The sequence below is a fragment of the Pseudomonas fulva genome (assembly GCF_023517795.1).
In the GTDB taxonomy this organism is placed as follows: domain Bacteria; phylum Pseudomonadota; class Gammaproteobacteria; order Pseudomonadales; family Pseudomonadaceae; genus Aquipseudomonas; species Aquipseudomonas fulva_D.
On record NZ_CP082928.1, the window covers coordinates 4,535,434 to 4,590,096 of the forward strand.

At 64.0% G+C, this 54,663-nt stretch carries 54 protein-coding genes and 2 pseudogenes (2 of these 56 cut by a window edge); 22 read left to right on the forward strand and 34 right to left on the reverse strand.

Features of this window, described 5'->3' with window-relative positions; translation table 11 throughout:
* Positions 1–468, reverse strand: the 5' portion of a protein-coding gene (locus tag K8U54_RS20890; protein WP_249907602.1) for a LysR family transcriptional regulator. Its footprint begins 423 nt before the window's first position; 468 of the gene's 891 nt are visible here — the first part of the coding sequence; the start codon lies at positions 466–468; its stop codon lies off the left edge, out of view.
* A gap of 148 nt (positions 469–616) precedes the next feature.
* Here K8U54_RS20890 and K8U54_RS20895 point away from each other — a divergent pair, with 148 nt between their 5' ends.
* The 3 genes from K8U54_RS20895 to K8U54_RS20905 all read left to right on the forward strand — a co-directional run bounded on the left by K8U54_RS20895 (position 617) and on the right by K8U54_RS20905 (position 3,761).
* On the forward strand, positions 617–1,813 hold the full coding sequence (locus K8U54_RS20895; RefSeq protein ID WP_249907603.1) for an MFS transporter: 1,197 nt from the start codon (positions 617–619) through the stop codon (positions 1,811–1,813).
* Between the two features lie 171 nt (positions 1,814–1,984).
* Complete coding sequence (locus tag K8U54_RS20900) at positions 1,985–2,770, forward strand: sulfite exporter TauE/SafE family protein (RefSeq protein ID WP_249907604.1); 786 nt, start codon at positions 1,985–1,987, stop codon at positions 2,768–2,770.
* Positions 2,771–3,065: 295 nt separating this feature from the next.
* Positions 3,066–3,761, forward strand: a complete 696-nt coding sequence (locus tag K8U54_RS20905) for a GntR family transcriptional regulator (protein WP_249907605.1) — start codon at positions 3,066–3,068, stop codon at positions 3,759–3,761.
* A 23-nt stretch (positions 3,762–3,784) separates the two neighbouring features.
* On the opposite strand, the gene K8U54_RS20910 is transcribed toward K8U54_RS20905, so the two are convergent.
* From K8U54_RS20910 to K8U54_RS20945, 7 genes are all read right to left on the reverse strand, one after another.
* A complete protein-coding gene (locus K8U54_RS20910; RefSeq protein ID WP_249907606.1) occupies positions 3,785–4,606 on the reverse strand; it encodes an ABC transporter ATP-binding protein in 822 nt (273 codons plus the stop codon).
* Positions 4,603–5,367 carry an ABC transporter permease gene (locus K8U54_RS20915; RefSeq protein ID WP_249907607.1) on the reverse strand — a complete coding sequence of 255 codons (765 nt, stop codon included), beginning with the start codon at positions 5,365–5,367 and terminating at the stop codon, positions 4,603–4,605. The genes K8U54_RS20910 and K8U54_RS20915 overlap by 4 nt, the downstream gene beginning before the upstream one ends.
* Before the next feature lie 11 nt (positions 5,368–5,378).
* The gene (locus K8U54_RS20920; protein WP_249907608.1) at positions 5,379–6,401 is read right to left on the reverse strand and encodes an ABC transporter substrate-binding protein; all 1,023 of its coding nucleotides are present in this window, start codon (positions 6,399–6,401) and stop codon (positions 5,379–5,381) included.
* 181 nt (positions 6,402–6,582) lie between these two features.
* Positions 6,583–7,800, reverse strand: coding sequence for an amidohydrolase family protein (locus K8U54_RS20925; RefSeq protein ID WP_249907609.1), 1,218 nt, complete (start codon positions 7,798–7,800; stop codon positions 6,583–6,585).
* Positions 7,797–10,286, reverse strand: coding sequence for a branched-chain amino acid ABC transporter ATP-binding protein/permease (locus K8U54_RS20935; RefSeq protein ID WP_434059964.1), 2,490 nt, complete (start codon positions 10,284–10,286; stop codon positions 7,797–7,799). Before K8U54_RS20935 ends, K8U54_RS20925 begins: the two co-directional genes overlap by 4 nt.
* Positions 10,283–11,152, reverse strand: coding sequence for a branched-chain amino acid ABC transporter permease (locus K8U54_RS20940; RefSeq protein WP_249907610.1), 870 nt, complete (start codon positions 11,150–11,152; stop codon positions 10,283–10,285). Before K8U54_RS20940 ends, K8U54_RS20935 begins: the two co-directional genes overlap by 4 nt.
* A gap of 47 nt (positions 11,153–11,199) precedes the next feature.
* Positions 11,200–12,381, reverse strand: a complete 1,182-nt coding sequence (locus K8U54_RS20945; protein ID WP_249907611.1) for an ABC transporter substrate-binding protein — start codon at positions 12,379–12,381, stop codon at positions 11,200–11,202.
* A 188-nt stretch (positions 12,382–12,569) separates the two neighbouring features.
* On the opposite strand from K8U54_RS20945, the gene K8U54_RS20950 reads away from it, so the two are divergent.
* Together K8U54_RS20950 and K8U54_RS20955 are read left to right on the forward strand one after the other, a co-directional pair.
* Positions 12,570–12,968 carry a nuclear transport factor 2 family protein gene (locus K8U54_RS20950; protein WP_249907612.1) on the forward strand — a complete coding sequence of 133 codons (399 nt, stop codon included), beginning with the start codon at positions 12,570–12,572 and terminating at the stop codon, positions 12,966–12,968.
* A gap of 119 nt (positions 12,969–13,087) precedes the next feature.
* Positions 13,088–14,059 (forward strand): aldo/keto reductase, encoded by a 972-nt coding sequence (locus tag K8U54_RS20955; RefSeq protein ID WP_249907613.1) that lies wholly within the window; start codon positions 13,088–13,090, stop codon positions 14,057–14,059.
* A gap of 1 nt (position 14,060) precedes the next feature.
* Here K8U54_RS20955 and K8U54_RS20960 read toward each other — a convergent pair whose 3' ends face one another.
* Complete coding sequence (locus K8U54_RS20960; protein WP_249907614.1) at positions 14,061–14,579, reverse strand: O-acetyl-ADP-ribose deacetylase; 519 nt, start codon at positions 14,577–14,579, stop codon at positions 14,061–14,063.
* A gap of 117 nt (positions 14,580–14,696) precedes the next feature.
* On the opposite strand from K8U54_RS20960, the gene pdxY reads away from it, so the two are divergent.
* On the forward strand, positions 14,697–15,575 hold the full coding sequence (gene pdxY, locus K8U54_RS20965; protein ID WP_249907615.1) for a pyridoxal kinase PdxY: 879 nt from the start codon (positions 14,697–14,699) through the stop codon (positions 15,573–15,575).
* Positions 15,572–15,973, forward strand: coding sequence for a hypothetical protein (locus tag K8U54_RS20970; RefSeq protein WP_249907616.1), 402 nt, complete (start codon positions 15,572–15,574; stop codon positions 15,971–15,973). The genes pdxY and K8U54_RS20970 overlap by 4 nt, the downstream gene beginning before the upstream one ends.
* Before the next feature lie 16 nt (positions 15,974–15,989).
* Here K8U54_RS20970 and K8U54_RS20975 read toward each other — a convergent pair whose 3' ends face one another.
* Together K8U54_RS20975 and K8U54_RS20980 are read right to left on the reverse strand one after the other, a co-directional pair.
* A complete protein-coding gene (locus K8U54_RS20975) occupies positions 15,990–16,244 on the reverse strand; it encodes a hypothetical protein (protein WP_249907617.1) in 255 nt (84 codons plus the stop codon).
* 60 nt (positions 16,245–16,304) lie between these two features.
* Positions 16,305–16,715 carry a hypothetical protein gene (locus tag K8U54_RS20980; protein WP_249907618.1) on the reverse strand — a complete coding sequence of 137 codons (411 nt, stop codon included), beginning with the start codon at positions 16,713–16,715 and terminating at the stop codon, positions 16,305–16,307.
* Positions 16,716–16,984: 269 nt separating this feature from the next.
* Between K8U54_RS20980 and K8U54_RS20985 the strand changes: the two genes are divergently transcribed.
* The 6 genes from K8U54_RS20985 to rbsD are packed head-to-tail and all read left to right on the forward strand — an operon-like array spanning position 16,985 to position 22,845.
* On the forward strand, positions 16,985–17,941 hold the full coding sequence (locus K8U54_RS20985) for a sugar ABC transporter substrate-binding protein (RefSeq protein ID WP_249907619.1): 957 nt from the start codon (positions 16,985–16,987) through the stop codon (positions 17,939–17,941).
* Between the two features lie 11 nt (positions 17,942–17,952).
* Positions 17,953–19,506 carry a sugar ABC transporter ATP-binding protein gene (locus tag K8U54_RS20990; protein ID WP_249910488.1) on the forward strand — a complete coding sequence of 518 codons (1,554 nt, stop codon included), beginning with the start codon at positions 17,953–17,955 and terminating at the stop codon, positions 19,504–19,506.
* Complete coding sequence (locus K8U54_RS20995; protein ID WP_249907620.1) at positions 19,503–20,483, forward strand: ABC transporter permease; 981 nt, start codon at positions 19,503–19,505, stop codon at positions 20,481–20,483. Before K8U54_RS20990 ends, K8U54_RS20995 begins: the two co-directional genes overlap by 4 nt.
* Before the next feature lie 6 nt (positions 20,484–20,489).
* The gene (locus K8U54_RS21000; RefSeq protein ID WP_249907621.1) at positions 20,490–21,521 is read left to right on the forward strand and encodes a LacI family DNA-binding transcriptional regulator; all 1,032 of its coding nucleotides are present in this window, start codon (positions 20,490–20,492) and stop codon (positions 21,519–21,521) included.
* Positions 21,522–21,535: 14 nt separating this feature from the next.
* A complete protein-coding gene (gene rbsK, locus K8U54_RS21005; RefSeq protein WP_249907622.1) occupies positions 21,536–22,444 on the forward strand; it encodes a ribokinase in 909 nt (302 codons plus the stop codon).
* Entirely contained in the window at positions 22,441–22,845 is a 405-nt protein-coding gene (gene rbsD / locus K8U54_RS21010; RefSeq protein ID WP_074884126.1) for a D-ribose pyranase, read from the forward strand. The genes rbsK and rbsD overlap by 4 nt, the downstream gene beginning before the upstream one ends.
* Before the next feature lie 142 nt (positions 22,846–22,987).
* On the opposite strand, the gene K8U54_RS21015 is transcribed toward rbsD, so the two are convergent.
* From K8U54_RS21015 to K8U54_RS21045, 7 genes are all read right to left on the reverse strand, one after another.
* On the reverse strand, positions 22,988–26,761 hold the full coding sequence (locus K8U54_RS21015; protein WP_249907623.1) for a hypothetical protein: 3,774 nt from the start codon (positions 26,759–26,761) through the stop codon (positions 22,988–22,990).
* Between the two features lie 427 nt (positions 26,762–27,188).
* The gene (locus K8U54_RS21020) at positions 27,189–27,842 is read right to left on the reverse strand and encodes an HAD family hydrolase (protein ID WP_249907624.1); all 654 of its coding nucleotides are present in this window, start codon (positions 27,840–27,842) and stop codon (positions 27,189–27,191) included.
* The gene (locus K8U54_RS21025; RefSeq protein WP_249907625.1) at positions 27,842–28,828 is read right to left on the reverse strand and encodes an ABC transporter ATP-binding protein; all 987 of its coding nucleotides are present in this window, start codon (positions 28,826–28,828) and stop codon (positions 27,842–27,844) included. The genes K8U54_RS21020 and K8U54_RS21025 overlap by 1 nt, the downstream gene beginning before the upstream one ends.
* Complete coding sequence (locus K8U54_RS21030; RefSeq protein ID WP_249907626.1) at positions 28,825–29,622, reverse strand: ABC transporter permease; 798 nt, start codon at positions 29,620–29,622, stop codon at positions 28,825–28,827. Before K8U54_RS21030 ends, K8U54_RS21025 begins: the two co-directional genes overlap by 4 nt.
* Positions 29,609–30,457, reverse strand: a complete 849-nt coding sequence (locus K8U54_RS21035) for an ABC transporter permease (protein WP_249907627.1) — start codon at positions 30,455–30,457, stop codon at positions 29,609–29,611. The genes K8U54_RS21030 and K8U54_RS21035 overlap by 14 nt, the downstream gene beginning before the upstream one ends.
* The gene (locus K8U54_RS21040) at positions 30,454–31,260 is read right to left on the reverse strand and encodes an alkaline phosphatase family protein (RefSeq protein ID WP_249907628.1); all 807 of its coding nucleotides are present in this window, start codon (positions 31,258–31,260) and stop codon (positions 30,454–30,456) included. The genes K8U54_RS21035 and K8U54_RS21040 overlap by 4 nt, the downstream gene beginning before the upstream one ends.
* 118 nt (positions 31,261–31,378) lie before the next feature.
* Positions 31,379–32,437: an ABC transporter substrate-binding protein gene (locus K8U54_RS21045; RefSeq protein ID WP_249907629.1), complete on the reverse strand. Its 1,059-nt coding sequence runs from the start codon at positions 32,435–32,437 to the stop codon at positions 31,379–31,381.
* Between the two features lie 293 nt (positions 32,438–32,730).
* On the opposite strand from K8U54_RS21045, the gene K8U54_RS21050 reads away from it, so the two are divergent.
* Together K8U54_RS21050 and K8U54_RS21055 are read left to right on the forward strand one after the other, a co-directional pair.
* Positions 32,731–33,447 (forward strand): UTRA domain-containing protein, encoded by a 717-nt coding sequence (locus K8U54_RS21050; RefSeq protein WP_249907630.1) that lies wholly within the window; start codon positions 32,731–32,733, stop codon positions 33,445–33,447.
* A 482-nt stretch (positions 33,448–33,929) separates the two neighbouring features.
* Positions 33,930–35,120 carry a sugar transporter gene (locus K8U54_RS21055; RefSeq protein ID WP_249907631.1) on the forward strand — a complete coding sequence of 397 codons (1,191 nt, stop codon included), beginning with the start codon at positions 33,930–33,932 and terminating at the stop codon, positions 35,118–35,120.
* A gap of 18 nt (positions 35,121–35,138) precedes the next feature.
* Here K8U54_RS21055 and K8U54_RS21060 read toward each other — a convergent pair whose 3' ends face one another.
* Together K8U54_RS21060 and K8U54_RS21065 are read right to left on the reverse strand one after the other, a co-directional pair.
* Positions 35,139–35,684, reverse strand: a complete 546-nt coding sequence (locus K8U54_RS21060; protein WP_249907632.1) for a GNAT family N-acetyltransferase — start codon at positions 35,682–35,684, stop codon at positions 35,139–35,141.
* A 67-nt stretch (positions 35,685–35,751) separates the two neighbouring features.
* Complete coding sequence (locus tag K8U54_RS21065) at positions 35,752–36,339, reverse strand: NAD(P)H-dependent oxidoreductase (RefSeq protein ID WP_249907633.1); 588 nt, start codon at positions 36,337–36,339, stop codon at positions 35,752–35,754.
* A 152-nt stretch (positions 36,340–36,491) separates the two neighbouring features.
* On the opposite strand from K8U54_RS21065, the gene K8U54_RS21070 reads away from it, so the two are divergent.
* Together K8U54_RS21070 and K8U54_RS21075 are read left to right on the forward strand one after the other, a co-directional pair.
* The gene (locus tag K8U54_RS21070) at positions 36,492–36,809 is read left to right on the forward strand and encodes a putative quinol monooxygenase (protein WP_249907634.1); all 318 of its coding nucleotides are present in this window, start codon (positions 36,492–36,494) and stop codon (positions 36,807–36,809) included.
* A gap of 98 nt (positions 36,810–36,907) precedes the next feature.
* On the forward strand, positions 36,908–37,492 hold the full coding sequence (locus tag K8U54_RS21075) for an eCIS core domain-containing protein (RefSeq protein ID WP_249907635.1): 585 nt from the start codon (positions 36,908–36,910) through the stop codon (positions 37,490–37,492).
* Here K8U54_RS21075 and K8U54_RS21080 read toward each other — a convergent pair.
* Together K8U54_RS21080 and K8U54_RS21085 are read right to left on the reverse strand one after the other, a co-directional pair.
* The gene (locus K8U54_RS21080) at positions 37,489–37,857 is read right to left on the reverse strand and encodes a DoxX-like family protein (RefSeq protein ID WP_249907636.1); all 369 of its coding nucleotides are present in this window, start codon (positions 37,855–37,857) and stop codon (positions 37,489–37,491) included. The genes K8U54_RS21075 and K8U54_RS21080 overlap by 4 nt on opposite strands.
* Positions 37,850–38,275, reverse strand: coding sequence for a thiol-disulfide oxidoreductase DCC family protein (locus K8U54_RS21085; RefSeq protein ID WP_249907637.1), 426 nt, complete (start codon positions 38,273–38,275; stop codon positions 37,850–37,852). Before K8U54_RS21085 ends, K8U54_RS21080 begins: the two co-directional genes overlap by 8 nt.
* Before the next feature lie 450 nt (positions 38,276–38,725).
* Between K8U54_RS21085 and K8U54_RS25465 the strand changes: the two are divergent.
* Both K8U54_RS25465 and K8U54_RS25470 read left to right on the forward strand, forming a co-directional pair.
* Positions 38,726–39,355 (forward strand): annotated as a pseudogene (locus tag K8U54_RS25465) (PAS domain-containing protein); the annotation flags it as partial.
* Between the two features lie 156 nt (positions 39,356–39,511).
* Positions 39,512–39,943 (forward strand): annotated as a pseudogene (locus K8U54_RS25470) (methyl-accepting chemotaxis protein); the annotation flags it as partial.
* Between the two features lie 36 nt (positions 39,944–39,979).
* Here the strand turns inward: K8U54_RS25470 and K8U54_RS21095 are convergent.
* Positions 39,980–40,417, reverse strand: a complete 438-nt coding sequence (locus K8U54_RS21095) for an Lrp/AsnC family transcriptional regulator (RefSeq protein ID WP_249907639.1) — start codon at positions 40,415–40,417, stop codon at positions 39,980–39,982.
* Between the two features lie 130 nt (positions 40,418–40,547).
* Between K8U54_RS21095 and K8U54_RS21100 the strand changes: the two genes are divergently transcribed.
* Positions 40,548–41,459 (forward strand): DMT family transporter, encoded by a 912-nt coding sequence (locus K8U54_RS21100; RefSeq protein ID WP_249907640.1) that lies wholly within the window; start codon positions 40,548–40,550, stop codon positions 41,457–41,459.
* On the opposite strand, the gene K8U54_RS21105 is transcribed toward K8U54_RS21100, so the two are convergent.
* Both K8U54_RS21105 and K8U54_RS21110 read right to left on the reverse strand, forming a co-directional pair.
* Positions 41,443–42,501: a hypothetical protein gene (locus tag K8U54_RS21105; protein WP_249907641.1), complete on the reverse strand. Its 1,059-nt coding sequence runs from the start codon at positions 42,499–42,501 to the stop codon at positions 41,443–41,445. The two genes, K8U54_RS21100 and K8U54_RS21105, sit on opposite strands and share 17 nt — an antisense overlap.
* Before the next feature lie 77 nt (positions 42,502–42,578).
* Positions 42,579–44,582, reverse strand: coding sequence for a peptidase U32 family protein (locus tag K8U54_RS21110; protein WP_249907642.1), 2,004 nt, complete (start codon positions 44,580–44,582; stop codon positions 42,579–42,581).
* Between the two features lie 184 nt (positions 44,583–44,766).
* On the opposite strand from K8U54_RS21110, the gene K8U54_RS21115 reads away from it, so the two are divergent.
* Entirely contained in the window at positions 44,767–45,414 is a 648-nt protein-coding gene (locus K8U54_RS21115) for a YecA family protein (RefSeq protein ID WP_249907643.1), read from the forward strand.
* Between the two features lie 6 nt (positions 45,415–45,420).
* On the opposite strand, the gene K8U54_RS21120 is transcribed toward K8U54_RS21115, so the two are convergent.
* Positions 45,421–45,873 (reverse strand): BRO family protein, encoded by a 453-nt coding sequence (locus K8U54_RS21120; protein ID WP_249907644.1) that lies wholly within the window; start codon positions 45,871–45,873, stop codon positions 45,421–45,423.
* A gap of 113 nt (positions 45,874–45,986) precedes the next feature.
* Here K8U54_RS21120 and K8U54_RS21125 point away from each other — a divergent pair, with 113 nt between their 5' ends.
* Positions 45,987–46,394: a transcriptional regulator gene (locus tag K8U54_RS21125; RefSeq protein WP_249907645.1), complete on the forward strand. Its 408-nt coding sequence runs from the start codon at positions 45,987–45,989 to the stop codon at positions 46,392–46,394.
* Between the two features lie 231 nt (positions 46,395–46,625).
* Here K8U54_RS21125 and K8U54_RS21130 read toward each other — a convergent pair whose 3' ends face one another.
* The 8 genes from K8U54_RS21130 to K8U54_RS21165 form a co-directional block, all read right to left on the reverse strand.
* Positions 46,626–47,447 (reverse strand): HDOD domain-containing protein, encoded by an 822-nt coding sequence (locus K8U54_RS21130; protein ID WP_249907646.1) that lies wholly within the window; start codon positions 47,445–47,447, stop codon positions 46,626–46,628.
* A 149-nt stretch (positions 47,448–47,596) separates the two neighbouring features.
* Positions 47,597–48,631, reverse strand: a complete 1,035-nt coding sequence (locus K8U54_RS21135) for a GGDEF domain-containing protein (protein ID WP_249907647.1) — start codon at positions 48,629–48,631, stop codon at positions 47,597–47,599.
* A gap of 305 nt (positions 48,632–48,936) precedes the next feature.
* Positions 48,937–50,025, reverse strand: coding sequence for an SMP-30/gluconolactonase/LRE family protein (locus K8U54_RS21140; RefSeq protein WP_249910489.1), 1,089 nt, complete (start codon positions 50,023–50,025; stop codon positions 48,937–48,939).
* A gap of 241 nt (positions 50,026–50,266) precedes the next feature.
* Positions 50,267–50,614 (reverse strand): cupin domain-containing protein, encoded by a 348-nt coding sequence (locus tag K8U54_RS21145; protein WP_070886495.1) that lies wholly within the window; start codon positions 50,612–50,614, stop codon positions 50,267–50,269.
* A gap of 360 nt (positions 50,615–50,974) precedes the next feature.
* Positions 50,975–51,832 (reverse strand): DMT family transporter, encoded by an 858-nt coding sequence (locus K8U54_RS21150; protein ID WP_249907648.1) that lies wholly within the window; start codon positions 51,830–51,832, stop codon positions 50,975–50,977.
* Between the two features lie 170 nt (positions 51,833–52,002).
* A complete protein-coding gene (gene otnI / locus K8U54_RS21155) occupies positions 52,003–52,782 on the reverse strand; it encodes a 2-oxo-tetronate isomerase (protein WP_249907649.1) in 780 nt (259 codons plus the stop codon).
* Positions 52,783–52,847: 65 nt separating this feature from the next.
* Positions 52,848–54,305 carry an SLC13 family permease gene (locus K8U54_RS21160; RefSeq protein WP_249907650.1) on the reverse strand — a complete coding sequence of 486 codons (1,458 nt, stop codon included), beginning with the start codon at positions 54,303–54,305 and terminating at the stop codon, positions 52,848–52,850.
* 77 nt (positions 54,306–54,382) lie between these two features.
* Positions 54,383–54,663, reverse strand: partial view of an aldolase gene (locus K8U54_RS21165; protein WP_249907651.1) — the 3' portion only. It continues 358 nt past the right edge of the window; 281 of the gene's 639 nt are visible here — the last part of the coding sequence; its start codon lies off the right edge, out of view; the stop codon is at positions 54,383–54,385.

Here is a 54,663-nt window from a genome sequence, read left to right on the forward strand (position 1 = left end):
GAGCTGGCGCGCGGTCAGCCGTGAGTCCTGCAGGGTGCCGGTGCGTATCACCGCGTCGAAGCCTTCCTCGAAGAGGTCGACCATGCGGTTCGAGAGGTCGATATCCAGCTCGATCTGCGGATAGCGCTGCATGAAGTCGATCAGCACCGGCATCACCCATTCGCCCACCCGTGGCAGGCTGATACGCAGGCGTCCGCTGGGCGTGGCGGCGGCACTGGATATTTCCAGCTGGGCGGCCTCCAGTTCGCAGAGCACCTTGCGGCAGCGCTCCAGAAAGCGCTGGCCCTCGGCGGTCAGGGTCATGCTGCGGGTGCTGCGATGCAGCAGGCGCACACCGAGGCGCTGCTCCAGGCGGGCGATGCTTTTACCCACCGCCGAAGCAGATATGCCGAGCAGTCGGGCGCAGTCGGTAAAGCTGCAGGTGTTGGCGACCTGTACGAAAACGGCGATGCCGCTGAGATTATCCATGATGAGCCGTGTACCCGAAAGATTCAGGACACAAGTGTCCTATAAGTTGAGAATAATGGCCTGTTTTTCTTGATGGTGCGGCTGCCTAACCTGGGGGCGCTCGATCGGCTGCACCTTGCAGGACCGAGAGCTGCCAGGCGTATTTTGGATGCAGAACGACAATTCCAGGCTTATCACGGACCCGGTGGCTGGGCCCGCTACCGCGCGATTGCCGCTCAGCGGGCTGCTGGTGCTGGCCGCTGCGGGCTTCATCACCATTCTCACCGAGGCGTTGCCGGCTGGCCTGCTGCCGCAGTTGAGCACCGATCTTGGCGTCAGCCAGGCCATGGCCGGGCAGATGGTCACCCTGTATGCACTGGGCTCGCTGCTGGCTGCCATCCCCCTGGTGATGGCCACGCGCAGCTGGCGGCGGCGGCCGTTACTGCTGATCGCCATTGGCGGCTTTGCGCTGGTCAATGGTGTCACCGCGTTGTCGAGCGTCTACGGGGTGAATCTGCTCGCGCGGTTTTTTGCCGGCGTGTTTGCCGGGCTGTTGTGGGCACTGGCCGCCGGCCTGGCCGCACGCATGGTGCCGCCGCACCTGGCTGGTCGCGCCATTGCCGTGGCGATGCTCGGCGCGCCGCTGGCGCTGTCGTTGGGCATCCCGGCGGGCACCTGGTTGGGCGGGGTATTCGGGTGGCGCCATACCTTTGCGCTGATGAGCGTGCTGACCCTTCTGTTGCTGGCCTGGGGGCGCTTCGCCCTGGCAGATTTTCCGGGCCAGCGCGGCGCCGCACCACTGTCGCTGGGCCGGGTATTCAGGCTGCCGGGCGTGCGGTCGGTACTGCTGGCCATTCTGCTGTACGTACTGGCCCATAACCTGTTCTACACCTACATCGCCGCCTATCTCTCGCCATCGGGCTTGGCTGCACAGGTGGACCGGGTACTGCTGGTATTCGGCCTGGCCGCGCTGGCGGGCATCTGGCTGACCAGTCTTCTGATAGATCGCCGCCTACGTTCGCTCAGCCTGTTCAGCACCGCGCTGCTGGCCGCTGCCTGCCTGTTGCTCGGGCTCTGCAATACCTCGGCCTGGCTGGTGTATGCCGGCGTGGCGGCCTGGGGGCTGGCGTTCGGCGGCGTGCCGGCGTTGTTCCAAACGGCATCGATGCGCGCTGCCGGCGAGGAGGCCGATGTGGCGCAGTCGATGTGCGTGACCGCCTGGAATCTGGGCATCGCCGGTGGCGGTATCGGTGGCGGTTTGCTGCTCGACGGCGTGGGCGCGCAGGGGCTGCCCTGGGCGGCGGCCGGGCTGGCGCTGATCACCCTAGGCGTGGTTTATCGCGCACGTCGCTACGGCTTCGCCTGATACCTATCGCCGGTCGTAGGAAGGTTGATCCTCGCCCGCGGCAGGCGGATGCGGGCCAGCCAGGGTGGTAGGCGTTATAAGCAAATGCACATTCGGTATAAGTCCTTGCCCTTCAAGTGGTTATCCTGCGCGGCTGGCGAAAATGAGCCGACGACGGCAATTGGGGCAGGTATGGATTTTGGCGGTTTGGGCTTCGTTGTCGCGGGGCTGGTGGTTGGCTTTATCGTGGGCATGACGGGCGTGGGCGGCGGTTCGCTGATGACGCCCATCCTGCTGTGGTTCGGCATCAGCCCTGCGGCGGCGGTGGGCACCGACCTGCTGTATGCGGCGATCACCAAGGCTGGCGGGGTGTTCGTCCACCAGCGCAACCGCAATATTGACTGGTCGGTGACCGCCTGGCTGGCCGCCGGCAGCGTGCCGGCGGCCCTGCTGACCCTGCTGGCGCTGACCCTGATGCCAGGCGATCAGCACGCCACCAATCAATTGATCAAGCATTCGCTGGGCATCGTGCTGCTGCTCACCGCCACGGCGATCCTGTTCAAGAAACAGCTGTTCGCCTTCGCCAGCCGCCATGCCGGGGACGGTTTCCACTTCAGCCCCGGACGCCTCAATGCGCTGACCGTGGTGGTCGGCCTGGTGCTGGGTTTCATGGTCACCCTGACCTCCATCGGTGCCGGCGCCCTCGGTACCGTGGCGCTGTTCCTGCTCTATCCGCTGATGGCCACGCGCCGCCTGGTGGGCACCGAGATCGCCCACGCCGTGCCCCTGACCCTGGTGGCCGGCCTGGGCCATGCCGGGCTCGGCAACCTGGACTGGGGAGTGCTGGGCTACCTGCTGCTGGGCTCGTTGCCGGGCATCTTCTTCGGCAGCCACCTGTCGGGGCGTGTGTCCGACAACGTGCTGCGTCCGTTCCTGGCGATCATGCTGATGGTGATCGGCTACAAACTGGCGTTCTGATCACCGCAACCTGAGCGGCCCGTGGCACGTCCATGGGACGAGTCGCGTTCGCGGCAGCCCATGGCGATGTCCGCTTCGTTAGCAAGGTGGCTGATGATGGCTAGCAGCGTCTGATATCTCGGGCGATGTGCTGCGCAGGCGTCTGTCGCGGCTGCCCAGCTCCGTACGCTGGGCGCGCATCGGCGGAGCGCTAGCGAAGCGTATTTACCCAACTCAGGCGGCTGGCGGATAATGCGCCGGTGCAAGCGTTCGCGGCGGGCCATCACGGCTCGTCGATGTGGGATCAGGGGAAGAGATGGCCGCCAAGACCGCCACCAGCAAGCAAGTCGAAGTGCAGCGCATCGTCGATGTGCTGTTCAAGGCCATCGCCCAGCATCGCTTGCCACCGGGAACGCGGCTGATCGAAGCGCAGATCGTCGAGACCCTGCAGGCCAACCGCAACCACGTCCAGGCGGCGCTGCAGCGGCTGGCCCTGCAGCGGGTCGTGACCATCGAGCCGAACCGTGGCGCCATGGTCGCTCAGCCCAGTGCCAAGGAAGCGCGGGAGATATTCGCGGCGAGGCGCGCCATCGAGCGGGCGATCGTCGAAAGCATCACGCCGGCGATCATGCACAAGCAGCGCCAGCGGGTGGCCACCCACATGAGCAACGAGCGCAAGGCCACCAGCGCTACCGATCGCCGCGCCATCGTCCGTGAGTTGAGCGAGTTTCACCTGATGCTCGGCGAGATCAGCGGCAACTCGGTGCTCAGTGAGATCCTCGCCAACCTGATGGTGCGCAGCTCACTGATCGTCGCCCTCTACCAGCGCAACGACGTGCCGTCCTGCGCCTCCGACGAGCATCAGCAAATCATCACCGCCCTGGAGAAGGGCGACCACGAGCGGGCCGCGGCGGTGATGCTCGAGCACCTGGGCGAGCTCGAAGCCCAGTTGGACCTGGATGACCAGGCCGCGCCCGAGATCAACCTGCGCCAGGCCCTGGCGGGGCTGTAACGCGGCGGGGGCTGCCAACGCCCTCAGAGCGCCATCTCCCGCCTGAACACCTCCAGCGTATGGGCCTTGACCCGCACGAACTCCGGGTGGCTCATGATCTCCGCGCCCCGAGGCCGGGGCAGATCGAAGGGGACGATTTCGGCTACCCGGGTGGGGCGCCGGGTCAGCAGCAGAATCTCGTCGGCCAGGAATACCGCGTCTTCCAGGTCGTGAGACACGATCAGCATGGTGACGCCGGTGGCCAGCTGCACTTCCTGCAATTTGTCGCGGATGAACAAGGTCATCTCGAAGTCCAGCGCGGAAAACGGCTCGTCGAGGAACATCACCTCCGGACGCGGCGCCAGCGCCCGCATGATGCACACGGTCTGCTGCTGGCCGCCCGAAAGCTCATAGGGATAACGATCCAGATCGAAGCGGATGTCGAACATCTGCGTCAGCTCATCGATCCGCGTCTTCACATCCGCCTTGGCCATGCCCTGACGCACCAGGGGGTAGGCGATGTTGGCGCGGGCCGTCATCCACGGGAACAGCGCATCGCGGTAGTTCTGGAACACGTAGCCGATCCTGGTCTGGGCGAGCGTCTTGCCATCGAACAGGATCTCGCCCTTATCCATCGGCAGCAGCCCGGCGATCATGTTCATCAGGGTCGACTTGCCGCAACCGTTGGGCCCGAAGGTCGAGACGATCTTGCCACGGGGCAGGTCGAGGTCCAGGTCGGTGTACAGCGGCTGGCCGGCAAAGGCCTTGCTCAGGCCGCGAATGGTGACATGGGTGTCGGCGTGCGGTGCAACGCCGGGTAACTGTGGCTTGTCGAGGGCTGTGGTGAGGGAAAGCGCGTGCGTCATGCCTGGCTACTCCAGTGAACGGTTTTTTTCTCGATGAGCAGGAACGCCAGGTTGAGCAGGTAGCCCAGGGCGCCGGTGATCAGGATCGAGGCGTACATGTCCTTGATGTTGAATACCTGCTGGGCATCGATGATGCGGTGGCCCAGGCCGTTTTCCGAGCCGATGAACATTTCCGCGACGATCACGATGACCAGGGCGATGGACACCCCGGTACGCAGGCCGACGAAGGTCTGCGCGAGGCTCTCCATCAGCAGGATGTCCTTGAAAATGTGCCAGCGGGAAATGCCCATCACCTTGGCGGCCATCAGCCGGGTCTTCTTGGCGTTCATCACGCCGTAGGCGCTGTTGAACAGGATCACCAGCACGGCGGCGAAGGCGGCGATGGCGATCTTGTTGGCATCGCTGATGCCGAAGATCAGCATGAACAGCGGGATCAGCGCCGAGGAGGGCGTCGAGCGAAAGAAGTCGATCAGAAATTCCAGGCTGCGGTAGACCTTTTCGCTGCTGCCCAGAATCACTCCCAGGGGCACGCCCACCGCGGCCGCGAATGCGAAGGCGGCCAGGGTTCGGTACAGCGTCGAGGCGATATCGGTACGCATGGACGGTTCGCCGAACGACTGGAACAGGAAACCCAGGGTTTCCAGCGGCGAGGGCAGCAGGACCGGATTCAACCACTGCGCACTGACCGCCACTTGCCAGAGTACGAACAGCAGCAGCGGGCCGATCAGTGGCAACAGGCGCGAAGACCAGTTTGACGTCATGACGATTCTCCTCAGCCCTGATAGATCAGCGCAGCCACGTCGATCGGTTTGCTGAAGATCTTGCGCTCGGTGAACACGTCATAGAACTTCTGGAACCATTGCAGGTTGTCGCCTTGCAGCTCGGAATACATGACGAAGCCCGGCAGCGGCACCTCGTTGACCAGGTCCGCTTCGATGCTGGTGTAGCCGACGATGTTCTCCCGAGCCTGCTGCGGCTGCGCGGCGATGAATTCCACGGCCTTCTGGTAGGCGGCGATAAAGGCCTTCGCCTGCTCTGGCTTGCGCTCGATAAAGCTGCTGTTCAGCGCGGCTGCGCCACCGAACCAGGGGGCGTCGGCATTGCCGAGCACGTATCTGGAGATGACGCCGGTTTCCAGGGTGCGGGACAACTTCTTCATGCGCCCCACGGTGCCGGTCGGCTCCAGGGTATAGACCCCGTCGATCTGGCCGGCCGCCAGGGCTGGCGCATGCTGGCCGACAGGCAGTTCGATGACCGACGGATCGCTGAAGCCATTCTTTTCCAGAATGATCTTGGCCATGGTGACGTTCTGGATGCCGGGGCCGCAGGCGATCCGCTTGCCTTGCAGGTCGCCGATGCTTTGCGCGGTGCTATCGAGCGGCACCAGAAACTCGTCCAGAACCAGGCGATGGTTCGACGGGTTGGAGCAGATGATCTTGAACAGCCCCGGCATGGTGATCGCCCCCAGGCCGAGGGCGCCGGTCGCGGTGCCGTTGGCGCAACCATGGATTCGCCCGGTGATCATGCCCTCGACGATTTGCTGCGGGCTGGAGAACTTGACGCCTTTGACGTTGAGCCCGGCCTCCCTGAAAAAACCTCGCTCCAGGGCGACATACAGCGGCAGGCCGCCGACGATGGGCCAATAGCCGATACGGATTTCCTCGTCATCGGCGGCAAACGCGCCAGCGGGGAGCAGGCTGCCAAGCGTCACTGCGCTTCCCGCCACGGCCAGCCACTTCATCAATTGGCGACGATCCAGCTTGAGTGGCGGGTTTTCAGGTTTGTGGTCTTTCATCGGTTTTCCCTGTTTTCAGATGGGCAATATGGCGTGTACATGGCGGTAAGCACGTGCCGTTCCAGGTTGATAAATCTATGAAATTCAGGTGGTTACGTTGCTGTGTGGACGGCGGCAGGGGCGATATCTGCGCAGCGTCGACAAACAGGCCCCAGGTTGGCGCGTGCGGTGATCGGCGCCGTCACGGCCTGAGCAGCCGTGGCTGCGCCCGTTCGAAGGTCTTGCGGCCGGCCTTGTAGCCCATCAGCGGCGGGCTGATCTCCGCCACCACGGCGGCCGGTGAGGGCGCATCGAAGACGATGAAGTCGGCGCGGCAGCCGGGGGTCAGGCCGTAGTCGGGCAGGCGCAGCAGGCGTGCCGATTCGCTCGATACCCAGCTCAGGCAGCGCAGCAGTTCGGCCTCGGTAGCCAGTTGGCTGACGTTGGCGAACAGGTTGGCCTGGCGCACCAGCGAGGCGTCTCCGTAGGGCGTGAAGGGGTTGCCGATGTTGTTGGTCGACAGCGAGCAGGTCACCCCACAGGCGTGCAGGTGCTGCAAGGGCGCCAGGCCGCGTGGCCGGTTGTGGAAGTGCTCGCGGCCGGTGAGGAACAGGTCGGTACTCGGCAGGCAGGTGACCTGCACGCCGGCCTCGGCCAGCGACTCGGCAACCGCCAGCAGGGTGTCCCTGGGCAGTGCCGACAGCTTGGTCACATGGCCGATGGTCACCCGGCCGCCCCAGCCGTGCTGGCGGGTGCAGCGGATCACCTCGCCGATGGTCATGCCTTCCGGGTTCAGGTCGAAGTCCAGATGCAAGTCCAGATCACGGTCGAACTCTACCGCCAGCTCGAACAGCCGGCGGATCTGTGCGCTCGGCTCGGCATCGGTATAAGGGCAACCGCCCAGCACCTCGGCGCCCAGGGCCAGCGCCTCGCATAACAGGGCTTCGGTGCCGGGGTTGTTGAGCAGGCCTTCCTGGGGAAACACGCAGATTTCCAGGCTGATGGCCCAGGCGTAATCGGCCTGCAGGCGGCGCACCGCGTTGAAGCCGGTCAGGCCGATCTGCGGGTCGATCTCGACGTGGGTGCGCATGTGCGTGGTGCCCTGGGCGATGGCCTTGTCGAGCACCTGGGCGCCGCGTTTATAGACGTCCGCTTCGCTGAAGTTGGCCTTGGCCGCGCGGGTCTGGGCGATGGCCTCGGCCAGGGTGCCTTCGCTGAGCTGGCAGCGCTGCATGATGCAGGCCTTGTCGAGATGGATATGGCTTTCCACCAGGCCGGGCAGCAGCAGCTTGCCCTGCAGGTCGAGGGTCTCTGCGCCGGCACCTGGCGCACTGGCGAAGCGGCCGTTTTCCACGTACAGGGTCTGCAGCGCCCTGGCGTCGGCGCCGAGGCGGGCGTTGATGAGGGTCAGGGCGCTCATGCTGCCGCGCCTCCCAGGTAGGCCGCTTCCAGTTGCGGGTCGCCGCGCAACGCCTCGGCACTGCCGGATTTGACGATGCGCCCGGTTTCCAGCACATAGGCGCGGTCGGCCACCTGCAGGGCGAGGTTGGCCATCTGGTCGACCAGCAGCAGGGTCACGCCTTCGTCGCGCAGGGCCGCCAGGGCGTCGTACAGCTCGCCGATCATGGCCGGCGACAGGCCCAGGGAAGGCTCGTCGAGCAAGAGGATCTTCGGCTTGGCCATCAGCCCGCGGCCGACCGCCACCATCTGCTGTTCGCCGCCCGAGAGCAGGCCGGCGGGACTGTCGATACGCTCACGCAGGCGTGGGAAACGGCGCAGGATGGCTTCGATTTCCGCCTCGGCATCGAAGGCTCCCTTGCGTGAGTAGCCGCCGAGCAGCAGGTTGTCACGCACGCTGAGCTGGCCGAACATCTGCCGGCCTTCCGGCACCAGGGCCAGGCCCCGGGCGGCGATGGTGCTGGCATCGGCATGTTCGATGTTTTCGTTGTCGAGCAGGATGCTGCCGCCACTGGCCTGGTGCAGCCCGGCCAGGCACTGCAGGATGCTCGACTTGCCGGCGCCGTTGGCGCCGAGAATGGCGATCAGCTCGCCAGGGTTGACCACGATATTGACCTTGTCGACCACCGGCGCGGCACCGTAGTCGATGACCAGATCCTTGATGTACAGGCGTGCATCGCGCGAGCCGTCCCAGGCTTCGGCCCGCGGCGTGGCCTGGTAGCTGGTGCCGCCCAGATAGGCGGCGATGACCCGTTGATCCTTGCGCACGTCGTCCGGCACGCCCCAGGCGATGGGCTTGCCGGCGTCGAGCACCAGCAGGCGCTCGGACACGGCCATCACCAGGCCCATGTCGTGCTCGACCAGGATCACCGCGATGCCGAACCCGGCCAGGGTCCTGAACAGGCCCGCCAGGCGGTCGGTGTCGCTGCGGCTGAGGCCGGCTGCCGGCTCGTCGAGCAGCAGTACGCTGGGACGGCTGGCCAGGGCGCGGGCGATTTCCACCAGGCGCCGGTCGACGTGGGCCAGGTCATCGGCCGGGGTGTTCACCGAGCCCTGATAGCCGACCAGCGTCAGCAACTGCAGGGCCAGCTGGCGCCGGCTATCGCTGGCGCAACTGAAGGGCAGGCCGAGGCGCCCCCGTTGCATGGCCACCAGCAGATTTTCCAGCACCGACAGCTCACCGAACAGCTGGGTGGTCTGGTAGGTGCGGGCGATACCGGCACGGGCGATTTTCCAGGCGGGCAGGCCAGCCAGGGGGCGGCCCAGGTCGATGCTGCCGCTGTCCGGTGCGTAGAAGCCGCTGATCATGTTCAGCACCGTGGTCTTGCCCGCGCCATTGGGGCCGATGATGCTGGTGATGCTGCCCGGTGACGCCTGCAGGCTGACGTTCTGCGCCGCCTGGACGCCGCCGAAACGAATGCCGATATCCCTGACCTGCAGGCCGTCGCGGGCGCCGTGCTGCTGGAAGAATGCCCTCAGCTGCGCCTGATCTAAGGCCGCCGGGGCGCCCTGGTGAACTGGCCGCAGCCACAGGCTGGCCAGGGTGCCGAGCAGGCCCCGAGGCGCTGCCCAGAGCACGCCGAGCAGCAGCACCGAGAAGATCAGCAGGCGGTATTCGGCGAAATCCGAGAGCATTTCCGGCAGCAGCACGATCAACAGGGCGCCGAGCAGCGGGCCGAACAGGGTGCCGCTGCCGCCGACGATCACCGCCAGCACGAACAGGATCGACTGCGAGAAGGGAAAGGAGGCCGGGTTGATGAACATCATCAGCGGCGCCACCAGCGAACCGGCCAGACCGGTGAGCAGGGCGGACAGGGCGAAGGCCAGGGTCTTGGTCTGCACCGGGTTGAAACCGAGGGAGCGGGCAGCTATCTCGGTGGATTTCACCGCGCGCATCGCCATGCCCCAGCCGCTGCGGCGCAGGCGCTGGAACAGGGCCAGGGCGGCGATCATCAGGCCGGTGGCGATCAAGGCCAGGCTCACGCTCGGATCGAGGCTGCCGATTTCCGGCAGGGGGATGCCCATCAGGCCGTTGGCCCCGCCGGTCAGCGAGCGCCATTCGATCAGGCCGTGGTGCACCACCAGGGCGAAGGCGATGGTGATCATCGCCAGGTAAGGGCCGCTGACCCGCAGCGCCGGGATCGCCAACAGCGCGCCGATGGCGCCACAGGCCAGGCCGGCGGCGAGCATCGCCAGGCCGAGGGGCAGGCCGGCCATGGTCAGCAGCGCCGAGACATAGGCGCCGATGGCGTAGAAGGCGATATGGCCGAAGGAGATCTGCCCGCTCAGGCCGATGAGGATATTCAGGCCCACGCCGACCACCACGGCCAGGGCGCAGAATGTGAAAACCAGCAGCGAGTAGCTGTCGAGCAGCAGCGCGGCCGCGATGCAGGCCAGCGTCAGCAGGGCGAGGGAAGCGGGGGCGAACAGGGAATTCTTCAGGGTCATACTTTCACCAGGGTCTTGCTGCCGAACAGGCCGTTGGGGCGCAGCGCCAGGGCCAGAATGACCAGGGCGAAGGTGAACAACTGCGTGAAGGCCGAACCGAAATAGAGGGTCACAAGCGCCTCCACCAAACCGAACAGCAGACCGGCGGCGAATACCCCGCCAGCGCTAGCGATACCGCCGAGAATCGCCACGGCGAAGGCCTTGAGGCCGAACAACATGCCCATCTCGGCATTCACGCTGAACAGCGGCGCGATCAACAGGCCGGCGATCGCGGCGAACACGGTCGACACGGCAAAGGCCACGGCGACCACGCGGTTGACGCGGATGCCCATCAGCATGGCGGCCCTGGGGTTCTGCACGCAGGCTTCCAGCACCTTGCCCAGGCGGGTGTAGCGACGCACCAGAAACAGCGCCAGGGCGATGCCGCCGCCAACCATGGGAATCAGCAACTGCAGCACGCCGACGTTGTTGCCGAACAGCGCCAGGTGCTGGTTGGCCAGGGCGGAAGTGAACTGCCGCGGCTCCTTGCCAAAGGTGAACAGCGCCAGGTTGTCGACCAGGATGCCCGCTGCCACCGTCGCCATCAGCCAGGCTTCGGAGCCCCGCGAATGGAAGGGACGCACCAGAAAACGCTCGATGATCAGCCCGTAGACGGCACACAGCGCCAGGGTCGCCGGAACCGCCAGCCACAGTGGCCAGCCCCAGGTGATGGCGAAGCTGTAGCCGAGTACGGCGCCCACCATCATGGCGCTGCCCTGGGCGAAATTGACCGTGCGCGAAACCACGTAGGTGATATGGAAACCCAGGGCCAGCAGGGCATACATGCTGCCCAGTCCGAGCCCGGTGATGATGGCGGCGGTGATCATGACGATAATCCTCCGGGCGGGCCGCCAGGGCCTGCCCGTTCACGGCTTCAGGGGGCGAGCGGAACGATGCGGCCGTCGACGAAGTGGGTGAAGACGTAGTCGTCCGGGCCCAGGGCGTCGTGCTTGGTCGGGGTAAAGGGCCTGGTGTAGTCCTTGATCAGGCCCTGGTAGCTGTCGATCCCGTAGAAGCCATCGCGCACTTTGCTGCCCTGGGTATCGCCGGCCTTCTCGATGGCCGCGGCGGCCAGGTGCATGGCGTCGTAGGCGTTGGCGATGCCCACGGCCGGGGTCACGTCGGCCAGGCTCTTGATCTCCGGATAGCGCTGCTTGAGGGCAGCCAGCACGCTGTCGCCCTTGGCGCTGTTGTGCTCGGTGAACACGTAGGTCTGGATGAAGTGCACGCGGCTGGCATTCGGGCCGGCCAGCTCGCTGAAGCGGCCGCCTGCCGGGCCCCAGTGGGACACCACCGGCACGTCCCAGCCCATGCGATCGAGGGACTTGACCACCTGGGCCGAGGGGCCGACGTTGCCGACCATCAGCAGGGTGTCGGTGCCGGCATTCTTCAGGCGGGTGAGCTGCGGCACCACGTCGAGGTCACTGTCTTCGATACGCTCGACGCCGGCGTAATCCATACCGCGTTTGGCCAGGGCGTCCTTGAAGCCGATTTCGTTGGATTCGCCCCAGGGATTGTTGATCAGGATCATCCCAGGTTTCTTCATGCCTTTCTTCACGCCGTACTCGACCAGCGCTTCATCGACCAGCTCGTCCACCGCCGACACGCGGAACACGTAATTGTCCGCTGCGCCGTTCTCGGTGATCTTGGTGCCCGCGGCCCAGATGCCCATGAACGGTACCTTCAGCTGGTTGGCCAGCGGCACGATGGCCAGGGACACCGGCGTATCGAGGCCGCCGAACAGCACGCTGACCTTTTCCCGCTGGGCCAGTTCGCGGGCGGCCAGCATGCCTTTGGCCGGGTTGCTCTCGTCGTCACGACGGATCAGCTGCACCGGGCGGCCGAGGACGCCGCCCTTGGCGTTGATCTCGTCGATCGCCACCGTCAGCCCGCGGGTAAGCGCCTCGCCGGATTTCGCCGACTGCCCGGAGAGGGCAGCCACCAGACCGACCTTGATCGGTTCCTCGGCGTGCGCCGCCGTGCTCAGTGCCATGGCAAGGCCGGCAGCCGCCGCGCTGGGCAGCAGGCGGCGTAATGGGGGAAACGGGTTGCGCATGTCCTTTCTCCTGATTGCTAGCATTCGTATATAATTTGCTAGCAAGCCTGGTGCCATAACGCGCAGACTGGTCCTAGGGCGGTTATCCCGCACAGACCACAGCAGATATGCACGAATAGCGTGCGTGTCGCACCACTTACAGGCACACCTGGTGCCTAGGCACAACCAATGAAGCAGGAGAGCAGGTCATGAGCGAGATGAACGAGGCGGTGCAGATTGTTAGCGATTTTCTGGCAGCGTCCATGGCGCCAGATCCGGTCAAGGCCGCCACCTATATGAGTGATGACGTGCGCATCACCTTTACCGGCGGGCGCCACATGCCCACGCCCCAGCACATCACCGCCTTCAACGGCTCGCGTTACGCCTGGGTGAAAAAGGCCCTCGGCCAGTTCGACTGGACCGAGCGCGATGACCATACCGTCGTCTATTCCAACGGCACGCTGTATGGCGAGTGGCCGGATGGCAGCAGCTTTTCCGGCAACCGCTATCTGGATCGTTTCGAGGTGCGCAACGGCAAGATCACCCGCATGGACGTCTGGAACGACAGCGCCGAGTGGCTGCTGACGCCGGAGATCGCCAAGGCCTGACCGCACCGCTGGCTGAATCAAGCGCGTGCGCGTCCGAAAGGCCGCTGCCGGGCGGAAAGGCCGAACGAATGGCCGTGGGTGTCTGTCCCCAACAGACACACCCACGATCAGGAGGCAGCATGCGTATCCAGCTCCCAACCCTCGGTTTCGGTGGCGCACCGCTCGGCAACATGTTCAAGGCGGTGCCCGACGATCAGGCCCAGGCCACCCTGGACGCCGCCTGGCAGGCCGGCATTCGCTATTACGACACCTCTCCCCATTACGGCGCGGGGTTGTCGGAACAACGCTTCGGAAAATTCCTCGCCGGCAAGCCGCGCGACGAATTCGTACTGAGCAGCAAGGTCGGCCGGCTGTTGCAGCCAGCCGAACAGCCCGAGAACGCCAAGCCGTTCACCCATGAGTTGCCCAACCGCCGGGTGATCGATTACTCGGCAGACGGTGCCCGGCGCTCGATCGAGAGCAGCCTGGAACGCCTCGGCGTGGACCGGCTCGATGTGGTGTTCATCCACGACGTTTCCGAAGACCAGCATGGCCCCAAGTGGCGCGACTACTTCGCCGAGGCCATGCAGGGCGCCGCGGTGGCGCTCACGCGCATGCGCGAGGAGGGCATGATCGGTGGCTGGGGGCTGGGCGTGAATCTGGTCGAGCCCTGTCGCCTGGCCCTGGAGCAGTCCGACCCGGACCTGTTCCTGCTGGCGGGCCGCTATACGCTGCTCGACCATCGCCAAGCGCTGGAAACCCTGTTCCCCGAATGCGCCGCGCGTGACGTCGGCATCGTGGTCGGCGGGCCGTTCAACTCGGGGGTGCTGGCCGGCGGTGACCACTTCGAATATGACCGCATCCCTGATGAGGTGCGCCGCAAGACCGAGCGACTGCGCCTGCTGGGCGAGCGATTCGGGGTCGATATCCGCGCGGCGGCGCTGCAATTCTGCCTGGCCCATCCGGTGGTGCAGTCGGTCATTCCCGGCAGCGCCACACCGGCTCGCCCCGCACAGTACGTGGCTCAGCTTCAGGCCGGTATTCCGGCAGACTTCTGGCAGGCGCTGCGTGAACAGGGCATCGTGCCGGAGGAGGCGCCACTGCCGCGCTGATTCAGCGCGGCAGTTCGGCCAGGGCTTGTTGGTAAACCGCCAGGTCGCTGGCCGAGAAGCAGCAGAACAGCACGCTGTCGATCCCCGGATGCCGAGCCAGCGCTTCACGAACGGTGGCCACCGCCAGGCGCGCAGCCGCTTCGATCGGGTAGCCGTAGATGCCGGTGCTGATGCTGGGAAAGGCGATGGAACGGGCGCCGCTTTGCTCGGCTACGCGCAGCGAGTTGCGGTAGCAGGCGCCGAGCAGGGCGGCTTCACCCTGATCGCCGCCACGCCAGACCGGCCCCACGGTATGAATGATGGACGAGGCCGGCAATCGGTAGCCCCCCGTACGCTTGGCCTCGCCCGTCTGGCAGCCACCGAGCAGCCGGCATTCATGCAGCAGTTCGCTGCCCGCGGCGCGGTGAATGGCGCCGTCCACGCCGCCGCCGCCAAGCAGCGAGGAGTTGGCGGCATTGACGATGGCATCGACCTGCAGCGTGGTGATATCGGCCTGGATGGCGTGTATGTCGGCGGTCATTGGTAGCACTCCTCGACGAGTCGCATGGGCATTCCGTTTGCCGTGGAATCTCTGGGGGGATTGGCGAATAATGCCGGCACTGGCCTCGCGCCGTCCATGACAGGATCCCGCCTTCCCATGAGCGCTACCACCCCACCTCTGGTGCTGTCCATCCAGTCCCACGTCGCCCTCGGTCATGTCGGCAATGACGCCGCCGTGTTCCCGTTGCAGCGCCTGGGCTTCGAAGTATTGCCGGTGCATACGGTGCAGTTTTCCAACCACACCGGCTATGGCCAGTTCCGCGGCCAGGTATTCGATGCCGAGCATATCCGTGAAGTGCTTGCCGGCTTGCGTGATCGCGGTGCGCTGTCCCGGGTTTCGGCAGTGCTGTCCGGCTACCTGGGGGATGCGGCCATCGGTGCGGTGATTCTCGAGGCGGTGGACGAGATCCGCCGTGACAACCCGGGCGTGCGCTACCTGTGCGATCCGGTGATGGGCGATGTCGGCCGTGGCGTGTTCGTCAACGCGGCGATTCCGGACTTCCTGCGCAACCTGGCGATTCCCTGCGCCAACATCATCACCCCCAACCAGTTCGAGTTCGAGCTGCTGACCGGCAGCAAGCTGGGCAGCGTCGACGAAGCGGTGCGGGTGGCCCGTCAGCTGCGTGGCCGCGGGCCGGACGTGGTGGTGATCACCAGCCTGGCCACCCCGGACATTCCAGCCGATCAGCTGTGCACTCTGGCGGTCAATGGCGAGGGCGCCTGGCTGGTCAACACACCGCGGCTGGCGCTGCATCCGCTGCCCAACGGCATGGGCGACGTGTTCTCGGCCACCCTGCTGGCGCGCTTGCTGTCCGGCCATGCCTTGCCCCAGGCCCTGGAGCTGGCGACTGCAACGCTGTACGCCCTGGTAGGCGCCACCGCTGAAGGTTCCCGTGATCTGCCGCTGGTGAGCGCCCAGGAGCAGATCGTCGAGCCGGCGCAGCGCTATGAAGCCAGCGAAGTGGTGAGCCCATGAAGCGCTCTGCATGCTGCGCAGCGGCGCTGCTGTCGATCAGCCTGCAGAGCATGGCCTGTGAGGTGGATACCGCGGCGGCGGTTCGCGACCAGACCCATGGCAATTTCGTCATCCCGGTGCGGGTCAAGCCCGGCGAGCGCTGCGTGATCCTCGATCACCTCAGCGAAGAGGGTCGCAGGACGCGCATGAACCTCTGGGTGCCAGTGGAGAAAATGGGTAACAGCACGCCCAGGCTGGGCCGCTGGAAGCGTGAGTACGAGGTCGACGGGGATATTGCCAAGGTGGACCGCTTCGTCTATCTGGCGGGCCACAAGGCGGGGGAGGACTCGGTGGTGTTTTCCTCTTCCCATGGTGGGAAAGAGCGGCGGGCCGTGGAATACCGCATCGGTATCGAATGACCCACCGCGTTGCCCATCAGCACTTGTACGGGCTTTCGCTCTTCAGCTCTTCGCCGCTCTTGAGATCCCGGATGATCACCGTGGCCCCAGGGTGGGCCGAGCACATCGCGTTGCGCACGGTGTAGATACCACTGCCTTGGGCTGTAATGTTGATGTTTTGGGACAGCGGCTGGCCTTTGGCATCCTGCAGCGAAAGCTGGTAAGTGCCGGACAAGGTCATGCAGCCGGTGAGCAGGGTGACGGCGCCGAGCAATGCGATCAGGTGTTTCATGGCTTTCATCCTTGAAGTGAGGTGGGGCACTGCCGACATGGGCCGGTAGCGCCCGGCATTTCAGCGACCGACGCGGTGCTCGGTAAAGCGGTAGTCGGCCTGACAATCGGCGGTCGGGTCGGCGTTGATGTTGACGTACTCGACGGTGTCCGCATCGACGAAGCGATAGTCGTACACCTCGGTGGTCTTCACGCCGTCGGTGGTCAGGTGGTTCTTGCCGTCGTGGGCCGTCCAGGTGCCTTGTTCGGTCTGGATCAGGCGCGTTCTCTGCTCATCGGCAAAGAAACTGATCTTGAAGCGGCCGTCGGCAGCGAAGCTCGAATTCCAGACAAAGAACTGGCAGGGCCCATGCTTGTCGCGCATGCCTTGCCAATCGCCAAGCAGGCGCTGGTCCAGCGGTCGGGTGGGGTTACTGGAGCAGCCGGCGAGCAGGGCAGCGAGGCCGACGCCCAGCAGAAGGGGGTTGAGCACGATGATATTCCTTGATCGAGACACATCCATGGAGGGCGGTGCTACGCCCCAACTTTGCAGCCACAGTGGCGGCGTCAGTTGACGGCCATGGTAGCGAAAAGTTCGCCATGCAAGCCAGCTTGCGGAGCACTTGTGGTTTTTCGATGAAGCGGGCTCAGGTCACATTCGCGCTGAGCGAAAATTTGACAATCCATCGGCCATTTCATAATTTTATGCCCACGCAAACGTTTGCGCATTTATAACAACGACAATAACCACGGAGTTCGCCCATGTCCGGTTTCCGTCCTGCCCGTCTCTGCGCCGCCATTGCCCTCGGCGCCGCTGCCCTCGTCAGTCTCTCCAGTGCCCATGCCGCCGAAGGCGAACCGCCTCGCGTTGCGCTGGTCATGAAGTCCCTCGCCAACGAGTTCTTCCGCACCATGGAAGATGGCGCCAAGGCCTACCAGAAAGAAAACCCCGCTCAGTTCGAATTGATCGCCAACGGCATCAAGGACGAAACCGATACCTCGGCGCAGATCCGTATCGTCGAGCAGATGATCGTTGCCAAGGTCGATGCCCTGGTTATCGCCCCGGCCGACTCCAAGGCCTTGGTGCCGGTGATCAAGAAGGCCAGCGATGCCGGTATCAAGGTCGTCAACATCGACAACCGCCTCGACCCTGAAGTGGTGAAGAGCAAAGGCCTGGACGTGCCGTTCGTAGGCCCGGACAACCGCAAGGGCGCACGCCTGGTCGGAGAATACCTGGCGCAGAACAAGCTCAAGGCCGGTGACGAAGTCGGCATCATCGAAGGCGTTTCCACCACCACCAACGCTCAGCAGCGCACCGCAGGCTTCAAGGACGCGATGGAAGCGGCCGGCATGAAGATCGTCGGCGTGCAGTCGGGCAACTGGGAAATCGACCGTGGCAACGCCGTGGCCTCGGCCATGCTCAACGAATACCCGGATCTGAAAGCGCTGCTGGCCGGCAACGACAGCATGGCACTCGGCGCGGTCTCGGCCGTGCGTGCCGCTGGCAAGAAGGATCAGGTGCAGGTGGTCGGCTACGACAACATCAACGCCATCAAGCCGATGCTCAAGGACGGTCGCGTACTCGCCACCGCCGACCAGTTCGCGGCGCGCCAGGCGGTGTTCGGCATCGAAGCGGCGCTCAAGTTGGTCAAGGGTGAGCCCACCGGCGCCAAAGACGGCGTGATCGAAACCCCGGTCGAACTCGTGACCAAACCGTGACCCAAGCAGCAGTGGCCGGCGAGACCGTTCTCGCCGCCCGCAATATCGGCAAGACCTATGTCCAGCCTGTGCTGGGCGGGGTCGAGCTGGAGTTGCGCGCCGGTGAAGTGCTGGCGCTGACCGGCGAGAACGGCGCCGGCAAAAGTACCCTTTCGAAGATTTTCTGTGGGCTGGAACAACCGACTACCGGCTCCCTGAGCTTTCTCGGCCAGCCCTATGCGCCGGCCAGCCGCCGCGAGGCCGAGCGCCTCGGTGTGCGCATGGTGTTGCAGGAGCTCAACCTGCTGCCGACGCTGACCGTGGCCGAGAACCTGTTTCTCGACAACTTGCCCAGCCGTGGCGGCTGGATTTCCCGTGGCCGCCTGCGCGAGATGGCGCGCGAGGCCATGGCGCGGGTCGGCCTGGAGGCCATCGACCCGGATACCCCGGTGGCAGCGCTGGGCGTTGGCCATCAGCAGATGGTCGAGATCGCCCGTAACCTGATTGGCGACTGCCGCGTGCTGGTGCTCGACGAGCCAACGGCGATGCTCACCGCCCGCGAGGTCGATCTGCTGTTCGAGCAGATCCAGCGCCTGCGCGACGCCGGTGTGGCCATCGTGTACATCTCCCACCGCCTGGAAGAGCTGGCGAAAGTGGCGCAGCGCGTTGCCGTGCTGCGTGACGGCCAACTGGTGGCGGTGGAGCCTATCGACCGCTACTCAAGCGACGAGCTGGTGACCCTGATGGTCGGCCGCGATGTCGGCGAAGCCATCGACCTGGGCGAGCGCAAGATTGGTGCGCCGCTGTTGCAGGTCAGCCATCTGTGCCGCCGCGGCAAGGTCGACGACGTGTCGTTCAGCGTGCGGGCAGGGGAGATCTACGGCATTTCCGGGTTGATCGGCGCTGGCCGTACCGAACTGCTGCGGCTGATCTATGGCGCCGACCCGGCTGACAGCGGCCAGGTAGCCATCGGCAATCCGCCGGTGCCGGTGCGCGTGCGTTCGCCTGCCGAAGCGGTGGGCCATGGCATTGCCTTGATCACCGAAGACCGCAAGGGCGAAGGCCTGCTGCTCGGCCAGCCGATTGCCGCCAACCTGGCACTGGGCAATATGCCGGCGGTGTCCATGCATGGCGTGATGCGCCCGGCGGCGGAGCAGGCCCTGGCGCAGCGGCAGATCGATGCCATGCGCATTCGCTGCAACGGGGCCCATCAGGCGGTTGCCGAGTTGTCCGGCGGCAACCAGCAGAAGGTGGTCATCGGCCGCTGGCTGGAGCGCGACTGCCAGGTGCTGCTGTTCGACGAGCCGACCCGCGGCATCGACGTTGGCGCCAAGTTCGAAATCTATGGCCTGCTCGGTGAGCTGGCGCGCCAGGGCAAGGCTCTGGTGGTGGTCTCCAGCGACCTGCGTGAGCTGATGCTGATCTGCGACCGTATCGGCGTGCTGTCCGCTGGCCGCCTTATCGAAACATTCGACCGCGACGACTGGAGCCAGGATCGTCTGCTGGCTGCCGCCTTTGCCGGCTACCGCAGCCGCGAAGCCCTGATCGGCGATGTCGCACCACCGTTACAGGAGCTTTGCCAATGACCACTCCGTCCGCCACGCCCACCAAGCGCAGTGGCACGCACCAGGGCCTGGGCACCTACCTCGGCCTGGCTGGCGCGTTGCTGGCGATGATCGTGCTGTTCTCATCGCTGAGCAGCCATTTCCTGTCCTACTCGACCTTCACCACCCTGGCCAACCAGATCCCCGATCTTATGGTGCTGGCGGTGGGCATGACGCTGATTTTGATCATCGGCGGCATCGACCTGTCCGTCGGCTCGGTGCTGGCGCTGGCCGCTGCCGTGGTCAGCGTGGCGACCCTTGGCTTTGGTTGGGGCATCCTGCCCGCGGCGCTGCTGGGTATGGCCTGCGCGGCGTTGGCCGGCAGCGTCACCGGGATCATCACCGTGGCCTGGGGCATTCCGTCGTTCATCGTGTCCCTCGGCGTGCTGGAGATGGCCCGTGGCCTGGCCTACCAGCTCACCGACTCGCGCACCGCCTATATCGGCGACGCCTACGCCTGGCTGTCGACGCCGTTCGCCGCCGGTATCTCGCCGTCGTTCGTGATCGCCCTGCTGGTGATCGCTGCCGCGCACCTGCTGCTGACCCGCACCGTGTTCGGTCGCTACCTGGTGGCCATCGGCACCAACGAGGAAGCGGTACGCCTGGCCGGTATCAACCCGAAGCCGTACAAGATCTCGGTGTTCGCCCTGATGGGCCTGCTCGCCGGCCTGGCGGCGCTGTTCCAGATTTCCCGTCTGGAAGCCGCCGACCCGAATGCCGGCTCCGGCCTGGAGCTGCAGGTGATTGCCGCGGTGGTCATCGGCGGCACCAGCCTGATGGGCGGCCGTGGTTCGGTGATCAGCACCTTCTTCGGTGTGCTGATCATTTCCGTGCTGGCTGCCGGCCTGGCGCAGATCGGCGCCAGCGAGCCGACCAAGCGCATCATCACCGGTGCGGTGATCGTCATCGCGGTGATTCTCGACACCTACCGCAGCTACCGCGCCAAGCGCCGGGGCTGACCGCTCATGGCCACCATCAAGGACGTCGCTGCCCGGGCCGGTATTTCCTACACCACTGTGTCCCACGTGGTGAACGGCACCCGGCCGGTCAGCGAGCCGGTGCGTAGCAAGGTCGAGGCGGCCATCGCCGAGCTGGGTTATGTGCCCAGCGGCGTGGCCCGCTCGCTGCGCGCCCGCGCCACCGGCACCATCGGCTTGCTGGTACCGAACGCCAGCAACCCGTACTTCGCCGAGCTGGCCCGCGGCATCGAGGACCACGCCGAGCGCAACGGCTATAGCGTGATCCTGTGCAATTCCGACGATGACATCGACAAGCAGCTGCGCTACCTGCGCGTGCTGCTGGAGCGGCGCATCGACGGGCTGATCGTCGCCACCGTGGCCAGCGACGCGGCATTTGCGCAGGCGCTGGCGGGTTTGAAAGTGCCGCTGATGCTGGTCGACCGCTCCCTCGATGGCGTGACGGCCGATCGCGTGCAGGTCGACCACGAACGCGGCGCCTACCTGGCGACGCGACACCTGCTCGACCTTGGCCATCGGCGTATCGCCTGTATCGGTGGGCCGGCCAGCACCCAGGTGGTTCAGCTACGCGCGGCCGGTTATCGGCGCGCGCTGGCCGAAGCCCGAGTCGAGGCGCAACCAGTAGCCGACTGCGCTTTTACCAGCCCGGCCGGGCATGCGGCGGCGCAGGTGCTGCTGGGCGGTGATGACGTGCCAACGGCGATTTTCGCCGGTAACGACATGATCGCCCTGGGCGTGCTGCGCGCCGCTGCCGAGCGCAAGGTGAGCGTGCCGCAGCAGCTTTCGGTGGTGGGTTTCGATGACATCGAAGTCAGCCGCTACCTGCACCCGGCATTGACCACCGTCGGCCAATCCATCGGCCAGCTCGGTGAAACCGCCGCCGCCCGGTTGCTGGAGCGTATCCGTACGCCCGGCCTGAGCGCCGAACAGCGACTCATCGAACCCACCCTCGTGCTGCGCGAATCCAGCGCAGCCCCCTGTTTGAACGGGCCTGAGCGCGCGAGCGTTCTGGCGGATTGAGAGGAAAACCGGTAATGCACGCGAAGGTAGTGGTGGTGGGCAGCTTGAACATGGACCTGATCGTGCGCACGCCGCGTTTCCCGGTTGGCGGCGAAACGCTGGCCGGCCACGGCTTTGCCACGGCCGCCGGCGGCAAGGGTGCCAACCAGGCCGTGGCTGCGGCGCGACTCGGCGCCAGGGTGGCGATGGTCGGCTGCTTGGGCGACGACGGCAATGGCGCCGAGCTGCGCGCCGGTCTGGCTGCCGAAGGCATAGACTGCAGCGGCGTGGCGACGGTGCCCGGTGTGGCCACCGGCATCGCGACGATCCTGGTCGACGACGCTGGCCAGAACGCCATCGTCATCGCGGCTGGCGGCAACGGCGAAATGACCGCCGAGCGCCTGGCCGACCATGATGGGTTGCTGGAGAAAGCCGATATCGTCATCGCCCAGCTGGAAGTGCCCATGGCCACGGTCGAGGCCACCTTGGCCCGCGCTCACGCGCTGGGCCGCACGGTGATCCTCAACCCGGCGCCCGCTGTTGGACCGCTGCCGGAGAACTGGTACGGCCTGATCGACTACCTGATTCCCAACGAGAGCGAAGCCGCGCTGTTGACCGGTATCGCCGTCGACTCGCCGGAAAGCGCGCTGCAGGCCGCGGAAAAACTGCTGGCCAATGGCGCCCGTCGCGTGCTGATCACCCTCGGCAGCCAGGGCGTTTTCTACGCCGATGGCGAGCGCCATCTGCACCTGCCGGTCGAGCCTGTGGTAGCGGTCGATACCACCGCCGCCGGTGACACCTTCGTAGGGGGCTTCGCTGCCGGTCTGGCCGAAGGCCTGCCGCTGGAAAGCGCCATCCGCCTCGGCCAGCAGGCTGCCGCCCTGGCCGTCACCCGACCAGGTGCACAGCCATCCATCCCCCATCGCCACGAGTTGCCCGCATGAAGAAGACCCCGCTGCTCAACGCCGAACTGTCCGCCGCCATCGCTCGCCTGGGCCATGGCGACATCATCGTCATTGGCGACGCCGGCATGCCGGTACCTGCAGGTACACCCTGCATCGACCTGGCCCTGACCGCCGGTGTGCCGGACTTCGTCACCACCCTCAAGGTGGTGCTCAGCGAGATGCAGGTGCAGGGCCATCTGCTGGCCCGGGAAACCCTGGAGGTAGCGCCACTGGCGCTCGAAGCCATCGAGAAACTGAGCGCAGAAGGCGAGCTGGGCGAGCGGCAACTGGTCAGCCACGACGAACTCAAGGCCGCCTGTGCCAAGGCTCGTGTGCAGATCCGCACCGGTGAGTGCCGGCCGTACAGCAATATTGCGCTGATTGCTGGAGTGACTTTCTAAGAAGCTGTTCAGGATCTTCCTGAACGTGTCACTTGGCCGCTTCAAGGCAGTTGCAGCCGCTGAACGGGCAGCTACCGGCCAGAAGCGGACGGGCCTCTATAGCTTGGGGGATCTACGAAACCTGGGGCGAGACACAGGGCTGCTAGAAGCTCTCTTTTCTGAGGTTGGCTTCTATATCTTCATATTTCCCATGGCGCTCGTAGCTTTTAGCAATTCCCTCCAACATTGTTGCAACATTGGGATGAGAGAATTGGACTCGCCTCGCTTGATCACGGAAGTATGTTGCCAACGTCCGTTCTTGATCCCCCCCATCCCAAGGTGATCGGCTGGTAACACCCCGCTTATTCGATGTACCAATGCAGAATCCGCTCCTCATTTCCTCTAGTTCAGGACTATCAAGTAGCTCTCTTACGAGAGTAAAAGGCCAAGTACCGTCTTCATCTGTAGGGGCATGAGCAAGGATTTGTCCCAGTGTTTGATCGCACATGGTTGGTCGATCAGCATGGCTGCACAAATCACGCGTTTCTTTAATGAACTTTAAAAAAATATCCCCGTTAATACTTCCATCCGGCTGAGTTCCTGGTAGGCGCTTGCAAGAGTGCAGGATATTCCATGCTCGTTCTGCAGCCGCCTTAGATGCTTCAGTCGGCTCTTCTCTGTCTCCATGTTCTGGTTTGTACAGTAAACAAATTAACTCTTTGAAGAGTTCTGGCTCTGACATGATTCCTTCGTACAAAGCATTGGCTTTGACCTCACCTCCGTATTGAAGAAACGGAAACAACCCAAACTCAAGATGTATTAGTGCCATCTTGTCAATTTCACCGGAATCCTCCAGCCGTTCTAACATGTCCTCTAGGTGCCAAGACTCCAGTTTTAAGTCCTCCTCCAACTCTCCATGTAGTAGTTGCTGAAGAGCTGAAAAAAGCTGGGTAGGGGCAGTTTGTTCGAGGGAGTATTGGCAGTATTTAAGCGCGCTCAGTGGTCGTTTGGCCTCCAAGAGGCGCTCCAACACAAACTCCAGATCCGTTTCGTTACCTCGGTGATAAAGGCGCACAGCCTGCCAGTAGGCTGCAGAAACCTCCGGGCCACATGCCTCGACTAGCTGCCAGGTTTCCTGATTTGGTATCGCCAAAGTCAAGAACCGGGCTAACTTTTCAGGCCGCCATCCGTCCTGTTTACTTAGTCCAATTACCGCTTGAAGAAGCTCACCCGAAGCCGGGGCAGGGAGTGTCTGAAGAAAGCCTGCAATACATAGCCCCATGGGCATGCCAGTAGAGAAATATTCGCCCTTCGTTGTAATCCACTCTGGCCAGAAAATATCGTCCCAGACAACCTGGGCCAATGTGGCCCCGACAGTGCTGGGATCAGCGCACACCTCAACTAGGTTCTCAATGCCTACCATGCGTTGAGCCTGATAAATCTCGGTTAATGCCGAAACTCGCCTTTGAGTTATGGCATTACCGCGCTCGCAAGGGTCGTCGTCACGATCGCGGCTAGGTAACTCCGGCCAATAGCTGTCGAAAAGCCAGCGATGGCGAGCGACCAAGCCCTGTGGGGCAAGTAGCTCGTAGCATTCTTCTGCGGGCGACAACCATTCATTCAACTCGTTAGCTGGTGCGTCGTCGTAGTTACGATGCCAATGAACAATCTGTCGAAGCGCAAGCCGTATAATTTCCCGATCTTCATCTCTCGCTGTTGGCAGGGTGAAGGGCTCAATCAGCGCCAGCACCCTGGGTAGCTCCTCTCTATCTCTAAGTGTGGTTTTTTGCAGCAAAGAGACGATTCGAGGAGCGTTGCCTTCACTCAGTTGAAGTAGCTTTCCTCTGGCGAAATCCAACATTTCATGCATTTCATCGTAAGTAACGCCACGGCCGGCCCCGGCATCGTCTTCACGCCACTTTGGTCGGTGGGCGGGGAAGGCCATCTGTGGGCCGCCTGCAGCAATCTTTCTCAAAACCCGAAAAGCGGCTTCAGCATCCCTATCAATCAGTAAATTGAGCACTTTGATACGCTCCGGCAAGCTAGCCGCGGTTTGCGGCAGCCAGGAGCGAAAAAGACCGAACAAACTCCCGCTAGGCTTATTACCCCAGTTTCCTTTTATTGGGACATGGCTCAGCTGGGCCAGAATGAGGGCCACTGGGACCAAACGTCGCGGAGCCCAGCCGAGGGTTTCCAATGCCCAAAGCAAGCCGGAGTGCCAGCAGCGTCCGCCAAACCCAGAATCACTAGTTTCGGTAATAAGTCTTGTCACTGGTCTATCGGGCATCCGCAAACTGTTCTGTGCGGCACGCAGAAACGCATCTGGGGCAGCTTCTGCAAGGGTGGGCAGATAGGAGGCTAACGAGAGCCAGCGTTGGCCATCGGCCTTATCAAGCAACTCATGAATCAACCCTGATACGTGCTCTTCTATGTGTAGTGCCTGGAGTCCCACTTGTTCTGAGCCGCGCACAGCTAGTTTCATGAGTGAGTCGCAAACTGACTCAAACAACAGTTCCGAGTAGGGATGAACCTTGCCGTGGACTTGTGCCATCCATCGTTCTTCTTCTGGTAACTCCAGCTGAGGATCGGGTGCCGAGAGCATTTCTCGCGCAATGGCAAAAAAACGATTCAGTTGGCTGCTAGTGATTCGACCACCACATTGGTCAAGCAATTCCAGCGGTGATTTTGCTTTCCATACTGAGCCAATATTCAGCAGCGGGGCATCATCAAGTCGGGCTAGTTGGCGTAAGTCGCACTCGATTTCTTCATAGGTGCGGGCGGCCAGCCGCTCGACTACTTGTCGATCTGCAGCATTGCCTGCATGCCATGCTCCAAGCAGGCAAAGCAGGGGCAGGCTGACCGACTGTGAGGTAACCAGCCAAGCGGGCTGCTGGATTGCCGGGTTTATGGCTCTTTGTCTACGAAGTACGGTCCAGGAGCGTCCGGTGCTTAGGGCATAACGTTTGGCATCGGATTCCTCCATGCCGATAGCGATGAGGGCTTTCTCGAACTCGTAGATGTTCGGTCTCTCCAAGACCAGTTCATCACCCTCCGGCTTGCCGACTAAGTCGCCCGTGGCGTGGGGCACGATCACCCGCAAATTTTCGCGCAATATTGGATTAAGGGCTGTCTCAGTCCTTGCCGCGATGGCAATGCGCAGTTGCGTATTCGCTTCAACATAACGCCATCCCTGAGGTTCGGTCACTACAATGGCATGGTCTTGCGAGGCCATTAATACCGCCACCGCAAAGGCTACGGCTTCTTCCACGCTGTCAGCACGTATCACCAGCGGAGGGATTGATCCCGACGAGGTATTTGTCTTCTGGATTTTTTCACCCAGAGCGTCAAACACTTGAGTGCGGTCCATAAATAGGGCTTGGGGAGTGATGGGCGGGCTGCATTGTCGTGCCCACGAATCCCAGTAACGGGATAGGCTTACAACACCCCCACCACTCAATCCCAGCTCTTCGGCAAACTGCAAAGCCACTGCCGGGCTTTGCTCCAGCCACTGCTCCAGATCGTCTGCATCATAGGCCCGGACACCCGCCCATTCGCCTTTGCTGCACTTTTCTGCTATCCAGTCGAGTTTTTTTGTCCAGCGTCGAGGAGTGACAAAGACAAATGTGCATGCCAAGCGTTCTGCTTCGCATATTTGATCAGTCCGTTTTTGGTAGTCGCTGTTAGCTTTGCCGAGCACATTTTGATCGCAACCGATTTCCCAACGGGATGCGCCTGACGGCACCCAGGCATTACCCCTCTCACTGAAAAGAGCACCGTCCCAGCCAGGTACATAGGTGGAATCACCTGCGGGGAATGAAAGTTGGCGGGTCGTTTCGGGCTCGAAGCAAAGCCGCCTGACCCAGCGCGGCAGATCAGTTTGCGCTTCCTTGGTCTGAGTACTTGCCCAGTTGACAATATGGGAGGCTGTAACTCGCATACTTCACCTCAGAAAAATGGAGCTCCGTCATCCCAACCGACTCATGATTGGGGAAAGGCTAATTGATGGCTTATTTATGGAATAAAAGCATTGTAAAAGCCAAGGCGTCGCCCGGAAACGCGACCCTCAATTACGGTAAGCCGGGATGGAGAGTTACGATGCGGATAGAGGTCTGATCATGGGGCCCGCGTTACAGCCTTGTACCGCTGATCGGCCCCGCGGAACAGCATTGTCTTGGACAGAGTTCGATGAATATATCTGGCTCCGCCGAAAGCGGAAGGTGAACGAAGCTTTTGTGGAGGAGGCCGGGTGGCGATCTGCTTTAGCCTCGATCTTTGCCTGGCTAGGCGCAAGAGCTTGGGCTAAAGCCCCTCCCACGATCGTGAACGGCCCGCTACCGCCACATTGGCGGCTATCGACCTCTGCCTCAACTCCAACTCAGGATCGGCCAACCCTCGCGCTCGGCATGTTCGCGCAGCACCGGGTCGGGGTTCACCGCGTGGGGTTTGTCGACCCGCTGCAGCAGCGGCAGGTCGTTGCGCGAGTCGGAGTAGAAGTAGGCGCCGTCCAGGCTTTCGCCTTGTTCTTCCAGCCAGGCATGCAGGCGGGTGACCTTGCCTTCGCGGTAGGTCAGCACGCCCTCGGTCTTACCGCTGTAATGGCCGTATTCCTCGTGCAGGTCGATGGCCAGCACCTCATCGACTTTCAGGCGTTCGGCGATGGCGCTGACCAGAAAATGCGCCGAGGCGGAGATGATCAGGATGCGGTCGCCGGCCTCTCGGTGGGTGGCCAGGCAGCGGGTGGCGTCGCTGAAGAAGATCGGCTCGATCACGTCTTCCACGAACGGCTCGACCACGAAGGCGACTTCCTCCGGCGTGCGGCCCACCAGCGGCGACAGGCTGAAGGTCATGTAGTCCTCCATGGCCAGCTTGCCTTCGGCGTACGCCGCCATCAGCTGGTGATCCTTGGCGATAAAGCTCTCGCCGTCGACCCAGCCCAGTGTGGCCATGTGCTCGCTCCACAGGCTGGCGCAGTCGCCGTTGATCAGGGTTTCGTCGAGATCGAAAATTGCCAAAGCCATCAAGCTACCTCTTTTACGGCGCTAGCCGCGATATCCAGTGAGATGGGGTGGCCGTTGGCGTGCAGGTCGTCGGCGCTGCGGTTGAGCACGTCGACCAGCAGTTTCACGCCGCCGGCGTCCACCCGGTAGCGGATGATATTACCGAGCAGGGCGTGGCTGCGAATGATTGCGCTGATCGGGCCCTGGCCGAGCACGATGGCTTCCGGGCGAATCGCCACCTGGCTGCTCACCGGGCGGCCGAGCAGGCGGCTGGCGGTGGGCGCGTCGAGCAGGTTGTAGTTGCCGATGAAACCGGCGGCGAAGGCGTCGGCCGGCGCGGTGTAAAGGGTTTCCGCGTCGCCGCTCTGGACGATGCGCCCGGCGTTCATCAGAAAGATGCGGTCGCTCATCACCAGCGCTTCTTCCTGATCGTGGGTGACGAAAATCGTCGTCAGGCCAAGCTCCTGCTGGATGCTGCGGATCTGCTCGCGCAGGTGCTTGCGGATGCGCGCATCGAGGGCCGACAGCGGCTCGTCGAGCAGCAGCAGGCGCGGGCGGGTGACCAGCGAGCGGGCAAGGGCTACGCGCTGGCACTGGCCGCCGGACAGCTGATGCGGGTAGCGCCCGGCGAAGTCGCCCAGCTCGACCATCGCCAGGGCTTCCTGCACGCGGGCGGCGGATTCTTCCTTGCCGACCTTCTGCATGCGCAGGCCGAAGGCGACGTTCTGCGCGGCGGTCATGTTGGGGAACAGCGCGTAGCTCTGGAACACCATGCCGATGCCGCGCTTCTGTGGCGCGAGCGGCACCAGGTCTTCGCCGCCGAGCAGGATCCTGCCGCCGTTGACCTCGGTAAGGCCGGCGATGCAGCGCAGCAGGGTGGATTTGCCGCAGCCCGACGGGCCGAGCAGGGTGACGAATTCGCCTTGCTGAATCTCGGCGTTGATGTCGCTGAAGATCGCGGTGCCGCCGTAGCTTTTGTGCAGGTTCTGGATGCTCAGGAAACTCATGCCTTGTCCCTGTTCAGTCGATTGGCCGCCCAGGTGAACACCAGGACGAAAAAGAAGTAGGAGATCACCAGGGCGCTGTTGAAGTGGCCGCTGCTGTTCTTCATGTTGTTGAGGTACACCTGCAGGGTTTCGTAGCGCGTGCCGACCAAGAGGTTGGCGAACACGAATTCGCCGAACAGGAAGCTGAACGACAGGAACAGCGAGACCATCAGGCCCTTGCGCAGGTTGGGCAGCACCACCAGAAAGGCGGCCTTCCAGGTGCTGGCGCCAAGCAGGTGGGCGGCGTCCATCAGGTCGCGCAGGTTGATGGCCTGCAGGTTGTTGGTGATTGCCCGGTACATGAATGGCAGGGCGATGGTGAAGTAGCAGCCGATCAGGATCCACGGCGTGCCGACCATCGCCAGCGGGCCGGAGCCATACAGCTGCAACAGGCCAACGGCGGACACCACCGGCGGCACGGCGAACGGCAGCAGGATCAGCACGTTCATCACCGCGTCGAGTTTCGGGAAGTGGTAATGCACCACGAACAGCAGCGGCAGGATCAGCAGCACCGACAGTGCCAGGGCGCCGAAGCAGACCAGCAGCGACTGGCCGAACGCTTTTAGAAAGCGCGGCTCGCCCCACAGCTGCAGGTACCACTTGAAGGTCAGGCCATCCGGCAGGATGGTCGCCGACCAGCTGGTGGCCAGGGAGTAGAGCAGGGTGCCGGCCAGGGGCAGCAGCAGAATCAGGAACAGCAGCCAGACCACAAGGCGGTGGTAAAGGCTTGCTGCTGGAGCGTCAGCGCGGGACATGGTAGCTCCTCCTCAGCAGCAACTGATGGACGAGGGTGATCGCCGCCATCAGACCGACCAGAATCATCGCCAGGGCGCTGGCCATGTGCGGGTCGAGGGAAATGTCCCCGGAAATCATCGCGGCGATACGGATCGGCAGCACGTTGAAGTTGCCGGTGGTCAGGTAATACACCGTGGCGTAGGCGCCCAGGGCATTGGCCAGCAGGATCACGAAGGTGCCGAGCAGCGCCGGCGTGAGTACCGGCAGGCCGATATGCCGCCAGAACGCCCAGGTGCCGGCGCCGAGCAGCGCGGCCGACTCGCGCCAGTCCTGGCGCAGGGCATCGAAGGCCGGGTAGAGCAGCAGCACGCCGAGGGGAATCTGGAAGTAGGTGTAGAGCACGATCAGGCCGTTCTTGGAATACAGGTTGAAGCTGTCGATCAGCCCGGCCTGGATCAGCAGCAGGGTCAGCGCGCCGTTGAAACCGAGCAGGATGATGAAGGCGAAGGCCAGGGGCACGCCGGCGAAGTTGCTGGTCATGTTGGAAAAGGCGATCACGAAGTCGCGCAGTTTCGAGTCCACCTGGCGCAGCGAGTAGCTGCCGATGATGGCGATGAGCATGCCGAACACGCTCGACCAGAAGGCGATCTGCAGGCTGTGCTTGACCGCCTGCATGTAGAACTTGGAGGCGAAGGCCTTCTCGAAATTGCCCAGGCCCCAGCCATCCGGCGTGTTCAGGCTGTTGAGCGCGACCCACGCCAATGGCGCGATCTGAAAGGCGATAAAGAACACCGCGAAGGGCAGCAGGCACAGCAGGGCCAGCCATTTGCCCCTGGGTCTGTGGGTGGCGCTCATCGCAGCAGCTCCCGGCACGAGGGTTTGTCATGGGGCACGCCGAGCAGCTCGCAGACCGTGCCGCACAGCTCCAGTTGCTTCGGCGCGGCAGCCTCGCTGAGGCTGAAGGCCTCGCCGAGCACGAACAGCGGCACTTCGCGCTCTTCGGCCAGCAGGCCGTTGTGGGAGCGGTCGTCGTTCATGCCGTGGTCGGCGGTCACCAGCACCTGGTAGCCGGCGTCCAGCCAGCCTTGCAGGTAGTTGGCGAGCAGAATGTCGGCGACCCGCGCGGCATTGCGGTAACCGCTGCTGTTCAGCCCGTGCTTGTGGCCGGCATCGTCGATGTTCATCGGGTGCACCAGCAGAAAATCCGGCGCATGCGCCAGGCGCAGGCTCTCGGCATCGTCGAACAGGTGCGAATCCGGATAATGATCGGCGTAGTAGAAGTGCCCGTGCTGGATCGGCAGTTCGGCATCGCTGGTATGCCGGTCGCGTGCCGCCACGAAGGGCGCGCGGTTGTACAGCTCACTTATCCAGTGGTAGGCAGCCGCCGCCGTGCTCAGCCCGGCGGCGCGGGCGTAATGGAACACGCTGCGCTCGCTGCTCAGGCGCACCACGTTGTTGTGCACCACGCCGCTGTCGATGGGCGTCACGCCGGTAAGAATGCACTCGTAGAGCGGCCGCGACAGTGACGGCAGTTCGCACTCGAGTTTGTACAGCGCAGCACGGCCAGCGGCGCGATAGGCCTGCAGGTGGCCGAGTGCATGCCGGGCGACCTCGAAATTGAGGCCGTCGAGAATGACGAGGATGACCTTGGACGGCATGGGTGATCCTGGAGGAGTAGGGTGGATGACGCTCTTTTCATCCACCGCTGGGATATCAAAATGGTGGACGGAGCGTCAGCTACGCGCCCCGATCCACCCTACGAGGCTGCAGGCTGGATCACTCCATATTGATGATCACGTTTTCCTGCCACTGCTGCGGCAATGCCTTGGAGGTCGCTTCCCAGGCGGCGGCATCCTTGATCGGCTTGACCTTGGCGTACTGCTCGTTGGGCAGCAGCTTGGCCTGCACGTCGGCCGGCAGGGTCAGGTGCTCGGCGCGGATCGGCCGGGCATTGCCCTTGGCCAGGTTGATCTGCCCGGCGTCGCTGAAGATGTACTCGCGGGCCAGCTTGGCGGCGTTGGGGTGCTTGGCGTATTTGTTGATGATGGTGGTGTAGCCGGAGATCACCGAGCCATCGGAGGGGATCAGCACCTCGAAGCGGCTCGGGTCGATCTGGTCGCGGTAGGAAAGGCCGTTGAAGTCCCAGACGATGCCGACTTCCACTTCGCCTTTTTCCAGGGTCTGGATGGTCGGGTTGGCCAGCGACAGGCGACCCTGCTCGGCGATCTCGGCGAAGAAGTCCAGGCCCGGCTGGATGTTCTTCTCGTCGCCGCCATTGGCGATGGCCGCCGCCAGCACCCCATTGACCGCCTGGGCGGCCGCGCTGACGTCGCCGATGGCCACGCGGTACTTGCCGGTTTTCAGGTCGGCCCAACTTTTCGGCACGTCCTTGACCAGTTGCTTGTTGACGATAAAGGCGATCGAGCCGGTGTAGGCGAGCGCCCAGTGGCCGTCCTTGTCCTTGGCCCACTCGGGAATCTGCTCCCAGGTGCTGGGCTTGTAGGGCTGGGTCACGCCCTGTTGCACGGCGATGGGGCCGAAGGCGGCACCGACGTCACCGATGTCGGCGCTGGCGTTGTCCTTCTCGGCGGCGAACTTGGCGATTTCCTGGGCCGAACTCATGTCGGTGTCCATGTGCTTGAGGCCGTACTTGTCGCTCAGGTCCTGCCAGGTGTCCTTCCAGTTGGCCCAACTGTCCGGCATGCCGACGCTGTTCACGGCGCCTTCTTTGCGTGCGGCCTGTTCCAGTGCAGTCAAATCCGTGTTGGCGGCCATGGCGTGGGAAGCCAGAGCGATGGCGCTGCCCATCAGCGATGCCAGTAGCAGTTGTTTCATTGGAAACTCCTTTGCGATGCGAGGTTGGTCTAGATCAGCAAGAGCCAAGCCAATGTAGGCGCTGCCAATGACAGTTTTGTGTCGACGAGGTCGGTTACCTATCACTGGCGTTGCGCTTAGAGAGCGTAGACCAGCCCAAGGCATTGAATTGCCTGGCATGGCCCCTGCTTGCAGCCTGGCTGTCATCTGCCGGTCATGGTGCTTGCCTAGCCTGGGCGGCAAGAGGTGCGGCGTAGAGATGGCCGCAACATGCCCCGTGATGGGGCTGGTCTAGTCCAAAAGGAATCAGGGTGATGCGCGATGACACGCCGCGGGCCGTTACCACCATCTGCCGCGCGTTGCAGGAACAGATCGAACACGGCCTGCTGCCCGCCGGCTGCAAGCTGCCGGCCGAGCGCCGCCTGAGCGATCTGTTCGACACCACGCGGATCACCCTGCGCGAGGCACTGGGGCAGCTGGAAGCCCAGGGGCTGGTGTACCGCGAGGAACGCCGCGGCTGGTTCGTGTCGCCGGCGCGGGTGGCCTACAACCCGTCGGTGCGCACCCACTTCCACGCCATGGTCGCCGAGCAGGGGCGGGTGCCGGCCACCGAGGTGCTGAGCGCCCGGCTGATCCCCGCCAACGCGCAGATCTGCCAGGTGCTGGGCCTGTCGGGGCTGTCGAGCGTCTACCAGATCCGCCGTGCGCGGCGCATCGACGGGCGCCTGGTGCTGTACGTCGAGCATTACCTCAACCCGAGTTACTTTCCCGGCATTCTCGACTATGACCTGACCCGCTCGCTCACCGAGTTGTACGCCAGCGCATACGACATACGCTACGGCCGCGTGCGCTTCGACATGGTGCCCACGGCGCTGCACGCCGATGCCGCCGCCGCGCTCAAGGTCGCCGCCGGCAGCCCGGCGCTGAGCATCACCCGGGTCAACCGCGATCAGCACGGCCGGCTGATCGACTGCGACCTCGAGTACTGGCGCCATGATGCGATTCATATCAGCGTGGAGGTACCGGAGTAAGGGCGGTAAGTGGCGGAGCAGAGACCGGCGCAGTTCGTAGGGTGGACGACGCTTCACCTACGCGGCCCGACCCGTCCACCGCTCTGCGATTGCAATGGTGGATGAAAAGAGCGTCATCCACCCTACGTAGCGAACGGCCGCTTCTGCCTTGAAGCTGCCGCTACCCACGTTCGTAAACAGCAATCGCTGATCGCTCTGAAGACCGGCCGTCGCCCATCCAGCCAGCACCTTTCCGGGCATATTGTTCAGCCGCCAGGCCGTGCGTAGAATCGCCGCCGCAGGCCATCCCATACCTATAATTTTCCGCTCTCCGCATCCGCCACTCCCCGCTTTCATCGCTTCGGGAGTGCGAGCTGCCGTGTGCGTGTTCGTCGTGTATGGGTTCTACATTTTCTTGTTCGCTTCTACCGCGCTCGTTGCCATCCGGCCTCGGGCGAATGGCCGTTGTAGTCAGCGTTCCCCCAAAGGCGGATATCAGCCGAATGAACACACCGGAAAGAGCGCACGGCGGCAGCTGGCTGAGCGTGATCGCCTTGGCGCTCGGCGCCTTCATCTTTAATACCACCGAGTTCGTGCCGGTCGGCTTGCTGAGCCAGATCGGCCATAGCTTCGAGATGACCACCGCCAGCGTCGGCCTGATGCTGACCATCTACGCCTGGGTGGTGGCCCTGGCTTCGCTGCCGCTGATGCTGCTGACCCGCAATATCGAGCGGCGCAAGCTGCTGGCCTTCGTGTTCGTGCTGTTCATCGCCAGCCATGTGCTGTCCGGCGTCGCCTGGAACTTTACCGTGCTGGTGGTCAGCCGCATCGGCATCGCCCTGGCCCATGCGCTGTTCTGGGCGATCACCGCGTCCCTGGCGGTGCGGGTGGCGCCTGAAGGCAAGCAGGCCCAGGCCCTCGGCCTGCTGGCGACCGGCAGCGCCCTGGCCATGGTGCTGGGTATTCCCCTGGGCCGGGTGATCGGCGAGGTGCTGGGCTGGCGCACCACCTTCACCACCATCGCCGTGGTGGCCGGTGTGGTGGTGCTCTGTCTGATCAAGAGCCTGCCACTGCTGCCGAGCCAGAACTCCGGTTCGCTGCGCAGCCTGCCGGTGCTGTTCAAGCGCCCGGCGCTCGTCACCGTGTACGTGCTGACCGCCCTGGTGATCACCGCCCACTTCACCGCGTACACCTACATCGAGCCGTTCGCGCTGGAAGTCGCCGGCATCGCGGCGGATATGGTCACCGTGCTGCTGTTGCTGTTCGGCTGTGCGGGGATCATCGGTTCGATCCTGTTCAGCCGCTACAGCACGCGCTTCCCACGTGGGTTCGTGATCACTGCGATCGGCACCCTGAGCCTGTGCATGCTGCTCCTGCTGCCAGTGGCCCGCGAGCACGCCTTGCTGGCCACTCTGAGCGTGATCTGGGGAGTTGCGATGATGTGTTTCGGGCTGGCACTGCAGGCCAAGGTGCTGAACCTGGCATCGGACGCCACCGACGTGGCCATGGCGCTGTTCTCGGGCATCTTCAACGTCGGTATCGGCGGTGGCGCCTTGCTCGGCAGCCTGGTGAGCAGCCAATTGGGCGTGGCCCATGTGGGCATCGTCGGCGGCCTGCTGGGCATCGCCGGCCTGCTGCTGTGCGGGGTGACCACCTACCGCTTTTCCCGGCCGCTCAAGCCGCAGCCGCTGTAATTGCAACAGCAGCAGATTTCAGGTCTGCCGGTTTAGCCATTCTTCGCGGCTGAGCGCCCAGGTCTGGGAAGGCAACCGTCCGCACACGTAATGGCTCTCGCCGGTTGCCACCAGGCGCATACCTTCACGCTCGGAGAGGCGCCGCGAGGCGATGTTTTCCACCGCCTTGGGCACCTGCATTTCCGGCCGTTGCAGCACCTCGAACCAGTAGCGGTTGACCGCCACGCAGGCCTCGCTCATCAGGCCATGACGCTGCCAGGCTGGCGCTATCCAGAAGCCGCGATTGTTGCCGGGCGTATCCATCAGGCTGACCACGCCGATCACCCGCTCGGGCTCGGCAATGGGCCGCAGCGTCCAGTGCCATTCCCGGCCGGCGGCCATGGCGGGCAGGGCGACATCGCGCAGGTAGCCTAGCGCACCGTCGGCCGGGTAGGGCCAGGGCACCTGGGCATTGAGGTAGCGCACCACCTCCCATTTGCCGAACAGCGGCTGGATCTGCTCGGCGTCGGCCAGTTGCAGGGGCTGCAACAGCAGGCGCGGAGTATGGAGGCTGGGAAGGGGCATCGGGGGCAGTCCATGGCGAGGCGGAGCGACCGATAGTGCCGGTCGCGGCCCCGTTTGTCATGCCGTGTCAGGCGTTCTGCAGCACGCGGGCCAGGTGCTCGCGATAGCGCTGCACGTCGCGCTCGACATCCGGGCGCTTCATCACGTCCACGCACAGGAAGGTCGGCAGGGCGCGCATGCCCAGGAACTGCTGGGACTTGTGGAAGGGGAAGTAGACCGCGTCCACGCCCTTGCCCTCGAAGAAATCGCTGGGGTCGTCGAAGGCCTGCTGCGGGGCGTTCCAGGTCAGCGACAGCATGTACTGCTTGCCGTGGATCAGGCCGCCGCTGCCGTACTTCTGCGAGGCGTCGGAGCGGGTGCGGCCATCGTTGGCGTACAGGCTGCCGTGGCCTTCGGTGAACACTTCGTCGATGTACTTCTTGACGATCCACGGCGCGCCCATCCACCAGCCCGGCATCTGGTAGATCACCACATCGGCCCAGAGGAATTTCTGCACTTCCTCAGCAACGTCGTAGCCGGCGTCGATCTCGGTGGTCTTGAACGCGATACCGGCCTGATCGAGAAAAGCAGCGGCGCTTTCGTGCAGGGTGCGGTTGAGGCGGCCATCGGAGTGGGCGAATTGCTTGCCGCCGTTGAGGAGCAGGATGTTTTTCATGGAGGTTCTCGGTAACTGATTGAATGGGCTCAGGTTACGGCCTCGCGCGCAGACGAAAAATGCCGGCAAGGGCAAATTACCTTTGACTGAAATGCATGAATGCTCCGTATTTGCCTGCGGTACGGTGCAGCAGTACCCAACAGGAGACGCCCATGTACGGTTTCATTCTTCACGCCCATACCCGCCCGGAACGCGCCGACGACTTCGAACAGCTGTTTCGCGCCTATGTCGAACCCAGTCGCGCCGAGCCTGGCTGCATCGAGTACCACATGCTGCGCGATGCCAAGGACCCTGCGCTGTTCATCTTCTTCGAGGTCTGGCAGTCCCGCGAGCACCTGGCGGTGCACACCGCCTTGCCGCATATGCGCGACTTCCATGAGCGGCGCATGGAGTATCTGCTGCGGGATTTCGAGATCCGCGAGATCGAGATGCTCAGCCCTTCGTCGGCTGCCTTGTCGTCTGGCAAGTAGGCCTGGTAGCCCTTCGCTAAGCTGCGCTGATCCGCCGGGGCTGGACAACTGCAACGGCTAACGCCATGGTCGCGTCTTTGTCTGATCGAGAGCGATAGATGTCGAGACGGGTTGTGCTGTACGTGCTGCTGACGGTTTTTCCGCTGCCTGCCGCCTTGGCCTGCGCGCCGGGCGAAACCCGGGTGTGCCTGGGCGGCTGCATCTGCGTGCCGGACCCCAACGGCGTGCTCGGGCCGATGCAGGAGCGCGCCGGCACCATCACCGCCGCCGCGCTGGAAGGCTGGATCCTGCGTTCGCGCGAATCGGCGGCGCGCCAGGGCACCCTGCCGATTCCGCCATCGATCCGCCAACAGCTGCTGCCGTTCTACGCCGCCGAACTGCTCGATGCGGTGCGCTACAAGGTGGGTGATCTGGACGAGCTGAGCGCCGCCCGCAACGTGATGCAGAACCCGGATATCCAGGCGGTCACCCTGATCGACATCATCGTGTTTCGCGATGCGCGGATGGCCGAGCAGGATGCCGCGCTGTGGGCCCACGAACTGCTGCACGTGCAGCAGTACCGGGAATGGGGCACGGCGGGCTTTGCGGCGCGCTACAGCCGCGATTTCAATGCCGTCGAGGCGCCGGCCTATCGGCGTCAGGCCGAGATCGCGCGCATCTTGCGCGAGCAGACGGGCCGTTAACGCGGCATCGGCTGCGCCGGCTGTCCGCGCAGGGCGATCACGCCGAGCACCAGGCCGGCCAGGCTCAAGGTCAGCGGGTTGAACGCCTGGGTCAGCAATGCGGGCGCGAAGACTGCCACATCCACCAGCAGCACCAGCAATGCCACCTGCGCCATGTAGAGCGGCCAGCGCTGCCGGTGCAACAGCACGATGAGCAGCCCCAGCAGCATCTCGCCCACACCCGCCAGCACAAGCAGGCCGTGGGGCAAGCCATGGGCGTCGAGCAGCTGCAGTTCGGTGGCGTCCCGCAGCAGCAGCTTGGGCACCAGCCCGTGGTAGATGAAGATCACGGCCAACGTCAGGCGCGCCAGCCGGGCGTCAGTCATGCAGGAATCGCTCGCGGTCTTCCGGGCGCGGCACCGGGCAGTGGTCGTGGCGGCCGAACAGGCGGTAGCGATTGCGGGCGATGGGGTCGTAGGCCCAGTCGCGTAGGCGGCGTGGTATCACGCGCGCCACCGTCGCCCAGCGCCAGGGTGCCGGCAGCTGACCCAGGATGGCCAGAATGGCGTCGCTGCGCTGCAGGGCCCGGTCGCCCTCGACATACACAAGGGTGTCGAAGTGATCCAGCGGCATGCCGAACCAGGCCAGAATCGCCTGGCCCTGTGGCGACTGCACGCTGCACAGCTTGAGCTTGCCGGCGCGGTCGTGGCGAATCAGAAAGCGGCTCCAGCCGTTACACAGCTTGCACACGCCATCGAACAGCACGACGCGATCACCGGCCTGCAGATGGGGTGGGTAAGCCATGGATGTGCTCCGTGCGGGTGATTGAGCCAGGGTAACGCAACCGGGTCCGTAGAGCCGGTATTTTGTCGACGTGCCACGATGCGGGCGCTGCGTGATCAGGGCTAGGCCGGGGAACCCGAGCACCGGCAGCCTCGCCGTGAAGCCTGCACTTTACCTGAGCAGCACTGCCCGTTTGACTTCGGATCCGCCCGGTCTTGCGAGCGGCATATTTTTGCTTTGCAAACTCCCGATAACCCGCTACCTACCTTCTATGCTTGATGGCAGAGCGGCCTGCAATCTTGCGGCTGGACGGCCCTCAATAAATCGGCAGGGCAGCCGATGAATTTCAACGTGATTGCCTTTTGGAGAAAGCGCATGTTCGGTAACCAGTGGAAAAAAGAATTGCAGGCCAAGGATGCCGAACTGTCGTTGCTCCGACAGCTGTATCAGGGCATCCAGACCGAGATGATCATGCTGACCATCGATGCCGATTTTCGGATCATCGATTCCAATGCCAACTTCTCGCGGTTCGTGGGCTATGGGCCCGAGCAGCTGGTCAATCGGCCGATGAGCGACATCGTGCCGGCGTACGTGAAGAACCTGCCGTGTTTCAAGAACTTGAGCGAGGCCATTCGCACCGGGCACTCGGTGCGTGATCGCTATCGGTTTCTGCGTGCCGACGGCGCACTGGTGTGGCTGCAGGCCTGCTGGCAGCCGGTGGTCGATGAGCGTGGTGCGATACGCCGCGTTCAGTGCTTCGGTAGCGAGATCACCGAAACCATGAACCGCGCCCGGGAAAACGAGGATTTCATCAACGCCCTGCTGCGTTCCACCGCGGTGATCGAGTTCGATCTCAGTGGCCACGTGCTGACCGCCAATGACCAGTTCCTGCACGGCATGGGCTACAGCCTGGAGCGCATCAAGGGCAAGCACCACAGCATGTTCTGCGACCCGCAGGAAACCCACTCGCCCGACTACAAGCAGTTCTGGGAACGCCTGAACCGTGGCGAGTTCGTGGCCGGCCGCTTCAAGCGCGTCGACAGCCACGGCCACGTGGTGTGGCTGGAGGCGACCTACAACCCGGTGCACGACACCCAGGACAAACTCTACAAGGTGGTGAAGTTCGCCACCGTGATCACCGACCAGGTCAACCGCGAAGACGAGGTCAACGAGGCAGCGGGAATCGCCTACGGCATTTCCCAGCAGACCGACACCACCGCCCAGCGCGGTGCCCAGGTGGTCACCGATACGGTGCAGACCATGCAGCGCATCTCCGAACAGATGGGCTCGGCCTCCGAGGGTATCGAGGCACTGGGCAAGCAATCGGTATTGATCAGCACCATGGTGCAGACCATCGGCAGCATCGCCCAGCAGACCAACCTGCTGGCGCTCAACGCGGCGATCGAGGCCGCCCGTGCCGGTGAGCAGGGGCGCGGTTTCGCGGTGGTCGCCGACGAGGTCCGGCAGTTGGCCAGCCGCACCAGCAAGGCCACCGAGGAGATCGTCGGCGTGGTGCAGGAAAACCAGAAGCTGGTCGACGCTGCGGTGCGCGACATGGCCAGCAGCCGCCAGCAGGCCGAGGCGGGCCTGGAGCTGGCCAACCAGGCCGGCGACGTGATCGTCGAGATTCGTCAGGGCGCCAAGCAGGTGCTCGGCGCCGTGGAGCGCTTCGCCAGCCAGTTGAAATGAGGCCGGGTACGATGGCGGGTCGGCTCGCCATCGCGATCACCCCATGGGCGGCAGTCGTCGCTTCACCGTGGTCTTCTTGACGATGGCGGTGTTGGTCAGGGCATAGACGTTGATGTGGTCGAGTATCTCGTCCAGCTGTTCCATCGAGCGCACATGCAGCCGGGCGATAAAGCAGTCCTCGCCGGTGACCTTGTCGCACTCGGTGAACTGCGGCGTGGCCTGGATCTGTCGTTCCACTTCGTGCAACTGGCCGGGTAGCGGGCGAATGCGCACGATGGCCTGCAGCTGGTAGCCGAATGCGCGCGGGTCGACCTCTACGCCATAGCCTTTGAGTACCCCTTTTTCCTCAAGCTTGCGCAGCCGCTCCGCCACGCTCGGCGAGGACAGGCCGCTGATCTGCGCCAGTGCCTTGAGCGAGCGGCGCGAGTCCTCGGTCAGGGCCGCGATCAGGTGTTGGTCGATTTCATCGATCATATTGGCTCCGAAGGTAATTTCGATTTTCTGCCTTGATAGTAAAGCCAGAACGCCTTTCCTGCCTCTCCTTTGCCATGGAGTGCCATCGCGCCGCTTGCCATAATTCGTGCCTCACTGAGGGAGCACGATGATGGACAAGCAAATCCACAGAGGCACGCTGGAAATGGTCGCCGCCATGCTGATTTCCGGCACCATCGGCTGGTTCGTGCTGCTGTCCGGCCTGCCGGTTCTGGAGGTGGTGTTCTGGCGCTGCGTGTTCGGCGCCCTGACGCTGCTGGTGGTCTGCGCCATGCTGGGCTTTCTGCGCCCAGGCCTGCTCAGCCGCTATACCGCGACGCTGGCCATGGTCAGTGGGGTGGCCATCGTCGGCAACTGGTTGTTGCTGTTCGCGTCCTATTCCCGCGCCTCGATCGCCATCGGCACCGCGGTCTACAACGTGCAGCCGTTCATGCTGGTGATCCTGGCGGCGCTGTTTCTCGGCGAAAAACTGACCCTGCAGAAGCTCGCCTGGTTGTCGATCTCGTTTCTCGGCATGCTGGCCATCGTCAGCGCCCACGGCAGTACGGGGCAGGGCGGTGGCGACTACCTGGCAGGCATCGCCCTCGCCCTTGGCGCCGCCTTTCTGTACGCCGTGGCCGCCCTGATCATCAAGAAGCTCAAGGGCGTGCCACCGCATCTGATCGCGCTGATCCAGGTCAGCGTTGGCGTGCTGATGCTGGCGCCGCTGGCCGATTTCACCACGCTGCCCCAGGGCCAGCAGACCTGGGCGATCCTGCTCACTCTGGGTGTGGTGCATACCGGCGGCATGTATGTGCTGCTGTACGGCGCCATCCAGAAGCTGCCCACGGCGCTGACCGGCGCGCTGTCGTTCATCTACCCGATCGCGGCGATTGCCGTGGACTGGGTCGCCTTTGACCACCAGCTCGGTGCGTTGCAGTGGCTGGGCGTGGCGGCGATTCTGCTGGCGGCTGCGGGGATGCAGCAGGGATGGAGCTTGCGTGTGCGCTGGAGTACTGCAAGCCGGCTCAATCCGAAGCCTTGATCACCATCTTGATAAAGCGCGACGGCACCTGGATCAGTTGCTTGCCTTCCTTGTCGAGCTTGAACAGCAGGCTGTCGCCCATCAGCCAGACCACATGGACGTCTGTCAGGGAACACTGGTTATCGAAGGCCAGGGCCTTTTGCGCATCGCTGTCGCAATAGCTGCTATCCAGAATGATGCGCTCGGCCTTGTAGTTGCCCAGGCCGATGGCGCGTACGGTTTTGTCTGGCAGGGTGGTTAGCAGACCGCTGTAGAAGGCGATCAAGAGGGCGAAGAAGGTGGAGATATGTAGGGTAAAGCTCCACCCGGCCACAAAGCCTATTGCGCAAATTCCGGTAATCACACTGATCAGGATCGGTGTTCCGTAAACGACACAAGCTCTTAGCAAGTCGTTGTCCATTTGGTCGATGCCAGTGGCCGCATCACGAATGATCAGGAAGCTGGCTAACGCGACGATGGCGGTTGGGAGATAAGCCGACCACATATAGCGCAAAAAACTGTAAGTCCTCAGCTCCAGCAGCTTCTGTAATAGGAGGCCTGCGATCAGCGTGATCAGCGCAGGCATCAGAAACATCGCGTGTTGAAAGAGCGAGGTGTATGCGAATGTCACGTACATCACACAGAGCGCGCTCGCAGCGAACGGGGCGACGTACACCAGGCCAATCAGGATGCCGACGAAGCGGTAGCTCTGTTTGTCATTGGCCGGCCTGATATAACGCAGCTCTTCCTTGATGGCCGGCGAATTGACGAAGCCGTAGTGCAGCCAGGCGCCGGGCACCACTAGCAGAAGCACATAGGTGCCCACCAGTATGAAACCGAGCACCGCGGCCGCCAGCAATAACGACGAGAACTGGAACAGATCGAAGGTCGGGTAGAAACCGTGCCGGTTGAAATAGAGCAGAAAGATCGCGAAGCCGAATAACGGTGGACAGAATTTGGCAACGGGGGACGCGTAGCGGCTAAGAAAACGCTGCGAGTGATCGATCACCTGATCGATCAGCTCGTCGCTGTCCATCGAGGGTTTATCCAGCCAGCGGGTCATGCGGCTACTTCCTTGTAGGCGAGGGGAGCGGGCCCGTCTGCTGCGGTTTTAGCTGAAACGCTGAGTGCGAGGTGGGCTCAGTGCGGCGCCTGCCGGCGTGCCGTTTTCAGCAGGTCTTCCGGGCTGATATGGCCGACCACCTGGGTGGCGGCGCTGCCCGGCTGGGGCAGGTCGAGGATATGGCCTTTCATCTTGCCGATCACGTGCATCTCGCACGGCTTGCAGTCGAACTTCAGGGTCAATACCTCGTCGCCATGCACCAGCTGCATCGGCGCCACCTTGGTCTTCACGCCGGTGACGCCCTTGGCCTGCTTGGGGCACAGGTTGAAGGAGAAGCGCAGGCAGTGCTTGGTGATCATCACCGGCACTTCGCCTTCTTCTTCGTGGGCCTCGTAGGCGGCGTCGATCAGCTGCACGCCATGGCGGTGGTAGAACTCGCGGGCCTTGTGGTTGTACACGTTGGCCAGGAACGACAGGTGCGACTCGGGGTACACCGGCGGCGGGTTGCTCTCGGCCTTGCGCCCGCCACGCGGGTGCGCGGCGACCCGGGCTTCGGTCAGTGCCTCGATGGCTTCGCGGCGCAGGCTTTTCAGCTGCGAGTTGGGCACGAAGAACGCCTGGGGCGCGTCCAGCTGCACGCCCTGGGCGTGGTAGATGGTGGTGCCCAGCTGAGTGAGCAGGTCGCGCAGGCCATCGAGGGCCTGTTCCGGCTTGTTGGCGGGGCCGAAGGGGCCGGCCAGGCTGACGCTGGTGCTGATGCCTTCCTCGCTGGTGGCGGTCAGCTTCAGGCGCTCTTCACGCAGCTCGGCCTTCCACTGGATGCCGATGCGCCGCTCTGCCGAGGTCTTCTGCAGGGCCTGCTGCCAGTTGTGATCCAGGTTGCGGCTCAGTGGGTGGTTGGGGCGCAGGCGGAACATGCCGGCCGGCATTTCGTTGGGCTCGACGCGGTAGCGGTAGCGCTTCTCGCCGTCTTCCTCGAACTCTGCCTTCAGCTCGGCGATGTTGGCGCGGAAACCGACCACCTCGCGCTTGACCAGCACGTTGAGGCCGTCGCCGTTGGACAGCGGCTCATGGGTGACGGCGATCAGGTCGCGCTTGTTCACCTTCTCGACATGGCCGACGGAAAGCCCGGTAAAGGTCGGCGAGTCGAAGGCGCCGATATCCACCTTGCGCTCGGTGACGAAGTAGTCGGTGCTGCCGCGGTGGAAGGTCTTGTCCGGGTCGGGCACGAAGAAGTGCGCGGTACGGCCGCTGGAGGCACGCGCCAGGTCCGGGCGGTCTTCGAGGATGGCATCGAGCTCGCGGCGGTAATGGGCGGTGATGTTCTTCACGTAGGCCACGTCCTTGTAGCGCCCCTCGATCTTGAACGAGCGCACGCCGGCCTCGACCAGCGCGCGCAGGTTGGCGCTCTGGTTGTTGTCCTTCATGGACAGCAGGTGTTTCTCGTAGGCGATCACGCCGCCTTTCTCATCCTTGAGGGTGTAGGGCAGGCGGCACGCCTGGGAGCAGTCGCCGCGGTTGGCGCTGCGCCCGGTCTGCGCGTGGGAGATGTTGCACTGGCCGGAGAAGGCCACGCAGAGCGCGCCGTGGATGAAGAACTCGATGGCGGCATCGGTTTCATCGGCGATGGCGCGGATTTCCTGCAGGTTCAGCTCGCGGGCCAGCACCAGCTGGGAGAAGCCGGCCTGGTCGAGAAACCTGGCGCGGCCCAGGGTGCGGATGTCGGTCTGGGTGCTGGCATGCAGCTCGATGGGCGGAATGTCCAAGTCCAGCACGCCCAGGTCCTGCACGATCAGCGCGTCCACGCCCGCGTCGTAGAGCTGGTGGATCAGCGCGCGCGCCGGCTCCAGTTCGTCGTCATGCAGGATGGTGTTGATGGTGGTGAAGATGCGCGCGTGGTAGCGGTGGGCGAACTCCACCAGCTTGGCGATATCGCTCACCTCGTTGCAGGCGTTGTGCCGGGCACCGAAGCTCGGGCCACCGATATAGACGGCGTCGGCGCCATGCAGGATGGCCTCGCGGGCGATCTCGACATCGCGGGCAGGGCTGAGCAGTTCCAGGTGGTTCTTGGGCAAGGACATGGTTTTTCTTTATAGGCAGCGAGGGGCTGCAGGCGCTGCAGCGGCCCTCTGGGGCACGGTTAGGCGCGCATTGTAGCGGGCCGCCGCCGCCTCGGCACCCGTGATGTGCCGGACGGCTGGCGAGGCTGTCGGCGGCCGGCCATCTGTGGGAAAGTAGCGGCCTTTTTTCAGAGGGGTGTTTGCGATGGATAACAGAGGGCTCGAGAAGCTCGATCAGTTGTTGCTCAAGTATGGCAACGACGACTCGATTCTTTCTGCCAGCGAACTGGACGGCTATTTCGCGGCCATCGTGTCCGGGCCTCGGCAGATCGACCCCGGCACCTGGTATCCGCACATCTGGGCCGAGCAGTTGCCCAAATGGGCCAACGACAAGGAAGGCGAGCGCTTTACCAAGCTGGCCGTCGAGCTGATGAGCGAAGCCGCCTATATGCTCGGCGAGGAGCCGGACGACTACGAGGCCATCTTCCTGGCCGACGACAATGGCAAGGGTGAGAAGCTCATCGTCTCGCAGTGGTGCGCCGGTTACCTGCGTGGTGCCCAGGTGGCTGGCTGGATCGATGCAGAGCTGCCCGAGGAGCTGGAGGCTGCGCTGGCGAGCATTACGCTGCACGGCAGCGAGGAGGGCGTGGACGCGCTCAATGCCATGTCCGATGAGGCGTACGACGCCTCGGTCGCCACGGTCGAGCCCGCCGCCGTGGCGCTCTATCAGTACTGGCAGGAGCATCTGGAGCCTGTGCTGCCGGTACGCCGAGAAGAGACCAAGGTCGGCCGCAACGACCCCTGCACCTGCGGCAGCGGCAAGAAGTACAAGCAGTGCTGCCTGCGTGGCTGAAACCGCTCATTCAGGATGAACGGGGCGCGGCAGGGGCTGATTACCACTGCCGAACAACTCCACCGCATCCTGCATCTCCAGCCACCAGCTGTCCTGCCAGCGCAATACCTGCAACTGCTGGTCATTGGTGGTGAGCTGATGGCGTTGCGGCTTGCCCGGGTGACCCAGCTGCGACGCCAGCACGGAATGGCACAGCCAGTCGTAGACGCGGGCCGCGCGGCTTGGCGGGCTGTGATGGCTGAGCTGCAGCACGTTGCGCAGGTCGATCATCGCCTGGGGTGATGCCTCGCTACCGAACAGGATGCCGCTGGGCTTGCAGTGATGGAGCAGCGCCGCCTGGCTGTCGGAAAAGCACAGCAGCGCGCAGATGGCGTCTGCACAGAACCACAGGCGCCCATCAGCGCTGGCGCGGACATCGACTTGCCGTCCCTCTACCTGAAATGACCGTGCGTAGTTCATGGCACCTCCCTGTACATCACCAGCGCCACCGTGCTCGTGATGAAACCATGAATTTAATTTACAATTAAACCGTATGTTCAATCTAGCATGGAAGCGGAATTTAACGTCCGCCCATGACCGAAAAAACCGAATTTGCCCAGCGCCTGCGCGATGCCATGCTCGCTGCCGGCTACCCTGATCGTCCTGCCGTGTTGGAACGGGAATTCAACTCCCGTTACTGGGGGCGTTCGGTGACATTCCAGGCCGTGTCGCGATGGCTGCGCGGCCAGGCCATTCCCTCCCAGGACAAACTGCAGGTGCTGGCCGACTGGCTGCGCGTCGAACCGCAGGCGCTGCGTTTCGGCGAACGCGCGGCCATGGCGGTGCGTGAGCAGCGCGGCCGCTGGGAAGACCCCGCGTTCTACCCCGAGCGGGAGGCCATCGAAGCCTTTCTCGCCCTGCCTGCCGCCCAGCGCAAGGTGGTGCGCGATGTGATCATGACCTTCGCGCAGACTGCCAAGCAGCCGGGCGCGTCCAAGTAAGGCATTCGCCAGCGGGCAGCGAACGCCGACCTTACTGAGGGGCTCGCAGACCGATCCGCCAGGCGAACACTACCGGAGGCATGGCGCCAGCGACGGCAGCGATGGCACCATCGGTTGGACTGGCAGCGCCACCGGATGGCGCACTGCGGGGATGGAGCCGGGCCGCGGGCGTCATGACCGGCGCCCGGCTGATCGTCCTGACGGAGTGGGCGACTCCGGCGGCCTGATGGCCTAGTTCAGCAACTCGCCAAACGCCTTGTCCGCTTCCAGCACGGCGGGCAGCGCCTCGAACAGCTTGGCCAGGTCCACGCCCTCGAACAGCGGGCCTTCCAGGTCCTGTTTGGCTTCATCGGTCAACCCATGGGCCTCCAGGCTCTCCTCGACGTGGATCGCCTGCGCCACCAGGCGCGCATACTGGCTGTCGCCCGGCGCCTGGGCCGGTTTGTTCTGGTAGGCGATGGCGTTCTGGATCAGCGCCGGCAACTGCCAGCGGCGCGCCAGCTCGGCGCCGACTTCCGGGTAGCCGAAGCCCAGTTGCAGGGTTTCCTCGGCGGCCTGGGCCGCGGCCTCGCGTTGCGGGTGGCGGTTCAGGCGGCGGGCGAAGTCCGGGGCGCCGGTCTGGATCAGCAGTTCGCCGATGTTGTGCATCATTCCACAGGTGAAGGCGGCATCCGCGTCGAGCTTCGACTGTTTGGCCAGGGCGCGGGCGATGCTCGCCACGCGGAAACTGCGCAGCCAGAACTTTTTCAGGTTGTAGCCGGTATCGACCTTGAAGGCGCCGGTCATGGCCGAGGCCAGCACCAGGGTGCGCAGGGTGTTGAAGCCCAGGCGCATGGCGGCATCTTCCACGCTGCTGGCGTCGCGCGAGCCGCGAAAGCGCGCCGAGTTGGCCAGGCGCAGCACCTTGGCGGCGACCACCGGGTCGCGCTCGATATTGCGCGCCACGCTTTCCAGGTTGGTGGAGGGGTTGTCGAATTGCTGGATCAGGTCCTGGGCGACCTTGGGGACGGTGGGCAGGGTGTGCAGTTCGGCGAACAGGCTGGCGATATCCATATGATGCTCCTGGGGAAAAACCGGCGGACTCTATGGAGTTTCAGCATAGCCGCGCTGATGGCGGGTGCCAGGCCTCGAGCCGGGTTTTTCGCAGTGCCGAATGCCCGTGCCGACGACGAAAAGCGCGGCCTTTCAACGCCAACCCATGGTCAGGCGAGGGCGCAAGCCTCACCGCTGACCACCCGGTTGCGGCCGGCGCGCTTGGCCGCGTAGGTGCGTCTGTCGGCGGCGTTCATCAGTTCGTCCAGGCGCTCGCCGTCCTGCCCGAGGCTGGCCACGCCGGCGCTGAGGGTCATCTGCATGGGCGTACCCTTGACGTCCAGGGGGGTGCTGGCCAGCCGTTCGCGCAGCGCCTCGGCGATTCTCGCTGCCTGGGCGGCGCTGGTGTTGGGCAGCAGGGCGGCGAATTCCTCGCCGCCGAGCCGGCACAGCAGGTCGGTGGCGCGCAGGCGCTGCGACAATACGTCGGCGAAATGGCGCAGGGCCTGATCGCCGGTTTCATGGCCGAAGCGGTCGTTGATCTGCTTGAAGTGGTCGATATCCAGGTAAACCAGGGCCAGGGGTGCCTGGTTGCGCCTGGCATGGGCGCGCTCGCGGGCGAACACCTCGGTCAGCTTGGCACGGTTCGCCAGGCCCGTGAGGTAGTCGGTGCTGATCAGTTCGAGCAGGCGCTTCTCGGTCTGCCCGCGGGTGTGTTCATAGGTGTGGGAGAAGACCGTGATGGCCAGGGTCGCCATGCCGATATCGAGCAGAAAACCCAGGCTGTCGCTGGGGTCTTTCTCGGTGTAGTGCTGGGTGTACAGGTACAGGCCCAGGCTGACGAACAGGACCGAGCCGATCAGCCCCAGGCGCAGGCCGAGCAGCAGGTAGAGGATGATGGGGATGGTCTGGATCCAGGCGAAGATGCCCACCGAGGTGTCCGGGTTGGCCAGGGTTCCCATCATCACCCCGAGAAAAGGGATCAGGTAGACGATGGTCAGGGCGCGCAGGTACCGGGTGCGCTCGACCACTACCAGCATGTACAGCGACAGCAGGGTGTAGACCACCTCGATGCCCACCAGCAGCCACAGCCCGCGGGTGGCGTTGAAGATCGAGAACAACGCACCGAAACACAGGGTCACCCACAGCAGGGTCTTGAACATCCTGCGCCGGGACTGATCATGGTGATCGACTGTAGCCAGCATCGAATCGTCCTTCCGGGCGCCTTGGCGCACGCGGTGGCCGGCGTGTCCCGGGGGCTACGCCGTCTGGTCAGAGAGGGGTGAAACCGACAATTCTGCACGAAGATGGCCCTGTGCTACCAGGGGTATTTCGTCATCGGCGACTCGTCGTTTTCTGGGGGGAGGGCCGGCTGCGCAGCGGCCCTGGCCGCCGGCGGTTCCATCGTCAGCGGCGTATCGGCCTGGCAGCCCGGCCTGCCTGCCAGACGGCCTCTGGCTGCAATGACCCGTTGCTGGAACACGATCAGGCCGGGCCTGATCGGCGGCGTTCACACCAGGGTCGCGCCTCGCGCGTTCACGAAGATCGAGTAGAGCGCATGGCTGCTGGCCATGAACAGGCGGTTGCCTTTCTCGCCGCCAAAGCACAGGTTGGCGCAGCGCTCCGGCAGTGAGATATGGCCGATGGCCTTGCCCTGCGGGTTGAACACGCGCACGCCATCGAGCTTTTCCGGATCGCTCCCGGCCGAGCCGTTGCTGCCCCAGCCGCACCACAGGTTGCCGAACTCGTCGCACTTGATGCCATCCAGATCGCCAGTGTCGGTGGCTTCGATGTGTTTGCGGCGCTGGCCGAGGCTGCCGTCATCGTTCACCGGGTAAGCCCACACCAGGCGATACGGCTTGGCCAGGCTCTCGACGATGTACAGGGTCTTCTCGTCGGGCGAGAAGCACAGGCCGTTGGGGCCACCCAGGTCGTCGGCCACGCGGGTGACCTGCTGCGTTTCGCCGTCGATGCGATAGACGCCATGGGGCAGCTCGGGCTCGATCTTGTAGCCCTCGTAGAAATTGCCGGCCTGGAAAGGGGGGTCGGTGAACCACACCGAGCCGTCGCGTTTGACCACCGCGTCGTTCGGCGAGTTGAAGCGCTTGCCGTCGAATCGATCGGCCAGCACGGTGATGCGCCCGTCGTGTTCGGTACGGGTGATGCGCCGGCCCAGCTCCTGGGTGGTGGAACCTTCACAGGCGATCAGCCGGCCCTGGGTGTCGCGCACCAGGCCGTTGGCATAGTTCGAGGGTTGGCGGTAGACGCCCAGGGTCTGGCTGATCTCGTCCCAGCGCATGATGCGATTATTGGGAATATCGCTGACCAGCAGGTAACGGCCGTCGCCGAACCACACCGGGCCTTCCGCCCAGCGCAGGCCATCAGCGAGTTTTTCCACGCTGGCGTTGAACAGACGCAGTTGCAGGAAGCTGTCATCGAGCACCTGCACGGCGCTATCCGGATAGCGCAGGCCGAGCGGCTGTGCCGCGCTAGCCAGTTGCGGCAGTAATGAGCCGGCGCTGGCGGCAGCGGCGGAGCAGATCAGCGAATGCTTGAGAAAGTGGCGGCGCGAGTGGCCAGGTTGCAGGCTGTCATTCATGTCCATGTCCCTTCTTGTCATTGTCGGGCCGAAACGGCGTTAACAACCTAAAAGATGTATCACAAGCATGAAAGGTTTGTCGCGCCTGAATAAAGGCGCTGACCAAGTTGTTTTTTATTCAATTGATTTACAAGAGCTTTAATTAAATTCTTGCTGGGTTTTTTGCGCTGCCAGTCTCGTGGTTATCTGATGACTAGCGAGCAGCCACTGCATGCTCGCGATGGCTGCACAGGCGGCAGGGTCAGGCGAACACGAAGTACTTGCGCACCGTCTCGACCACTTCCCAGGTGCCTTTCATGCCTGGCTCGACGACGAAGATATCGCCGGCCTTGAGGTGGATCGGCGCCATGCCGTCCGGGGTGATGATGCAGTAGCCTTCCTGGAAGTGGCAGTACTCCCACTTCACGTACTCGACCCGCCATTTACCCGGCGTGCAGATCCAGGTGCCCATGATCTTGCTGCCGTCATCGCTGGTGTAGGCGTTGAGGTTGACCGTGTGCGGCTCGCCCTCGATGCGTTCCCATTTGCAGGCGTCGACGACGGGCATCGGCTGGGTATCGCGCAGTACGGTAATCGGTTTGTTGGCCATGAAGGGCTCCTGGTGTTGGACAAAGTGGGTTTACCTTAGGGTCTGTTGCCGTTTCACGCACGGCCGCGCCGGAGCCCGTTTTGCCGCGAGGCAAGGCACGAGCCGCGAAGTTTAGCTAGCTAAATGAGCCGGCGAGAAACGCAGCATCGCGGCAAAACGGGCCCGGCCCTTCGGGTTGCGCGAGAAATCTCGCCATGCGTTGTTGGAGGACTTGAAAAGGGAACGCCATTCCCTGCGTCCTCCGCCTAGCCTGGCGAGATTTCTCGCGGCAACGCGGCTCGCGTTGAAACGGCAACAGACCCTACGGCGCTCGGCCGGCGCCTGGTTGTCTGGGGTCGACATGGGCGTGCGCATTTGCGCTCAGGCCGGCAGCGCAGGACGGGCGCGCAGGGTGCAGCCGGCATGCACCACCAGCGTGGCGATCACCAGCGCACCGCCGTACAGCGTGGCCGTGGCCGGCACCTCGTTGAGGACGTACCAGACCCACAGGGTGCCGAGCACGCTTTCCAGCAGGTAGAACAGCGCCACCTCGGCGGACGGCAGGTAGCGCGTCGCGCTGTTGATCAGCAAGGTGGCCAGCGGCATCTGCACCAGCCCCATGATGCCCAGCGCCAGGTAGCTGGCCGAATCCAGGCCGAAGGGCTGCGCCTTGGGCAGGGCGATCAGCGCGGCGACCAGGCCGCCGAGGGCGATCAGCGGCATGCGGGCCAGGCTGGAATGACGGCGCAGCAGGGTAAGGTTGGCGCCCAGCGCCGCCGAAGACAGCAGTGCATAGCCGTTGCCCAGCAGGTCGCTGGCGCTGAAGGAGCCGGCGAATACCAGCACGATGCCCAGCGTCGCCACGCCGATCGCCAGCCAGGTGCGCAGTGCCACCGCCTCGCGCAGCAAGAAGCGCGTGAACAGCGCGGCGAACAGCGGCGCGGTACTGAGGATGACCACCACATTGGCCACCGTGGTATGCACGATCGCCAGCACGAAGAAGATCGAGATCAGCGCCAGCAGCACCGCCGACGCGGCCCCCGGCAGTGGCTTGGCGCGCAGGCTCGCGCGGCTGCTGGCCGACAGCGAGAAGGCGCCCAGGGCGATGAACATCAGCAAGCCGCGCCAGAACACGATGCTCCAGCCGTCCGCCTGTACCAGGCGCACCAGCAGCCCATCGAAGCTGAGCAGCACGATGCCGCTGATGACCAGCAGCAGGCCGCGCGCCGAGTCTTTCATGGGGCCTTCCTTGTTGTGATGGGAACTGCCCCGATCATCGCGCCATCTTGGTGCGTCGGCCTGCCCAGATGCGCCGCCGGTAGAGGCGTTCGCGACCTGGTGACTGGCTGCCTAGACGCCTATTTTCCTGCGCGCTGCCGTGAATCGCTGGCGCTGATCGAGCAGGTTGTTCAGGCCTTGAGCTGACGCAGCCACTCCAGGCCTTCGCTGGTATCGCCCTTTGGGCGGTACTCGCAGCCGATCCAGCCGGTGTACCCCAATTCATCGATCACCTCGAACAGCTGCGCGTAGTTCAGTTCGCCCATGTCCGGTTCATGGCGGTCCGGTACGCCAGCGATCTGGATGTGGCCGATGCCAGAGAAATCACGGCGCAGCTTCATGGTCAGGTCGCCTTCGACGATCTGGCAGTGGTAGCAGTCGAACTGCACCTTGAGATTATCGGCACCCACTTGGCGGACGATGGCCTGGGCCTGGTCCTGGCGGTTGAGGAAGAAGCCCGGCATGTCACGGGTATTGATCGGCTCGATCAGCACCGTTACACCAGCGCCACGGGCCTGCTCGGCGGCATAGGCGAGGTTTTCCAGGTACACCGCCTGATGCGCTGCACGCAGGTTTTCGCTCGGCAGCAGGCCGGCCATCACATGGATGCGGTCGTTGCCCAGTACCTGGGCGTACTCCAGCGCCTTGGCCACGCCGACGCGGAATTGCGCCTCGCGGCCCGGCAGGCTGGCGATACCGCGCTCGCCGGCTGCCCAGTCGCCTGGCGGGGTGTTGAACAGTGCCTGCACCAGGCCATTGTCGCTCAGGCGCTGTTTCAGCTCTGGGGCGCTGTAGTCGTAGGGGAACAGATACTCAACCGCCGCGAAGCCATCGGCGGCAGCCGCAGCGAAGCGGTCCAGAAAGTCATGCTGCGGGTACAGCATGCTGAGGTTGGCGGCGAAACGAGGCATGGGGATCTCTCTTTTCAAATCGGCGAAGGGATTGAGAGGGCGAGCGCGCTAGCACTCGCCGCGCATCAAACGAATGGCCACAGGATGAGGGTCATCACGAAGCCCAAGGTGCCCAGGATGGTGACCAGCACGGTCCAGGTGCGCAGGCCGTCGGCGACGTTCAGGCCGGCCAGCTTGGTGAACATCCAGTAGCCGGCGTCGTTGATGTGCGACATCGCCAGGCCGCCACCGCCCATGGCCAGGCACAGCAGCGCGAGATGGTTGGCCGATAGATCGAGGGTGGCGATCAGCGGGCTGAGGATACCGGCGGTGGTCACCAGTGCCACGGTGGTCGAACCCTGCACTGCGCGCAGCAGCATGGTCAGGATGAAGCCCAGGGCCAGTACAGGCAGCCCGGTGTGGCGCAGCGCCTCGGAGACAACCGCTCCGATACCGGTGTCGACCAGCACCTTGCCGAACACGCCACCAGCACCGGCAATGAGGATCACCATCGCTACGCCCGGTAGCGCCGAGCCGAGCACGTCGGAGACCTGCGAACTGCTCCAGCCACGGCGCGAACCCAGCAGCCAGGCGCATAGCAGCGTGTCGATCAGCAGCGCTACCAGCGGCGCACCCAGTACGGTCAGCACGTCACGCAGCATCGAACCGGCTGGCAGCAGGGTGGTGGCCAGAGTGCCGAGCAGGATCAGCACGATCGGCAGCAGGATCAACGTAATGATCAGGCCGAAACCCGGGGCAGGGGCCGGCGGCAGGCTTTTGGCCAGGCTGCCGGCATTGGCCTCGGCGCCGAATTCCTTGCTCTCGGCCACTTCACGCACGGTGGAGTGGTCGTTGCGCGCCCAGGCTTCCAGGTCGGCGTTGGTTACGTGGGGGCCATACACCTCGGCACGAATGTCGTCGGTCATCGGGTAGGTTTTGCGGGTCATGCGCCCGGCGATGAAGTAGCCGACCATGCACACCACCGCGACCAGCGGAATGCCCAGCAGCAATACGCGACCCAGGTCAGCGCCTAGCTGGCTGGCAGCCGCCACGGCACCCGGGTGCGGTGGCAGGAAGGCATGCACCGCCAGCAGGGCGGCGCACATCGGCAAAGCGAAGATCAGCAGCGGTTTGCGCGCAGCACGCGCCACACCGTAAGCCAGCGGCATGAGGATGATCACGCCGACCTCGAAGAACACCGGGATACCGACCATGAAGCCGGCCACGGTCAACGCCAGTGGCGTGCGCCGGTTGCCGAAGCGCTCGATGAGCGTCTTGGCCAGCGCCTCGGCGCCGCCGGACAACTCGATGATGCGCCCGATCATCGCGCCCAGGGCGATGATGATCGCGATATGGCCGAGGGTTTTACCCATGCCACCTTCGATGGTGGCCACCAGGTCGGCAGGTTTCACACCTGCCACCAGGGCGACGATGATGCTGACCAGCATCAGCGCCACGAAGGGCTGGAATTTGTATTTGAGGACCAGAAACAGCAGCAGTGCGATACCGGCACCGGCGATCAGCATCAACATGAGTGGTGTCATTGCAATTCTCGTTTTTTATTGTTGTCCGGAATTTCCGGCTGTTCGGGCGCCGCAGGGCGGCGCCCTGCCGTGGGGCGTTACCAGTTCGCGCCGAAGACCTGATTGAGTTCTTCCAGCGCCTGTTGGGGCAGCGGAGCGGGTTTGGGGTCGCTCATCAGCCACAGTCGGGCGGTTTCCTCGAGCTCTTCGAGGGCGTAGCAGGCCTTGGCCACCGAGCTTTCCCAGATCACCGGGCCGAGCCGCTCGAGCATCACGCCACGCACGCTGTTGGCCAGCTGCGCCACGCGCTCGGCCACAACGGGCGAGCCTGGGCGCTGGTAGCCGATCAGCGGGATGTGGCCGACCTTCATTACCTGAT

What these genes read in the sequence shown, in the direction of transcription:
- K8U54_RS20895 (WP_249907603.1), top strand. Translation starts at nt 617, where the DNA reads ATGCAGAACGACAATTCCAGGCTTATCACGGACCCGGTGGCTGGGCCC.
- K8U54_RS20900 (WP_249907604.1), top strand. Translation starts at nt 1,985, where the DNA reads ATGGATTTTGGCGGTTTGGGCTTCGTTGTCGCGGGGCTGGTGGTTGGC.
- K8U54_RS20905 (WP_249907605.1), top strand. Translation starts at nt 3,066, where the DNA reads ATGGCCGCCAAGACCGCCACCAGCAAGCAAGTCGAAGTGCAGCGCATC.
- K8U54_RS20910 (WP_249907606.1), bottom strand. Translation starts at nt 4,606, where the DNA reads ATGACGCACGCGCTTTCCCTCACCACAGCCCTCGACAAGCCACAGTTA.
- K8U54_RS20915 (WP_249907607.1), bottom strand. Translation starts at nt 5,367, where the DNA reads ATGACGTCAAACTGGTCTTCGCGCCTGTTGCCACTGATCGGCCCGCTG.
- K8U54_RS20920 (WP_249907608.1), bottom strand. Translation starts at nt 6,401, where the DNA reads ATGAAAGACCACAAACCTGAAAACCCGCCACTCAAGCTGGATCGTCGC.
- K8U54_RS20925 (WP_249907609.1), bottom strand. Translation starts at nt 7,800, where the DNA reads ATGAGCGCCCTGACCCTCATCAACGCCCGCCTCGGCGCCGACGCCAGG.
- K8U54_RS20935 (WP_434059964.1), bottom strand. Translation starts at nt 10,286, where the DNA reads ATGACCCTGAAGAATTCCCTGTTCGCCCCCGCTTCCCTCGCCCTGCTG.
- K8U54_RS20940 (WP_249907610.1), bottom strand. Translation starts at nt 11,152, where the DNA reads ATGATCACCGCCGCCATCATCACCGGGCTCGGACTGGGCAGCATGTAT.
- K8U54_RS20945 (WP_249907611.1), bottom strand. Translation starts at nt 12,381, where the DNA reads ATGCGCAACCCGTTTCCCCCATTACGCCGCCTGCTGCCCAGCGCGGCG.
- K8U54_RS20950 (WP_249907612.1), top strand. Translation starts at nt 12,570, where the DNA reads ATGAGCGAGATGAACGAGGCGGTGCAGATTGTTAGCGATTTTCTGGCA.
- K8U54_RS20955 (WP_249907613.1), top strand. Translation starts at nt 13,088, where the DNA reads ATGCGTATCCAGCTCCCAACCCTCGGTTTCGGTGGCGCACCGCTCGGC.
- K8U54_RS20960 (WP_249907614.1), bottom strand. Translation starts at nt 14,579, where the DNA reads ATGACCGCCGACATACACGCCATCCAGGCCGATATCACCACGCTGCAG.
- pdxY (WP_249907615.1), top strand. Translation starts at nt 14,697, where the DNA reads ATGAGCGCTACCACCCCACCTCTGGTGCTGTCCATCCAGTCCCACGTC.
- K8U54_RS20970 (WP_249907616.1), top strand. Translation starts at nt 15,572, where the DNA reads ATGAAGCGCTCTGCATGCTGCGCAGCGGCGCTGCTGTCGATCAGCCTG.
- K8U54_RS20975 (WP_249907617.1), bottom strand. Translation starts at nt 16,244, where the DNA reads ATGAAACACCTGATCGCATTGCTCGGCGCCGTCACCCTGCTCACCGGC.
- K8U54_RS20985 (WP_249907619.1), top strand. Translation starts at nt 16,985, where the DNA reads ATGTCCGGTTTCCGTCCTGCCCGTCTCTGCGCCGCCATTGCCCTCGGC.
- K8U54_RS20995 (WP_249907620.1), top strand. Translation starts at nt 19,503, where the DNA reads ATGACCACTCCGTCCGCCACGCCCACCAAGCGCAGTGGCACGCACCAG.
- K8U54_RS21000 (WP_249907621.1), top strand. Translation starts at nt 20,490, where the DNA reads ATGGCCACCATCAAGGACGTCGCTGCCCGGGCCGGTATTTCCTACACC.
- rbsK (WP_249907622.1), top strand. Translation starts at nt 21,536, where the DNA reads ATGCACGCGAAGGTAGTGGTGGTGGGCAGCTTGAACATGGACCTGATC.
- rbsD (WP_074884126.1), top strand. Translation starts at nt 22,441, where the DNA reads ATGAAGAAGACCCCGCTGCTCAACGCCGAACTGTCCGCCGCCATCGCT.
- K8U54_RS21015 (WP_249907623.1), bottom strand. Translation starts at nt 26,761, where the DNA reads ATGCGAGTTACAGCCTCCCATATTGTCAACTGGGCAAGTACTCAGACC.
- K8U54_RS21020 (WP_249907624.1), bottom strand. Translation starts at nt 27,842, where the DNA reads ATGGCTTTGGCAATTTTCGATCTCGACGAAACCCTGATCAACGGCGAC.
- K8U54_RS21025 (WP_249907625.1), bottom strand. Translation starts at nt 28,828, where the DNA reads ATGAGTTTCCTGAGCATCCAGAACCTGCACAAAAGCTACGGCGGCACC.
- K8U54_RS21030 (WP_249907626.1), bottom strand. Translation starts at nt 29,622, where the DNA reads ATGTCCCGCGCTGACGCTCCAGCAGCAAGCCTTTACCACCGCCTTGTG.
- K8U54_RS21035 (WP_249907627.1), bottom strand. Translation starts at nt 30,457, where the DNA reads ATGAGCGCCACCCACAGACCCAGGGGCAAATGGCTGGCCCTGCTGTGC.
- K8U54_RS21040 (WP_249907628.1), bottom strand. Translation starts at nt 31,260, where the DNA reads ATGCCGTCCAAGGTCATCCTCGTCATTCTCGACGGCCTCAATTTCGAG.
- K8U54_RS21045 (WP_249907629.1), bottom strand. Translation starts at nt 32,437, where the DNA reads ATGAAACAACTGCTACTGGCATCGCTGATGGGCAGCGCCATCGCTCTG.
- K8U54_RS21050 (WP_249907630.1), top strand. Translation starts at nt 32,731, where the DNA reads ATGCGCGATGACACGCCGCGGGCCGTTACCACCATCTGCCGCGCGTTG.
- K8U54_RS21055 (WP_249907631.1), top strand. Translation starts at nt 33,930, where the DNA reads ATGAACACACCGGAAAGAGCGCACGGCGGCAGCTGGCTGAGCGTGATC.
- K8U54_RS21060 (WP_249907632.1), bottom strand. Translation starts at nt 35,684, where the DNA reads ATGCCCCTTCCCAGCCTCCATACTCCGCGCCTGCTGTTGCAGCCCCTG.
- K8U54_RS21065 (WP_249907633.1), bottom strand. Translation starts at nt 36,339, where the DNA reads ATGAAAAACATCCTGCTCCTCAACGGCGGCAAGCAATTCGCCCACTCC.
- K8U54_RS21070 (WP_249907634.1), top strand. Translation starts at nt 36,492, where the DNA reads ATGTACGGTTTCATTCTTCACGCCCATACCCGCCCGGAACGCGCCGAC.
- K8U54_RS21075 (WP_249907635.1), top strand. Translation starts at nt 36,908, where the DNA reads ATGTCGAGACGGGTTGTGCTGTACGTGCTGCTGACGGTTTTTCCGCTG.
- K8U54_RS21080 (WP_249907636.1), bottom strand. Translation starts at nt 37,857, where the DNA reads ATGACTGACGCCCGGCTGGCGCGCCTGACGTTGGCCGTGATCTTCATC.
- K8U54_RS21085 (WP_249907637.1), bottom strand. Translation starts at nt 38,275, where the DNA reads ATGGCTTACCCACCCCATCTGCAGGCCGGTGATCGCGTCGTGCTGTTC.
- K8U54_RS21095 (WP_249907639.1), bottom strand. Translation starts at nt 40,417, where the DNA reads ATGATCGATGAAATCGACCAACACCTGATCGCGGCCCTGACCGAGGAC.
- K8U54_RS21100 (WP_249907640.1), top strand. Translation starts at nt 40,548, where the DNA reads ATGGACAAGCAAATCCACAGAGGCACGCTGGAAATGGTCGCCGCCATG.
- K8U54_RS21105 (WP_249907641.1), bottom strand. Translation starts at nt 42,501, where the DNA reads ATGACCCGCTGGCTGGATAAACCCTCGATGGACAGCGACGAGCTGATC.
- K8U54_RS21110 (WP_249907642.1), bottom strand. Translation starts at nt 44,582, where the DNA reads ATGTCCTTGCCCAAGAACCACCTGGAACTGCTCAGCCCTGCCCGCGAT.
- K8U54_RS21115 (WP_249907643.1), top strand. Translation starts at nt 44,767, where the DNA reads ATGGATAACAGAGGGCTCGAGAAGCTCGATCAGTTGTTGCTCAAGTAT.
- K8U54_RS21120 (WP_249907644.1), bottom strand. Translation starts at nt 45,873, where the DNA reads ATGAACTACGCACGGTCATTTCAGGTAGAGGGACGGCAAGTCGATGTC.
- K8U54_RS21125 (WP_249907645.1), top strand. Translation starts at nt 45,987, where the DNA reads ATGACCGAAAAAACCGAATTTGCCCAGCGCCTGCGCGATGCCATGCTC.
- K8U54_RS21130 (WP_249907646.1), bottom strand. Translation starts at nt 47,447, where the DNA reads ATGGATATCGCCAGCCTGTTCGCCGAACTGCACACCCTGCCCACCGTC.
- K8U54_RS21135 (WP_249907647.1), bottom strand. Translation starts at nt 48,631, where the DNA reads ATGCTGGCTACAGTCGATCACCATGATCAGTCCCGGCGCAGGATGTTC.
- K8U54_RS21140 (WP_249910489.1), bottom strand. Translation starts at nt 50,025, where the DNA reads ATGAATGACAGCCTGCAACCTGGCCACTCGCGCCGCCACTTTCTCAAG.
- K8U54_RS21145 (WP_070886495.1), bottom strand. Translation starts at nt 50,614, where the DNA reads ATGGCCAACAAACCGATTACCGTACTGCGCGATACCCAGCCGATGCCC.
- K8U54_RS21150 (WP_249907648.1), bottom strand. Translation starts at nt 51,832, where the DNA reads ATGAAAGACTCGGCGCGCGGCCTGCTGCTGGTCATCAGCGGCATCGTG.
- otnI (WP_249907649.1), bottom strand. Translation starts at nt 52,782, where the DNA reads ATGCCTCGTTTCGCCGCCAACCTCAGCATGCTGTACCCGCAGCATGAC.
- K8U54_RS21160 (WP_249907650.1), bottom strand. Translation starts at nt 54,305, where the DNA reads ATGACACCACTCATGTTGATGCTGATCGCCGGTGCCGGTATCGCACTG.